Origin of the sequence: Botrimarina colliarenosi (genome assembly GCF_007859955.1) — a bacterium.
GTDB classification, from domain to species: Bacteria; Planctomycetota; Planctomycetia; order Pirellulales; family Lacipirellulaceae; genus Botrimarina; species Botrimarina colliarenosi.
This window is the reverse complement of the sequence record NZ_SJPR01000004.1, coordinates 115343-172134: the sequence shown is the minus strand read 5'-3', so window position 1 is coordinate 172134 and position 56792 is coordinate 115343. Positions and strand designations below refer to the sequence as shown.

The following is a 56792-nucleotide window of genomic DNA, read 5'->3' as shown; positions in this document are numbered from 1 at the left end:
CTCCCGCGAACCTTTCGGGCTGAGTCACCCTCACTCTCCTGTAGGAGGGGTCTCCGACCCCGATTCCGTGCTCCATTCCGGTAGGGAATGGGGGCTCGAATCGGGGTCAGGAGACCCCTCCTACCGCTTTTCTAGCCCAAGGCTTTCCCGCTGGTGGCCTTCGCGTCGGGCCCTGGGGCGGTCACAATGGGGCGTTTCCGACCCGTTCCCTCACGCTGATCGCTGAAAGCTGACCGCTGACAGCTTCCCCCGACAGTTCCGCCGCAATGTTCTCCCCCGTCGAAGGCCAGGTCAGCTTCCCCAAGCTCGAGGAAGCGACGCTCCGCTTCTGGAAAGAGCAGGCGATCTACCAGCGGTCGCTCGACCAGCGCGAGGGCGCCCCGCCGTTCGTCTTCTACGAAGGCCCCCCCACCGCCAACGGCATGCCCCACCCGGGCCACTGCCTGACGCGGACCATCAAGGACGTCTTCCCGCGCTACAAGACGATGCGCGGCTTCCGCTGCGAGCGCAAGGCGGGCTGGGACACCCACGGCCTGCCGGTCGAGGTCGAGGTCTGCAAGGAGCTGGGGATCCACTCCAAGGAGGAGATCGAGGCCTACGGCGTCGAGCCCTTCATCCAGAAGTGCCAGAAGAGCGTCTGGCGCTACATGCGCGAGTGGGAGCGGCTCACCGAGCGGCTCGGCTTCTGGGTCAACCTCGACGAGGCGTACGTCACCTACCACGAGTCGTACGTCGAGAGCGTCTGGTGGAGCCTGAAGCAGCTGTTTGATCGCGACCTGTTGTACCAGGGACACAAGATCGTCTGGTGGTGGGCCCAGGGCGGCACGGCCCTCTCGGCGGGCGAGGTGGGGCAGGGTTACCGGCAGGTGGCCGACCCGAGCGTGTACGTGAAGTTCCCGCTGGTGGACGAGCCCGACACGTCGCTCCTCGTGTGGACGACGACGCCGTGGACGCTGCCGTCGAACCAATTCGCGGCGGTGCATCCGGAGATCGAGTACGCGACCGTGCTGGTGGTTCGGGAAGGGAACCACGGAGACACGGAGAGCACGGAGGACGGCGCGGAGAAGCTGATCCTGGCGAAGGACCTTGTGGAGGTTCTTGCTGAGAAGACGAAGTTGAAGTTGGAGGTGGTATCGACTTGTACAGGGAGAGATTTAGTTGGCAAGCGATTTATGCCACCCTTTGATACCTATTCCACACTTAGTGCTAAGGAGTTCTTTTCGATTGGAGATGGGCCTCAAGGAGCTCCTTTTGACGATACACCATTGTTTGATCTTAAGAGCTTCATAACAAAGGACTCACTATCTAAAGAGTCCAAACATATCGGATGGAGAATTGTTCCGGCTGTTTTCGTAACAACAGCATCTGGAACTGGTTGCGTTCATATAGCGCCTGCTTACGGTGAAGACGATTACAACGTCTGGTTCTTCGAAGTTTTTGATCCGTTTGGCGGGTATTGTAATCCGCCCCTCATGAACTGCGTCGGTCCCGACGGCAAGTTCACCGACTACGCCCCTGAGTTTGTCCGTGGTCGTTGGGTCAAGGATTGCGACAAGGACATCGCGCGGAACCTGAAGGAACGGGGGCTGCTGTTCCACCAAGAGCAGTATCTGCACGACTACCCGTTCTGTTGGCGGGCGGAAGAGGACCCGCTGATCCAGTACCCGCGTGAGAGCTGGTTCATCAAGACCACGGCGTTCAAGGACGCCATGCTCGAGAACAACCAGGCCATCAACTGGATGCCCGAGCACATCAAGGCCGGGCGGATGGGCAAGTTCCTCGAGTCGAACGTCGACTGGGCCTTGTCGCGCGAACGCTACTGGGGGACGCCGCTGCCGATCTGGCAATGCGACGAGACGGGCCAGCAGGAAGCGATCGGCGGCTACGACGACCTGCTCGCCAAGCCGGGCGTCGCGGGCACGGAGGTTTGGGAAGAGGCCAAGGCGGCCGACCCCACGCTGCCCGACGACCTGCGCGTCCACAAGCCGTACATCGACGCGATCACCTACGACTCGCCGTTCGAGAAGGGCGCACGGATGTCGCGCGTCCCCGAGGTGATCGACTGCTGGTACGACAGCGGCGCGATGCCGTTCGCGCAGTGGGGATACAAGGGCGAGGGACGGGGGACGGGGGACGCGGGACGAGGGAATAGCGAGCCGGGAAGCGTCAGCTCCCGGAGTGAAGCGGCAGAAAAGTTCGCCAACCAGTTCCCCGCCGACTTCATCAGCGAAGCGCTCGACCAAACCCGCGGCTGGTTCTACAGCCAACTAGCGATCTCGACGATGCTGTGGGGCGCCCAACCAGCAGGCAATCCGCAATCCGAAATCCCCAATCCGCAATCCCCTCGTCCCACGCCCCCCGTCCCCCACCCCTTCAAAAACTGCATCGTCCTCGGCCTGATGCTCGGCGAGGACGGGCAGAAGATGTCCAAGAGCAAGCGGAACTACCGCGACCCGGCCGAGATTTTTGATTTGTACGGGGCGGATGCTCTTAGGTGGTACCTGCTCACCAATCAGCCGCCGTGGTCGTCGATCCGCTACAGCGAGCAGGCGATCAAGGATTCGATCCCCGAGTTCCTGCTGCGGCTGTGGAACTGCTACAGCTTTTTTGTGATCTACGCGAACATCGATGGGTTTGATCCGAAGGCGGAGCTGAGCGGCGCAAAACCCCCCTCCCCCTTGGGGGGAGGGGCTAGGGGAGGGGGTACGGTCTCTCCCGGAGTCGATTCGTCCTGTACCACAGCGGCAAACTCAACAGAGAGTACCTCTAAGACTCCATCCGCTGGACGCGTGACACCCTCCCCTAACCCCTCCCTACAAGGGAGGGGGATCGGCGCGGACCGGTTTGCCGCCGCCGAGAGCTACCGCCCGATCGCCGATCGCGACGAGCTCGACCGCTGGATGCTCAGCGAGTTGCACCGCACCGTGGCGCTGGTGACCGAGCGGATGGACGCCTACGACAATTTTGGCGCCGGGCAGGCGATCACCGAGTTCGTCGATGGGCTCTCCAACTGGTGGGTCCGACGCAGCCGCGAGCGGTTCTGGTCCAAGGACAAGCGCTCGGCCGACAAGCTCGACGCCTACTGGACGCTCTACGAGTGCCTGGTCGAGACGTCGAAGTTGATCGCGCCGTTCACGCCGTTCTTGGCCGAAGCGATGTGGGGCAACCTGGCGGGCGTCTTTCTGCAGGAGAATGGCGGCGACGCCGCGCTGGCGTCGGTCCACTTGGCCGACTACCCGGAGGCGGACGCGTCGCTCATCGACGAGGCGCTCTCCGAGCGGATGGGCCTGGTGCGGCTGATCGCGTCGCTCGGGCTGCGGGCCCGGCAAGAGGCGTCGCTCAAGGTCCGCCAGCCGCTGGCGAAGGTCGAGGTGATCCTCGCCAGCACCGAGCATCAGGCGTGGCTCGCCGAGCACGCGGGCGTCATCGCCGGCGAACTGAACGTGAAGGCCGTTGATTTCTCTGATGAGCCCGAGAAGTACGTCGACCACGAGGTGCTGCCCAACTTCAAGCTGCTCGGCAAAAAGCTCGGCAAGCTGATGCCGAAGGTGAAGCAAGCGCTCAACGCCCAGAGCGGGTCGGAGCTGCTCGCGAATCTGCGCGACAACGGCCAGATCGACCTCGTCGTCGACGGTCAGGCGGTGCAGCTCACGCCCGACGAGGTCGAGGTCCGCATCGCCGCCAAGCCGGGCTGGGCGGCCGCCAACGACCGCGGCGTCGTGGTGGTGCTCTCCACAGAGCTGACGCCCGACCTCGTGCGAGAGGGGCTCGCCCGCGACCTGGTGCGGGCGATCCAGGACCGCCGCAAGGAGATCGGCTGCGAGTTCACCGACCGCATCGAGGTAGGCGTCGAGACCGACTCGGACGACCTCCGCGGCGCAATCGAGCAGTTCGGCGACTACATCGCGGGCGAGACGCTGGCCGACAAGGTGACGCCCGCCTCAATCACCGGCGCCGAGGAGATCGCGATCAACGTCGGTGAAGCGGCGTCGCAACTCGGCGTGCGGGTCGTTCGGTAGTTCTTAAAGAATTTGAACCACAAAGGAACGAAGGAACTAAGAAGAACAGAAGAGCTGTGCCCACGAATTGAGCGAATCGACTCGAATTGGATTCGCTAGGATTCGTGTTATTCGTGGGCCGCTTACTTTGTTCCTTCGTTCCTTCGTGGTTAATAAAGAAATTGAAGATCGCGGTGCTCATCTCCGGCAGCGGCCGGACGCTGAAGAACTTCCTGGAGCTGGTCGAAGCCGATCAGTTGCCGGTTGAGATTGCGCTGGTGATCGCCAGCAGCGCGACGGCGGGCGGGCTTGCCCACGCCGAGGCGGCCGGGATTCCGACATCGGTCGTCAACCGTGGTGAATACGCGACCGACGAGCTGTTCGGCGCCGCGGTCTTTTCGCGTTGCCGCACGGCGGAGGTCGAGCTGGTGGTGATGGCGGGGTGGCTGAAGCTCTGCCCCGTGCCGGACGACTATTCAGGCCGGGTCGTGAACATCCATCCGTCGCTGCTGCCGGCGTTTGGCGGCCATGGCATGTATGGCGACCGCGTCCACGCCGCCGTGCTCGAGCGCGGCTGCAAGGTGACTGGCGTGACGGTCCACTTCGTTGACAACGAGTACGACGCCGGCCCGATCATCTGGCAGACGCCTGTCCCGGTGTTCGAGGACGACACGCCCCACGCGCTCGCCGCGCGCGTCTTTGAGGCGGAGAAGGAAGCCTACCCCCACGTGCTGCGGATGCTCGCCGCCGGGCGCGTGACGCTCGACGAGGGCCGCGTCCGGATCGGCAAGCCGAAACGCACCGCCCGCGGCCCTTCCGGCAGCGCTGAACAAAAGGCTGAGCAAAAGGTAAGCTGGATAAAAGCCCGGCGCACAGCCAGCGAATAGAAAAGCGAGCCGGGAAACGTCAGTTCCCGGAGCGCCCCGGGGACCCGCTTCCACTCCGGGAGCTCACGCTTCCCGGCTCGCTGGCGACGCCTCAGCTTTTCTTGAGCGAATCGCGGATCTCGCGCAATAGCAGGATGTCTTCCGGCGGCTCGGCGGGCGATTCTTCGGCCTCGTTCGTCGTCTTGGTCAGGCTATTCATCGCTTTGATCGCCATGAAGATAGCGAAAGCGATGATGATGAAATCGATCAGCACCTGCAGCAGCTCACCGTAGGCGAGCGTCGGCGCTTTCATCCCTTCGGCGAGTTCGGGAACGGGCAGGGTGTAGGCCCAGTCTTTGACGTCGACGCCGCCGGTCAGGTAACCAACGATTGGCGTGATGATTGCCGAGACGAAGGTCGTCGTAATTTTCCCGAACGCGGCTCCAATGACGACGCCAACAGCGAGATCGACCACGCTGCCGCGCATCGCAAACTCTTTGAATTCCTTCAACATTCCCATCGCAAATCCTCCATGCGTGTGAAGGGGGTGTCGCACGGAAGTTCCGCGTCGGCATGATCCCCCATTGGGGCTAGGCGAACGCATGCTACCGGGTCGCACAGGATTCGCAAACGGAATCTCGCCGACTATCCGCGCAAGAAGCTGAGCACCGCTTCGATATCGGCCGGCGCGGCGGCCTCGAACGTCATCCGCTCGTTCGTCATCGGATGATTGATGCGGATGCGGTGCGCGTGCAGGGCGTGACGCTCTAAGAGCGCCGGCTCGTCGGGCTTCGCGACGCCGCCGGCCAGTTCGCTCGGGGTGATCTGGCTGCGGCCGCCGTACTGCTTGTCGCACAGCACCGGATGGCCCGTGTGGGCAAGGTGAACGCGGATCTGGTGGGTGCGTCCCGTCTTCGGCTTGGCCAGCAGCAGCGAGCAGCGGCGGAACCTCTCGAGCACCTCGAACGTCGTCACCGCTTGGCGGGCGTCGGGGTGGTCGCGGCGGATCGCCATCTTCTCACGGATGTGCGGGTGCGGACCGATCGGCTCGTCGATGACATCGCCGTCGCGGTCGGGCTCACCGAGGACGATCGCCAGGTACTCTTTCTCAGTCGTGCGGTCCTGGAACTGCGCGGCGAGACGTTCGTGGGCCTGGTCGTGCTTGGCGACAAGGATGACGCCCGACGTGTCGCGGTCGAGGCGGTGGACGATCCCTGGTCGCTGCGGGCCGCCGGTCGAGCTGAGGCGGTCGCCAAAATGGTAAGCGAGCGCGGCGGCGAGCGTCCCCGCCCAGTGCCCCTTCGCCGGATGCACCACCATGCCGGCCGGCTTGTTGACGACGGCGAGGTCGTCGTCCTCGTAAACAAGATCGAGAGCGATCGGCTCGGGCGCGGGGCCTTCGACCGGGCGTTCGACGCTGGTGACGCGCACCTCGTCGCCCGCCTCGAGCCGGTAGGCGGGCCGCTCGCGGCGATCGCCGACCGTGACGCCGCCCGCCTCGATCGCCTTCTTGAGCAGCGAGCGGCTGAACTCCGGCAGGCGCTGGGCCAGCACCACGTCGAGACGGCGACCGATGTCGTCTTCTTCGACCGTCAACGCCAGTAAGGGCTCGCTCACTCGTTGCTTTCGGTCGACTCGTCGTCCGCCGCCTCATCCACTGAGGCTTCATCGGCGGCCGTCTCGTCGGCGGCCGATTCGTCGTCGGCCGGCGCATCGTCCGTCATGTCGGCGTCGGCCATGTCGGCTTCGGTCTCTTCGTCGACCCCTTGCAGCAGGCTGTCGAGCGTGGCGTCGGCTTCTTCGGCGCTAACCTCGGGCAGCGGCAGGTCGTCCGGATCGAGGCTATCGAGGAGGCCCCCGGAGGTGTCGACGGTCGACGAGGCGCTCGCCGTCTTGGTGGCGGTGATCCAGTCGTAGGCTTCCTTCACCGAAGGGGTCTCGAGCTGTTCGATGCGGCTCTTGGCGACTTGAGCGAAGGCGCCGGTGACGCGGGCGTACTGCTTGGCGGCCTCGTCGAGCTTGCCTTGGAGCTCAAGGGCGCGGCCGAGCTGGAAGGTGGCCCGCTCGGCGACGTCGCGGTCGCCCGATTTCACCAGCCGCTCGTAGACCTCGACCGCCTCGTCGACCGCCTCGTTGGCGTCGGAACGGTCGCGGAAATAAATCTGCGAGGCTTGGTAGACCTTCCCGTCGGCCCACGTGACGTCGGCCCAATCGGCGACGGCGGTGCCGGGGTTTTGCTCCGAGGCGGTCTTCAGGTCGACCAGGTCCGGATTCCCCTGCTCGAGGGCGACCGTAAAGTCACGCCAGCGGTCGGCCTTCGCAGAGGCGTTGGCGGTCTTCCAACCGCTGAAGCCGATCAGCCCCGCGACGAGGACGACCACGCCGAGCGCGATTGCCGGCAGGTAGGGCTTGGTCTCGTCGATCTTGGTCGACAACCAGCCGGCGAGAGCGTTCTCTTCCAGTTCGTGGCGGTGTTCGCTGTCCATATCAGAAAGGCCCGCGTGGGCAAGGGCTGGGGCGTGGTGGGGAAACCGGTATGGTAAGGCCACCCCACGGATTGCGGAATGGGGATCGCGGACGGCGGATTGACGCGCAAGCGAGGAATCCAGCATTTTCCGTGGACTTCCCATTCATCCGCAATCCGAGACCCCACTCCGCAATCCTTGATGTCTGGCCTCAATCCCGCCCAAAACGACGCGGTCCACACCCTGCGGGGCCCGCTTTTGGTGCTGGCCGGGGCCGGGACCGGCAAGACCCGCGTCGTGACGGTGCGGATCGCCCAGCTGATCCGCCACGGCGTCGCTCCCGAGCGAATTCTCGCGGTGACGTTCACCCGCAAGGCGGCGGGCGAGATGCAAGAGCGGGCCGGGCAGCTCCTCGCCCGGGGCCGCAAACGGGTCCCGAAGGACGCGCCGCGTCCCGAGATCAGCACGTTCCACTCGCTCTGTGTCCGGGTGCTGCGACGCCACGCCCCGCGTCTGGGCTACCCGGCGCGGTTCACGATCGCCGACCGCGGCGACCAAGAGTCGCAGGCCCGCAGCGCGCTGCGCGAGATCAAGGCGCCAACCGACACGCTGAAGCCCGCCGACCTGCTGGGGTACATCAGCCGCTGGAAGATGGGGGCGATCCTCCCCGACACGGCCGCGTCGCACGCCGAGAGCGACCTCGAGCACCTCGCCGCCGTGGCTTACCGGCGCTACCAGAGCAACCTCAAAAAGTCGGGCGTCGTCGACTTCGACGACCTGCTGATGCTCACCGAGAAGCTCTTCACCCAGCACCCCGAGGTGCGACGCGAAGAGGCGGGACGCTTCGATCACGTCCTCGTCGACGAGTACCAAGACACCAACCACAGCCAGTACGAGATCGTCCGCGGCCTCGCGATGGGACACCGCAACCTGTGCGTGGTGGGCGACGACGACCAGTCGATTTACGCCTGGCGTGGCGCCGAGGTGACGCACATCCTGTCGTTCAAGAAGGACTGGCCCGACGCCAAGGTGGTCCGCCTCGAAGAGAATTACCGCAGCCAGAGCCCGATCATCCACTTCGCCAATACGCTGATCGCGTTCAACACGCAGCGGCACGAGAAGCGGTTGATCCCTCAACGGCCCGTCGAAGGGGAGGGGGGCGACAAGCCCCGCATCCTCCAGTTCAAGGACGAAACCGACGAGGCCAAGAAGGTCGTCGCCGATCTCAAAGGGCGGCTCCAAGCGGGGGGCTGGCGTCTCCAGGGCGAGGACCGCGAACGCTTCCTGCGAGCGGGCGGCAAACCCATCCGGGCGTCGGACTGCGCCATCCTGTTCCGCACCAACGAACAGCCGCGGGCGTTCGAGGCCGAACTCCGCGCCGCGCAGGTCCCCTACGTGCTGATCGGCGGCATGAGTTACTACGACCGCCGAGAAGTGCGCGATGTGCTGGCCTACCTAAAGCTCGTGGCGAACCCCGACGACGAGCCGTCGCTGCTGCGGATCTTCAACACCCCGCCACGTGGCCTGGGCGACGCGGCCCGCAAGGCGCTCGTCGAGCGCGCGGTTGATAAGGGCGTCCCGCTCTGGCGCGTCGTCGACGACCCCGCGAACTGGCCCGGCATGAGCGACCCGGCCCGCCGGGGGCTCAGCGACTTGCGCGACTCGGTAAAGAACTGGCGCGCCGCCGTGGGCCTCGAGCCGCTTGCCGGGACGGTCAAACGCATTATCGACGAGAGCCAGTACTTGAGCGAGCTGACGCGCCTCTACCCCGACCCGCAGGAACGCGAAGCGCGGGTCGCGGCGGTCGGCGAGCTCGTCAGCGCCGCCGACTCGTACGCCGAACGCAGCAGCAAGGCGTCGCTCGAGCGTTTCCTCGACAACATCGCCACCGGCGACCGCGACGACGGCGACAAAGAGAAGCAGCTCAACCAAGACGCCGTCGCCCTGATGACGCTGCACGCGGCGAAGGGGCTGGAGTTTCCGTACGTCTATCTCGTCGGCATGGAGGAGGGGATCCTCCCGCACAAGCGCTCGATCGATGGCGGCGAGGTCGCGATCGCCGAAGAACGCCGGCTGGCGTACGTCGGCGTGACTCGCGCGCGCGACAGGCTGACGTTGTCGCTCGCCTTAACCCGCCGCAAATGGGGCAAGCCCCGCGACACGATCCCGAGCCGGTTCCTCTACGAGATGACCGGCCAAGCCGACAACCCGCGCTATTTGGAAGCAAAGTCGGGACGCAAGCACGGCCCGCACACGGGGCGGCCGAAACGCGGGGCGAAGCGATGAATTAGACTGGTAGGCTGGTAGGACGATAGGCTCGAGAGAGGGCGCACTTTGAATGATGCGGGATCACCGAAAGCTCAAGGCGTTTCCAGATTGCCGATGCTCTGGTGATCGAGCTGTATCGGCACACCAAAGCGATGCCAGTCGACGAACGCTTCGGGCTCACTTCGCAAATGCGTCGAGCTGCCGTGTCGGCCGCCTCTAATATCGTTGAAGGGTGCGCACGCGAGTCCGAGGGGGACTATCTCCGCTTCTTAGGGATCGCTTTCGCGTCCGCCAAGGAGTTGGAGTACCAGATCTCGGTCGCGGTTCGGCTCGGTTACTTCAGCGGCACGGCTGCCGACGTCCTCAGCGCGAAGAGCAACGAGAGCTCCCGAGTTTTACGTGGCCTCGTCCGATCCCTACGCGACAAGTAGTCGGCGTCTCGTCCGACCGTCCTACCCGCCTAACCTCCTCTCTTGCTTTCTACTGGAACATGCCCGGCCTTCTACTGGAACATCCCCGGGTTCTCGGTCGAGAAGTCGGCGTCGGTGAAGCCGTTGTTCAGCTTCAGGTCGGTGTAGATGTACTTCTCTTCCAGGATCGGCTCGCCCCCTTCGACGGTGGGCCAGCTGAACGCCTGGTAGGCGACCGGCAGACGCATCTCGTTGTCGATGAAGATCTCGGCGCGGTGGAAGCGGAAGTTCTTGCGCGGCACCGGGTGGATCGCCCGGATCATCGTGACCGGGCGGTTGTCGATCGTGGCCACGCCGTACTGAACTTCACACTCGGCGTACTTGACGTCTTGCTCGGCGATTTCGATGAGCTCGGAAGTCAGGTTGCGGATGCCGGCCTTGGTGATCGGGTAACGCTGTCCGGCCATCGCCATGTTACCGTCCGGGTCGAGGTTGATCTTGCCGAAACGACGCTTCCAACCCGATCCCATCGCGACGAGCTTGCCGTCATTTTGGTTGGAGACGTACAGCGCCTCTTGCCCGGGGTTGGGCGTGATGAACTTCATGTAGACGCTGAACGGCTGCTGCCGCACCCGGAGGGTCAACTTCTGCGGATCGTTCAGCGTGCCGTTGAGGCGTTCGACCTTCGTGAACGTGGCCGAGTAGTCCTGCACTTGCCGGTCCATGTCGGCGAGGGCCTCTTTCGCCAGGCGGAGGCACGGCATCAGCGGGTGCTCGCCGGGGCGTTGCTGCAGGTCAAACGGGATGCCTTCGAGCTCGGCCGAAGCGGGCTGGACCGCGTCGTCGCGCATCACCGGGACGTCGCCCTCCGGCTGCGTTGCCGCCATCGGTTGGGCGGTAGGCGGCTGGGGGGCAGACGGCTGGGTGGCGTCGGCGACGCGGTAGATTGGCCGGGTCAGTTGTTGGGCGTTGGCCCCGAGAGCGCCCAACACCACAAAGGGGCCGGCGACCGCGACGATGAGGAAAGTCCGTCCGAGAGCGGTGCGGAGCGCGGAGGCAGTGAGAGTGGCGGGCATCTTGCGGGTCTCCTGGCCGCGGGTAGGCGGCTGGTGTCGGGGCGGTCCCGCTGGGGGGCGGACCGAGTCGGGGATAGGGGGCGGGCGGCGTCGGCTGTGGAGCGGTGACTTCGGGCGGGGTCGGTCGTCGGGTATCGGTCGCTCCGATACAGTACGGGCGACGCCGGCGGCAGTCGACGCGGTCGCCTGCTTGCCAGAACCGATGCTCCCTGCGGGCAGAGGCGGAGGGCTTCCCCATCCGTAGGGGCCCTTTCTCTCGCCCGATACTAACGACGCCCCGCAAGCGTCGAAAGAGAGATCCCCGTGCCCGACTCCCATTCCGACACCCCCCGTGCTAGTGGTTCGCCCGTCGCGAAGGTCGAGATCGCCAAGGTGATCTCGGCCCCTTTTGACGAGAATACCTACGTTTTCCACCTCGCTGACCGGTCCGACTGCATCGTCTTCGATCCCGGTCTGCAGCCCGGGGCCATCGAGAAATTGCTGGACGAACAAGGCCTGACGCCGGCGGCGATTCTTTGCACCCACGGCCACTCCGACCACATCGCCGGTAACCATGCCCTCAAAAAGCGCTGGCCCGAAGCCCCGCTACTGATCGGCCGGGGGGACGCGTCCAAGCTGACCGACCCGGTGGGGAATCTCTCGGCCGGGTTTGGCTTCGAGGTTCTCAGCCCCGAGGCGGACCAGACGGTCGTCGGCGGCGATGTCTACGAAGCGGCCGGAATGAGGTGGCGCGTGGTGGACACTCCGGGTCACTCGGCAGGGCACGTGTCGTTTCTCTTAGAAACGCCCGACGGCGCCGTCCACGCCGTGGCGGGCGACGTGCTGTTCCGGGGCTCGGTCGGACGGACCGACTTTCCGGACGGCGATTTCGAGACCCTCCGCGAGTCGATCCACTCGCAGCTGTTCACGCTGCCGGACGCAGCGATCGTCTACCCGGGCCACGGCCCGACGACGACCGTCGGCGAAGAAAAGCGGAACAACCCGTTCGTCGGCAAGCCATCGGGGTGGATCGAACCGTCGTAGCCCCCCGGCATTGCAAGCCGCAGGGAGCCTGAAGACGCAAGCGGCAGAGAGCCGGGAAACGTCAGTTCCCGGAGTGAAGCGGATACCCGGCGCCCTCCGGGAACTGACGTTTCCCGGCTCGCTGTGGCTATCGCTCGCCGCTGCGAGCGATGACGCCCGCGTAGTAGCTCGCCACTTTGGCGTCGCTTTCAATCAGCAGCGCACCGTCTTCGGCGAGGCCGCGGCACGCGCCGGTGGTTTCGCGCTCGCCATCCCGCAGGGTGACGATTTCTCCCTTCAGCACGCAGGCGGCCCGCGCCGCGTCGATTAGCTGCGGGTCGCCGGCGGCGAGTTGCGTCAGCCGGGCGTCGAATGCCGACAGGAAAGCCGCCAGCACCGCTTGCCGCGTCGTCCCACTGCCCGCGAGCGAAGTCGCCCGCGCGCGGACGTCGTCCGGTGCGCCGTCGAAGCGATTGGCGACGTTGACGCCGACGCCGATCACCAGCCGACCGGGGCGTGGCGACTCGATCAGCACGCCGGCGAGCTTGCGGCCCGCTAGCAGCACGTCGTTAGGCCATTTCACACCAGCGGCGCGGCCGGTCGTCGTCCGGACCGCCTCGACGATGGCGACGGCTGTCGCCAGCGAGAGCAGGCCGTGCTGCGCGGTGGTGAGCCCCCGTGCGGCGGCGTCGAGGGCGATGCTGAACGTCAGGGCGCCGTCGCTGGCCCACCAGCGGTTGGCGCCGCGGCCGCGGCCCGCTGTCTGGCGATCGGCGACGATTAACGCCGGGAGCGTCGCCTCGGTTGCAATCAGCTCTCGCGCGCGGTCATTGGTCGAGCCCAGTTCCGCGTGGATTTCGACGGTCTGGCAGAAAGGACTGTCGCGCAGTGCCGATTCGTCGAGCGTGTCGCTCACGGCGTGACGGGTGCTCACGGCGTGACGGGGCGGAGGTCGGAGGCGTCGGGCTCGTCGGCAGCGTCCCCTTCCGAAGAGGGCCCCTCGACCGGCAGGCGGATGCGGAAGGTGCTCCCCTGGCCGACTTGGCTCTCGACGTCGATCGAGCCGCCATGTTCCTCGGCGATCTTCATCGTGACGGCGAGACCCAGGCCGGTGCCCTTCGAGCCCTTGCTCGACTCGAACGCCCGGAAGATCGTCTGCATGCGGTCGGGCTCGATCCCGGCGCCGGTGTCGCGGACCGAGACGGTGGCGATCTCGCCCCGCTCATCGACGCTCGTGCCGACGGTGACACACGCCGGTTCGTGCCCCTCGCAGGCGTCGATGGCGTTCGTGACGACGTTGAGAATCGCCCGGTGGACCGCCTCGGGGTCGATCATCACCGAGGGCATGCCGTCGGCGGGCGACCAATTGACCTCGACGCCGAACTCGTCGGCACGGGCCTGCATCAGCTCGACAACGTCGCCGACGATCTCGTTGAGGTCGGCCGGCTCGGGGTCGGGCTTCCGCTCCTTGCTGTAGGTGAGCATGTCCATCACCAGCGACGAAATCCGCTCCTGGTTCTTCTCGACGATGCCCCACCCCTTCTGGATGGTGTCGACCGCCTTGGCGGCGGTCTCGATGTCGATCGAGCCGTCGGCGAGCGACTTGCCGTGGTCGCCAAGTCCGAGCTCGATCAGGTAGCTGCCGCCGCGGACTCCCTGGAGGATGTTTTTGATGTGGTGCGACAGCGTGGCGATCGTCTGGCCAACGGCCGCCAGCCGTTCGGCCTGCACCATGGCCCGGTAGTGCGAGGTGTCCTCGACGGCGAGGGCGGCTTGGTGGGCGATCGCGACCATCAACTTCAGGTGCTCTTCGCCAAACTTGTTGGCGCTCTGCCGCTCGAGCATCTGCTTGGGCGTGATCGACGTGTCGATGTAGATCACGCCGACAAGGCCGTAACGCCCCTGCATGGGGACGCAGATCGCCTCGCGGACGCCCATCATCATGATGCTGCCGGCGGGGTCCCAGCGGCTGTCGTCCCCGGCGTTGCTGGTGAGGACGCCCTCGCCGCGGCCGATTACGTAATCGAGGATCGTCTGGCTGATGGAGATCTTTGGCCCGTCGCTCTCCGGCTCCGATCCGTTGGACGATGCGGGGGCGATCCCGCGGCGGAGCCGGCGGACCCGCGGCGTCAGACGGCCGGTAATCTCGTCCTTGAGCATGATGCAGCCGCGGTCGGCGTCGACCCACTCGAGGATCATGTCCATGATCCGTGCGAGCAGCTGATCGATGTCGAGTGTGTGGCTTACCGCCAGCGACGTTCGGTACATCAGTTGCAGATTGCTCCGCGCCCGAGCGAGCCAAGGGCTCTGCGTCTGGTCGGCGGGGGTGGCGAGCAGGTCGCTCCCCTCGGACTGGCTGATCGAGTGCAGGATCCGCGAGCCGTCGTCGTAGCCGCTGGAGCCGACGATGTTGACGTCGCCCTGGGCGTCGGCGACCGACTCGGCGGCGCCGGTGTAGAGCAGCAGCGTGCGGCCCATCTGGACCTGATCGCCGGACAAGAGTCGCTTGTCGCGGATCCGTTGGCCGTTGACGAAGGTCCCGTTGGAGCTGTTCAGGTCGCGGAGGACGAACTCCTCACCGGTCTGCTCGAAGACGGCATGCTTGCGTGAGACCTCGGTGTCGTTCAGCTGGATAGCGTTGCCGCCCACCCGTCCGACGCCGATAAGCGGCTCGTTGAGCGGGAATCGTAGGCCCTGGTCGCGGCCTTGGATGACGAAAAGCGACGGCACGGTGGGTCGCCGCGCGGCAATACGCGGCGTCTGGGGGACGGAACGACAAGTTGGCGGGCGGAAGCCCCGATTGGCCCCGCCCCACAACCACCCGCGTCCGCTGACCCGCCAACGACGTGCTGGTGGGGTTAGGCGGCCGCCCTGCCCGGGTTTTCCGTTGCTTCGAGAGCCGTCCAAATCTTATGGACCAACTCGCGATAGTGGTAGGGTTTCCGCACGAAGCCGAACTCTCCCGCCGGGCGGTTGGTTCCGGCGACGACGGTTGCGGCGCCCCTGCGGGCGGCGGCTTCGACGATCGGGGCCAGTTCAGCCGGGTCAAAGGCGTCGGCATCGACCACCAGGACCTTTACCGGCGACTGTTTCAGCTTGACGAGCGCGTCACCGACGCTTTCCGCCCCGGCGGTCGCCACGCCGGTGCGGCTCAGCAATTCGCAGAGGACCAGCCGCGCCTCCACCGAGGGGTCGAGGACCAGCACACGCGGTGATTTCGAGTTGGCGGCCTGCACGGCGAAATTCCTGGGCGAGGTCCAGAGGGGGAGGGCGGCGAACCCTAGCGATCCCGCGGCGACTCGTCAAAGCCAGCCAGCCAACAATGACCACCCAGCCGACAGTGACAAGTCAGCCGCCAATTCCAGCCGGCGCTTCGCGACTCGGAGCTAGGAGCCGGGCTTCTCCTTTATCCGCCTTTCCATCGGATGATCTTAAGGAATCAGACGCGATCGGCGTCTTTCGCGGACGTCCTCGTGACCGATGGGCTTGGGTGAGAAGCCAACAGGTCTGAAAAAAGCAGACGCCGCCACTGGAAAGACGCGATAGGCGTCTCGCCTCGACCTCGGAGCGGGGCGTCTTCTGCTCGCTATGGCACGGCAAAACAAGCCCTTTCGTCGATTCGTCGAGTTTCCTCAGAACGCTCTTTACGGCGTCGCCGCATATCGGCAGAATGCCGCCGCGTTCAAACGAGACCTACCGGCGCATCCCGCGAACCCCGCGCCGCCGTCTCGCCACGGTCACGGACGACCACGAAAACCATCTCGGCAAGGAGTGCTGACGTGAAGACTCAGGTTAAGGCCGCTGCGGCGGCACTGTTGGCGGTAGCCTTTTTCGGTGCCGCCGCCTCGGCCCAGAACCCCGCTGGCGCCAACGCGAAGAAGTACGGTGTCGCCGTTGTCGACATCAACTACATCTTCAAGAACCACCAGAACTTCATCGCCTCGATGGATGGCATGAAGAACGACTTCCAAGGCGTCGAAGCCGAAGTCAAGGGAAAGCAGCAGCAGATCGTTAAGGCGACCGAGCAGAAGAACAACTACACGCCCGGCTCGCCCGAGTTCAAACAGCTCGACGAGCAGATCGTCCGCATGAACGCCGCCCTCCAGGTCGACGTCACGCAGAAGCGGAAGGGCCTGGTCGAGCGAGAAGCCAAGATCTACTACGACACCTACGTCGAAGTGACCAAGGCGATCCAGCTCTACGCCGAGCACCAGGGCATCGGCATCGTCTTGCGGTTTAACGGCGAAGAAGCCGACCAGAACAACCGCGAGAGCATCCTGCGGTCGATCAACAAGGCGGTTCACTTCCAGAACTCGATCGACATCACGCCGGACGTGCTGGCCTACCTGAACCGCACGGCGACCGCTCAGGCGCCGGGTGGCTCGCGGCCTCAGTGATAGCAAGCGAACGGCCGCGGCGGGCTGATGAGGCCCGCCGCGGTTTCTTGTTTTATTCCGGCTCGCCGGGCCGTGTCCTCTCGGGACGCAGCCGCGCCGCAGAGCCGTCTTCGGTCCGCCACGGACCACCCCCCGCCAGGGAGTGTCACGGCTATGTCGCCGCCGCGTCTTCAACGCACGCTCGCCCGTCCCGCCCTTGTGGTCGGTCGTGGCTATTGGACCGGACGTGAAGTCCGGGTCGAGTTTCGCCCCGCTCCCGCCGGTTCGGGGGTGACGTTCGTCCGCGACGATCTTGTCGGCGAGCTCGCCGACCCCCGGATTCCGGTGGCGGTCTCGCTCCGCCAACCCGCCGCCCGCCGCACCGTGTTGCGTGGCGCCGGCGGCGCCGAGGTGGCGATGATCGAACACGTGGTCGCCACGCTGGCGGGCCTCTCGATCGACAACTGCGAGATCGGCGTCGACGCCGCCGAGATGCCCGGCTGCGACGGTTCGGCCGCCCCGTTTGTCGCGGCGATCGACGCCGCTGGCATCTATGAACAGAAGGCGATCGCCGATCCGCTCGTGGTGCATCGCCCGGTCCGTTGCGGTGACCGCGACTCTTGGATCGAGGCCCGCCCGCCGATGGGTCCCGGCCTGACGATCGAGTACCGCCTCGACTACGGCCCCCAGTCGGCCATCGGCCGCCAATGGCAAGTCGTCGAGGTCGACGAAGAGACCTTCCGCTTCGAGATCGCCCCCGCCCGGACGTTTATCCTTGAGTCCGAAGCCGCCGCGCTCCGCGCCCAGGGGCTCGGCTCGCATGTCTCGACGAACGACCTGTTGATCTTCCGCGACCAGGCGACCACCGACGCCGAGCGTTTGCCGATCGACAACGATCTGCGCTACGCCGACGAGTGCGTCCGGCACAAGATCCTCGACGTGGTTGGCGACCTCGCACTGGCCGGCCGGCCGATCATCGGGCACATCGTCGCTTTCTGCAGCGGCCACCGGCTCAACGGCGACCTTGTCGAAGCGCTGGTCACCAGCCACCCCGACCGCTTGCAGTATCGCCGGTCGGCCTGAGCCGCCCTCGCCTCTACACGGCCCCCCGCCACCCCCCCTTCACGTCGAAGAACCCTGTCATGCCTACAAAAATCGCCGCCACCGCGTGGATCGATCCCCGCGCCGAGCTGGACGAGGGCGTTGAGGTTGGACCGCTCTGTGTCGTCGGCGCCGGGGCCCGGATCGGGGCAGGCACCAAATTGCTCAGCTCGGTCACGCTGCTCGGCTCGGTCTCGATCGGCCGCGACAACGTCATCTACCCGCAGGCCGTGATCGGCGGCGAGCCTCAAGACATCAGCTACACGGGCGGCGAGACCCGCGTCGAGATCGGCGACCGCAACACGATCCGTGAGAGCGTCACGATCAATCGCGGCACCACCAAGGAAGAAGGCGTCACCCGTATCGGTTCCGACAACTTCCTGATGGCGGCGTCGCATGTCGCCCACGACTGCACGCTGGGCGACAACATCGTCGTGGCGAACGCGACGCTTCTTGGCGGTCACGTCCATGTCCACGACCACGCGGCCCTGTCGGGTGGCGTCGTCGTGCACCACTGCACGACGATCGGACGCTACGCCTTCGTCGGCGGGCTGAGCCGCGTCCTGCACGATGTCGCCCCCTACATGCTCTACGAGGGCAGTCCCGCCAAGGCGCGTTGCATCAACATCGTCGCGCTGCGCCGCAAAGGCTTCGACGCGACCGAAATCGACAACCTCGCCGAAGCGCATCGCCTGATGTACCGCTCGAAGATCGGCCTCCAAGCGGCGGGCGAGGTGCTCGCCACCGCGGGACGCGACACCCCGGCGGTGCGCGAGATGCTCGACTTCATCGGACAACAGTCGTCCGGCCGTCACGGCCGCAGCCGCGACGTGGCTCGCGTCGCCGCTTAGTTTCAGAGTGTAAACCCATCGTTGGGGTGGCGTCTCCCACATAAATGTCTGGAGGCCCCTCCCACAATTGACAATGAGGAGCAGCGACGTGGAGCCAATCCAGATCGCAGTTATCGGCGCCGGCAAGCTCGGCGGCTACCACGCCAATCTGGCCGCCAAGCTCCCCGAGTTCGATCTCGTAGCGATCGCCGACCCGTGGGAGAGTTCACGGAACGCCCTGGCGTCGAAGACCGGCGCCGAGCCGGTGGCTAATATCGCCGAGGTGTTTGACCGGATCGAAGCGGCCGTTGTCGCCACCCCGACCGCGACCCACTACGCGGTCGTCGACCGCCTGCTCGCCGCCGGCAAGCACGTGCTGGTCGAGAAACCAATCACCCCTACCGCCGACGCCGCCGCTCGGTTAGTGCAGACGGCCGACAAGGCCGGCGTCACGCTGCAGGTCGGCCACGTCGAGCGATTCAGCCCGGCGCTCGTCGCCGCGGGCGACTCCCTGAAGAACCCGCGGTTTATCCGCAGCGAGCGGACTAGCGGCTACACGTTCCGCTCGACCGACATCGGCGCCGTGCTCGACCTGATGATCCACGACATCGACCTGGTGCTGAGCCTCGCCGAATCGGAAGTCGTCGATGTCTGGGCGACCGGCCTGTCGGTGTTGGGGGGCCACGAGGACATGGTCAACGCCCGGTTGACGTTCGCCAACGGCTGTGTCGCCGACCTGACGGCGTCGCGCGTCAGCTACGAGCTCCGCCGCACGATGCAGGTGATCACCGATCGCGGCTTTACCGCGGTCGATTTCGCCACGGGTAAAGCGACCACGGTAGCGCCGACCGACGCGGTGCTCCGCGGCGAGTTCAACGGCGACGCCCTCTCGGCCGAGCGCAAGGCGGAGCTGTTCGCCGGCAAGATGTTCGAGGAAGTCCTCGTCAAGGCCGAGCACGCCGCCCCGGCGGTCAACGCCATCGAGCTCGAGCTTCTCGACTTCGCCCGGGCGATCCAGACCGGGACGTCACCTCGCGTCAACGGCGCCGCCGGTCGCGACGCGGTCGCGATCGCCGAACGGGTGCTGCGAGCGATCGCCTCCCAGCCAGGGATCGCCCACCAGTACCGCCACGCTGCGTGACCGGCAGGGCTTGATCACGTGGCGCCATTGCGGGTCGCCCTCGCGGGACGGAATTCCGGGACCCGTCGCGGGAGGGGTCGCCCGTGTCCTGATACGGGCCTCCGCGGCATTTTACCCGGTGAATCGCTGGGAAATCGCTTGACCGTCGCGGCGCCGGTTCCGATTCTGAGGGGGCTTCCGCCTTGATCGCCCCCTATGAGATTGTCTCCATGATTGTGCCGCCGCTGTCGCGCCTTGCGCTGCTTCTGACCCTCGCAGCGCCGTTGGTCGCCGCGTCCGTGGCCGCGTCGCCGGCCTCCGCCGCCCCCGTCGTCCTCTACTCCGAGACCTTCACGGGCCAAGCGGGCAAGGGATTCCAGGCCGGCGTCACCGACCTCGCCGGCGTCGATTGGACGCTCAACACGAGTGAAGTCTCGGCCACGGCCGACTTCGCCGTCGATGGCGGCGAGGCGTTTGTCGCCACCGACATCGAGGGCAAGGGCGTCTTCTTCACGCCGTCGATCGACATCTCCGGCTACACCGACATCACCGTCTCGGTCGCGGCTTTCCAGACCGGCGACATCGCCGCCGCCGACTATTTCGACCTCCGCTACCGTGTCGATATGGCGCCCATTTCGCTCGTCGCCGACTGGATGGGCATGGGCTCGGCGTCGCACACGCTCAACGGCAACACGGTCGGCGCCGACTGGGGAACGACCGTGGTCGAGCAGATCGTCTCCGAAGGGACGTCGCTCCAGCTGACGCTCACCGTACGCAACAACTTCGAAGCCGCGCCGACGTCGATCGGTTTCGACAGCATCTTGGTGACGGGGCGTCTCGCATCGATCCCCGAACCGACCGCAACGTGCCTGGTCGCCTTGGCGATGGCGGGCGTTGTCATCCGCCGCCGGGCTTCGTAGGACGTCTAGCCGCCGACGCGGGAAAGTAGCGCCTTGATGGCCGATGTGTTCGCCACGTCGTCGGCCGTCAGCCCGGCCCGCCGCGCTTGCAGCACGCCGTAGCGCAGCACGTCGAGGCCCTCGGGGCTGTGGGCGTCGCTGGAGATGACGATCGGCACGCCGGCCGCTTTGGCCGCCGCGCAGTGGACATCGTCGAGGTCGAGCCGCGCGGGATTGGCGTTCAGTTCAAGACACTTGCCGTGCTCGGCGCAGGCGGCGATCAGTTCGTCCATCTCGACGTCGTAGGGGGCGCGTTTGCCGATCAGCCGGCCGGTGGGGTGGGCGATGATCGAGACGCTCGGGTGGGCGACCGCGCCAAGCAAGCGGTCCATGATCTTCGCCCGCGGCTGGTTCTGGCCGTAGTGCAAGCTGGCGATGACCCAGTCCGCCTCGGCGAGCACGTCGTCCGGCAGGTCCATCGGGCCCGCTTCGAGGATGTCGCACTCGATCCCCTTGAGGACGCGGAAATCGACGCCCTCGGAGGTGAGCTCCTCGTTCACGACGTCGATCTCTCGCCACTGAGCGCGCAAGCGGTCCGCGTCGAGGCCGTGGGCCATCGTCACCCGCTTCGAGTGGTCGGTGATGGCGATGTACTCCAGCCCGCGCTCCCGGGCGGCGGCGACCATTTCGCGCACCGTCGCCCGTCCGTCGGTCGCCGAGGTGTGCATGTGCAGGTCGCCACGCAGGTCGCCTAGCTCAATCAATCGGGGCAGCTTGCCCGCCTCAGCGGCGGCGAACTCCTGGCGGTTCTCTCGCAACTCCGGCGGAAACAGCGGCAATCCCAGTGCGACGTAGACCTGCTCTTCGCTTTCGCCGGCGACCCGCTCTTCGCCGTCGGCCTTAAAAACGCCCCACTCGTTAACTTTCAGACCCCGCGCCTTCGCCCGGCCGCGGACCTCGACGTTGTGCTCTTTCGAACCGGTAAAATACTGCAGGGCGGCGCCGTACGACTCGCTCGGCACGCAGCGCAGGTCGATCTGCAGGCCGCTGTCCATCCGCAGCGACATCTTGGTGTCGCCCCGGGCGATCACCTCGGCGACTCCCTCGAACTCGCCAAAGCGGTCCATCACAGCGGCGACCGCCGTGGGGTCCATCGACTCGCCCACATCGACGAGCAGATCGAGGTCGCCGACGGTCTCTTTGCCGCGGCGGTAGCTGCCGGCCGGGTCGCGCCGCTTGATCGCTCCGAGCCCGTCCATGTGCTCGAGCAGCCGCTGCACGACGGCGTCGGCGTCGGCCCAGCGGATCCGCTCGCCCGCCTTCGCCGCGAGGTCGATCCCGGCAAGGATCGTCTCTTCGGTTTTCTTGCCGAACCCCTTGAGCTGCTGCACCTCGCCCGCCTCGCAGGCGGCCCGCAGCTGATCGAGCGACCCGACGCCCAATTCCTTGTGGACGGCGGCCGCCTTCTTCGGGCCGAGGCCCGGCACCCGCATCAGCGCGAGTACGCCGGGCGGGACCTGCTCGCGCAGCTCGTCGAACATCGCCAGCGAGCCCTCGGTCGCCAACTCGGCGATCTTCTCGGCCAGGTCCTTACCGACGCCGTCGATCTCCGTCAGCGCCACGGCGCCGGACGACTCGACAACGCCCACGAGCGATTGCGACGCGTCGGCCACTTTACGGGCGCCATTGCGATAGGCGCGGACGCGGAACGGGTTGGCGCCCTGGAACTCGAGGAGGTCGGCGACCTCTTCCAGAGCGGCGGCGATCTCTCGGTTGGTCATGTGATTGCAGAGTGCGGATTTCGGATTGCGGAAGTTTTCTGTGTCAGCCCTCGGACGAAGGCGAGCCGACGACGCCCTTGTCGATAAGGCCAGTGCCCTCGTCGATAAGGATCAGTCGACGGAGCGAACCCCTAGCCCCTTCCCCGGTGTCCAATCGACCGGCCATCATGCCTTACCGCTAGCCCTTGCTCGACCTCACCCACCCCCACGATGCAGCCCGACCCACTACTCATCGAGATGCAGGGCGTCGGCTTCCGTCAGCAGAAGACCGACATCTTACAGGACGTCGATTGGCGCATGGCGCCGGGTGAGCACTGGGCGATCCTCGGCCCCAACGGCTCGGGCAAGACCTCGCTGATGCGCGTGGCGTGCGGTTATCGTTGGCACACGAGCGGCGTCGTGCGGCGTCTTGGCGAAGAGCTGATCGACCTCGTGAAGCTACGAGGGCGGCTCGGCTGGGTCTCGGGCGAGGTCCTCCAGCACGCGCCGCCGGAGGAGTCGGCCCTGTCGTTCGTCGTCTCGGGACGCTTCGGCCAAATGGGCCTCCGGGCGATGGGCGAACGCCACGTCACCGGCGGGGACTTTGCCGACGCGGCCCAACTGCTCGAAGCCATGGGCGCCGGCGCGCTGGCCGAGAAGCCGCTGCGGGTCCTCTCTCAGGGCGAGCGTCAGCAGGTGCTCGTCGCCCGGGCGCGGATGACCGAGCCGCTGCTGCTGGTGCTCGACGAGCCTTGCGCCGGGATGGACCCCGCGGCGCGCGAGCGCTTCTTGGCGTGGCTTGGGGCCCTCATGGAGGAGCCCTCGACCCCGGCCGTGGCGATGATCACGCACCACGTCGAAGAGGTGTTGCCCCAGTTCGAGCACGCCTTGCTGATCGGCGCGGGCCGCATCGTCTCGGCGGGAGCTACCGCCGACGTGGTGACGGCCGAGTCGCTCGCGGCGACCTATGGCGTCGGCGTCGCGCGGCTTGAGTTGCACGGCGGGCGGCGCTGGCCCCTGTGGGGAACGCCGTAGCGCCTTGTCAAAGCTAGAGAATGGGGGTTGGCGCCAGGAGCCGTTTTGGCGCTAGCCACGGGTCATGGCGATTCAACCAGTCTTGGTGATTCAACCGGGGCTAGCGCCCAATCGGCTCACCTGACTTCAGCTTTGACGACGCGCTAGGAGCGTCCACCCCCGGCTAACGGTTGCCTGACCGCTTTAACGACAGGCTTTCATGGCCGAGTAGCCGAGGCTCGTGAGCGAGTAGGCGCCATTGGGGCGCTCGCGGGCCAGGAAGTCCTTGTCGGCGAGCGACTCGAGCGCCTTGCGGTTGGTCTCGAGGCTCGGGCCCGAGAAACACAGCATTTGCCGCGGCGTCATCAGGTAGTCGCGGAACTGTCCGAGGGCTTTGACTTCGGAAGGGTTCAGCATGACAGGACTCCAGGAGGGGGGCGGAGAGAGACGGCAGGGAGGGACGCGGCGGGCCGCTACGCGTTGCGGGCGGCGCGGAGGATCTCCGCATCGGTCATCTGACGGACCGACTTGCGACGCGCGGCGGGCTCGGACGTCTCGGGCTCGTCGGGGCTGCCGTCGTCCTTCTTTGCACGCTTCTTCGCCATCTTCTCGTTGGCTTTGCGCTTCTTCTCCATCTCACGACGGAGCTTTTCAAAGGTGTTTTGCTGGCGTGCCATATAAGTTGTGGTTAGAGCGGCCGCGGGTCCCCTCATGGGACAGCAAGCCTGGAAGGAGACGGTCGAGGGGGGCCCGTTTGGGGGGAGGGCCGCGTCCCTAAACCGTCAGCAACGACCCGAGGGCGGGAGCCCCAAGGCCATCCGATAAAAAACCCGGCTCCACAGCCGTGCGCGAGGGGATAGCGAGGCGAGAGGGCGCCAAATCGTGGGCCGCCTCGGTCTACCCCGCCGATTCTAACCGATTTCGCTTCCGTGTGCAGCGGATCGGGGCCCGGCATTCACCCGGACGGGCAAAATAGGGGTCCGGTTGTAGGCCGCGGCGGGCGACGCGTCGGCGCGAGCCGGGGCGTCCGAGACGGGGAACAGCCCTGGCGGGGGCGACCGTTTATCGGTCGGCTCGCCGAAGGTCGGCCCTTGGTTGAGCCCCAACGGGGCGTCGAAAAATAGCCCAGGGCAACGCCCTGGGGCGAAGAGTTGTTCTACAAGAGGCGTCAGCCCTGAAGGGGAGGTATTGAGAGTCGCTCAAGCAAGCTAGTCCCAGACGTATCGCTCGTCGTAGGCAATCTCATAGCGGTGAAGAATCGTGCGTAGCTCGTCTTCGAATGACGCACGCCGATGACGTTCGTGTTGATTCGAGATGTAGAGGCACAGGTCCGGTAGTTGGGAGTGTCCCACCGAAAAGGCGCCGTAGCCGTTCTGCCATGCGAATGACGCGTAGGCGGCGCCGCGCGTCTTGATCCATTTCGAAGAGCCTTGTTTGAGGTCTTGAACCAGATCGGCGATCGTTACGGTGCGTGGCAGTGAGCAAGCGAGGTGAACGTGGTCTTCGACACCGCCAATCGCATACGGAATGCATCCAAGACTCTTGGCGACGCCACCCAGGTAGGCATGCAGTTCACTTTCGATCTCGCCATCGATGAAGGGCTGACGTTGCTTTGTCGAGAATACGACATGCAAAATCACGTTGGCGAGCGATTGCGACACTTGATCGAGCTTTCCAGGCAGGGACGCCCTAGCCCCAAAGGGGCGCCGGAAAGTAGCCCAGGGCAACGCCCTGGGTATCCGATCCCCACGGTAATCCAACAAGCCCTGTAGGGGTGATGGAAAATCGACGCGGCGTCACCCATTCCGCCGCCCTTTCAGGGCTAGTCGGAATAGGTCGTGTACCTGCAACCCAGGGCGTTGCCCTGGGCTATTGTCAGTTGCCCCGTTGGGGCAAGACCGCGCCGGTGCCGATCAGGTCAAGTGCCGATTACGCCCACTGGCTCATGCCAAGTCGCGGTCCTCAAACAACAGCAGCGCCACCAGCATCGCCACGGTGATATACACCAGCGCGTAGAGTGTCACCCAGCCGAGGTACGCGAACGGCACCGCGTTGCCGCCGGCGATGGCGGCTTGGATGTTGAGGTGGTCGAGCATCGGCAGCACCACCGAGAGCAGTCGCCCGAAGAACTTCACGAACTCGTTCTGGCCGACGCCCGACTGCACAATCAGCGGCGTCAGGTGCCCCAGCACGTAGACGGCGCCGCAGATCAGCAGGTTGGGGAGCATCGGCAGACGGGTGCTGATCGCCACGCTGATCGCGGCCAGCATGCCGGTCTCGAGGAACGCCAGCACCAAGCCGGGCGCGGTCGAGACCATCTCGGCGTTGCAGAGCTGCCAGTCGGGCGTCGGGTTCGACGTCTCACGGGCGTCGTAGACCACCTTGTACGAGACGCACCCCATCAGGATGACGCCGAGGATCACGAACAGCAGCAGCGCCGACCAGAGGATGCCGAGGTACTTGCCGAGGATGAAGTCGCGGCGGCTGATCGGCTTGGAGAGCAGCGTCAGGGCGGTCTTGCCCTCGATCTCGTCGGCGACCGAGACGCTCGCCGTCCAGACGGCGAAGAGGATCGAGAGGACCATGATGGTCGACAGCCCCGAGTCCTTCAGCATCTTCACGTCCTCGCCGAACGTGTTGTAGGGGATGTAGATGTAGCAGACGAGCGCGATGGCGCCGCCGATGGCGAACAAGAGGAACAGCGGCTGCGAGATCGCTTCCTTGGCGGTCGCCGCCGAGATCGTCGAGGCCCGCGGCGCCACCAAGCGGACCGCCAGGTAGGCCAGCACGATGCCGACGACCGACAACGCGGTGATCGGGATCTGCTTCACCTCGGGCGTGCGGGCCTCGCTGGTGAACGACAGCGTGACGTTGGCCGGGGCGTCGCCGTCGTTGGTGAGGTAGACCGCGTCGACCTCGCCCGTGAGGCCGCGGGGGAGCTTGCTCTTCGTGTTCCACTCGTAGGGCTCGCCCCCCTGGACGACGGCGGCGGGACGGCTGTAGGCGAGCTCCGGCGCGGCGGCGACACGGAGGTCTTGGTCGCTCTCGATGCGGTAGGCGACGACCTCTTCGGCGATCATCGCGAACGGGACCTCGACGTCCTCGCTGCGCGGCTCAATCGTCTGGGTGACGGTTTGCGTCCCCATCGAGGGGAGCCGCCAGAGCGACTCGATCACCTGGTCGGTAGGCATCTGGGGATAGGCGAACGCGAACAACGCGACCATGCCGACGCCCAACCAGAGGATTGGCATCAGCACGCTCTCGCTGACCGCCGCCCAGACGCCCTCGGCCGCCTTGCGATTTAAGACCCAGAGCAGGCCGAAGAGCAGGGCGAGGATCGCCAGACCAAGCGTCACGCCGAGGGCGAGCAGCCAGAGGGGAGTCAACCAGAGCTTAAGCATGGCGTAATGCGCTTCGTTGGTAGTTCCGTGCCCACGAATCGAACGAATCTTCTCGAATCAGCTTGGCCAGAGGACAGGCCTCGCCGTAGAGCCTTCAGTCATGATTCGAGAGGATTCGCTTAATTCGTGGGCTCTTGGTTCGTGGGCTCTTGGGACGTCGTCGTTGATAGGAGGCAGCTAGCGGCGGATGCCGAAGCCGACAAACTCGTCCGATGCGGGGCTGGTCGTGCTAGCGACCTCATCGATCATCGCACCAAAGTGAGTTTGTAAGTCGTCTAGCAATTGGTTGATCGGGTTGGCTTCGCCCTCGGCGACGAGTTCGACGCGGCCGTCGGGGAGGTTGCGGACGTAGCCCGTGAGCGGTCGCCCGGCCACGAAGCGACACGTCGTCGCCCGGAAGCCGACGCCCTGCACTTCGCCGCTAAAGAGGACCGTCCGACGTTGCGCCACGCTGGCCTCGCCCGTCGTGGTTGGTTCGTTGTAAGCCTCGGTAGGCGTAAGGGTTACGCCCGGAGCCAAAAGGATAATACGGGCCGACGCGGGTCGCCAGGGCCGAGTTCCGCCGTGGGGCAAAACCGCCGGAACGCGGCGTCCCGGATCAGGGGGTGACGCCCCCATCGGCATTGACACCGCCGCCAGCGAGGGCGTAGCGTCCGCGCGTGTCTCATTGGCCCCGATCCGCTGTCGCTACAGGGTTTGCCCTGCTCCTTGCCGGAGCGGCGGCGGGCGAGGTCGTGCTGCTCCACAACGGGTCCCTCTTGGAGGGGGCCGTCGAGCGGTCGCCCGAAGGGGTCGCCATCCAGGGCGAAGGGAGCTTCCTCCGGCTCCGTGGCGCCGAAGTCGCCTACGTCGCGGATTCGACGGTCGGCGCCTACGAGTGGAAGCGGGGGCAGGCGGCGCGGGATGGGCTGGATGCAACGGATCACCTCGAATTGGCCGACTGGGCGCTGCAGAACCGGCTCCTCCCGCAGGCCGCCCGCGAGCTGCTCGACGCCCGCCAGCTCGTGCCCCGCAGCGGTCGGCTCGACTTGTTGGAGCGACGTCTCGACGAGGCGCTGCGGCCGGCGGCGCCGCCGGCGCCGGAAACGAAGCCGGTTTTGGTGGAAGGAATGGCCGAACACCCCGGAATCGCTTCTAACCATTCGGTCAACAACCCGGCTCGCCCGATCCTCCCCGAAGGGGCCCTCGAACAGTTCACAAGACGGATCCAGCCGGTGCTGCTCAACAGCTGCGCGACCGCTGGCTGTCATGGCGTTCATCCGGAGCCGGGGTTTGCGCTCGACGTGGCGCCCCTCCGCGGCTACGGCGACGCCCGTTCGACCGAGCGGAATCTGCACGCGACGCTCGACCTGATCGACCTCAATGCGGTGGACAAAAGCCCGCTGCTCGTCGCCGCAGCCGGACCGCACGCCGGGGTGGCTCCGCTGGCGGGGCCGCGGCGTGATGAGATGCTCGAGCGGTTGTCGTTCTGGGTCGGCGCGATCGTCGCCTACAACCGGCCACCGGAGCAGGAAGCCGCAGCGGACCAAGCGCCGCCGGTCGCCGAGAAGGCGTCCGTCGCGGCTGAGCCGCCAGTGACCGCCGAGTCGGAGCCCGACTGGGAAGCGATTGTCGCGGCCGAGGCGGACAAGCCGACGACGATTCAGCGGGGCGTCAAGCTGACGCCGGTGAGGCCGCGGGACGAGTTTGACCCGGCGGTGTTCAACACCCAGCACCGTCGTCCGCAGGATGACGAGTAGCCGTCACTCAGCGCCTCGACAATCAGTGCGCCATCGCTCAGCGCATCGTCTTGTTCGTCGGGGCCTCGGCGACGGCCGAATGACCGCCCACCTTGGCGGCGGCGTACGATCCGGCGCGGCATTCGTGGCAGCCGCCGCAGGCGGCGCCAGCGACCGGCGAGCTGTAGTCGTACGGGTTCTGGCAGGCGCGGCAGCCCATCTGCGCCGCACCGGCGGCCGTGGCGAGCATCAAGGCAACGATCGACGGCTTCCGCATGACCCTAAGCTCCGCTAGCGGCACTGGCGGCGCACGGCGTGCGCCCTGTGCCAGTGGGTATCGGCTGGGGCGGTTGTAGGGGTTGAGCGGAAACGGCTTGGGGGGCCGCTTGATGCTGCGCTCCGAGGGCTTGCGCCCACGGCTCAGGTCCCACTCGGAGCGAACCGTAACCAACCAAGTCAGACCAACCCCAGCACCGCCGCGATCCGCGGGTCCGCCAGCGTATCGGCGACGAACGCCGCCCCGGTGAAGTCGTGGTCGTGCGTGTGGGGGCTCGGCACCGCGACCACATAGGCGCCCGCCGCTACGCCGGCGCGGCAGCCGTTGGCGCTGTCCTCGAAGACGATCATCTCGGCCGGGTCGACGCCGTGCTCGGTGGCCGCCATCAGGTAGGGCTCGGGGTCGGGCTTGCCGATCCGCACGTCGTCGGCCGTGATGACGAATCGCAGCCGGTCGCGGACGCCCACGGCAGTCAGGATCCGCTCGGCGTAAGTCCGCGCGCCGCTGGTGACGACGCCGCGCGGGATGCCGGCCGCGTCGAGGCGGTCGAACATCGCCGCGACGCCCGGCATCGGCGCCAGGTCGGCGCCGGCGAGCTCCCAGAACGTCTGTTCGGTCTCGGCGGCGATGATCTCGACCGAGTCGTCGAGGCGGTGCCAGTCGATCATCCGCTGCAGAGCGACCATGGTCGGCAGCCCCATCATCTGGTGCCGGAGGGCGTCCTCGAACGGCTTGCCGCGGCGGCGGAGGGTCTCGGTCCCGACCCGTAGGTAGACGTCCTCGCTGCTAGCGAGCACGCCATCCATGTCGAAAGCGATGGCACGGATCGGTTTGGCGGGCGGGGGGAACGACATCGGGTGTCCGGTGGGAGGGAGTCGAGAGGACCGGTCGGTGGGACCCATCAATTTACCGGACTCCTACTCCGTCGGACTACCGGCCTCGCCGAGGTCGTAAAGCGTGTAGACGCCTACCCGGTGGACGACCGGTAGACTCGCCGAGCGGCGGAACGGAACGCCTGAGGCCGCGTCGCGCGGGGGCGCTTGGCTGAGGGCGTAGCGGGCGCCGTACTCGTCGCCGAGTTCGCGTAACCGTTTGGCGCCGAGGGCGGCGAGGCTCGGCGTCCAACGCCGCTCGCCATTCGGCCCGTCGCCAATCTGAAAGACATCTTCGTAGCGGCGCCGCCACTCGACCATGCTGCGTGCGTCTTGCGGGATGTCCTTGTAGGTGACGACCTCGGGCCGCTCGGCCCGCCATTTGAACGTGTGCGAACGCTGAGGAACGAGAAAAACAGCCTCGGGCGGGGTGTTCTCCTCGATCCATTGGCACATCTCGATCCACGCGGCCGGATCGAGCATCGCTTGGTCGGCGGGCCCGAAGGGGGATTTGAGGCGATCGACGACCGCGTCACCGAGATGCCAAACGCACAGGGCGACCAACGCCACCGCGCCCCAAGCCGGCGCGCGGCGATGCTGGGCGATCCCTTCGCCGACCCAGTGAACCAGCAGCAAGGACACGGCGATCGGCGTCGCGATGTCCGCCAAGCGGAACCAGTAGTACTTGAGAACCGCGGCTGCCCACACCGGGTGGTTCCACAGCGCCAGTTCGATCAGGAGGCCGGCGAGGCTGATCGCTTCGGCGCTCCAGGCGAAGGCGGTCATCAACCGCAAGCCCGATGGGATTTCGCGACGGCGGAGCCAAGTCAGGAGGGCGAAGAAAGCGACGAGCTTTGCGTGCCCGGCGCCGGAACGCCACAGCCACTCGGCGCCTTTGCTGAGCGGCGCCAGGTGGTGCGGCAGGCGGAAGAAGACGTAGATCTGGTTTGCTTCGCCGACAACGTCGCCCGGCGTCCCGACGTTGAGGAGCAACGCGGGCAGCACGCCCGCCAGCGCCAGCAGACCGCCGCCGACGAGTCCCGGCAGCATCGCGCGGAGCGGCGCCAGCCGTCCGGTGATCAGCCCGGCGAGGCCGAGCGCCACCACCGACCATCCGCCGACCAGGGCGTGGAAAGCGCTCGCCAGTCCGAGGAGCAGCCACGCGCGGTTCCAGCGGCTATCGGCGGCTTCGGCCAGAGCGAAGAAGACGAACCCGTAGGCGACGCTCTTGGCCTCGAAACCGCCGATAAACCACTCGCCAGCGAACTGCCACTGCCGGGTTCCATAGACCAGCAGCGCCGCGCCGAGGGGCGCCAGCAGGGAATGTGGCGCGATGCGGCTGACCAAGCGGGTCCAGCCGACCGCGAGCAGAGCCCATGACGCCAGCCGGCCGATCCATGCAGTCGTCTCCAAGGAGACCCATTGCGTCACCCAGGCGAAGAGCCAGACGACGGTGAAGTGGGCGTCGGGCGACTCCAGGAACAGGTCGCCGCGGCAGTAGGAGGGGTCGGCGAAATGCTTTAAGCGGCAGAGGTAGTGGGCCTCGTTGACGCCCGGCGCCGGGTCGCCGCCGGCGATGAAGAGCACCAGAAAAACCAGCGCAGCGTCGAACCAAAACCGGCTTCGCGGCGTCGGGAGAGATAGCGGCGCCAGCCTGTCTTGTGGGTCCAAGGGCGTTGCGTGCTAGGTTTGAGATGGCGGCGCCGGATTTCGGGCTGGCGGCGCCGGCAAAACAGGCCGACTTGCGCCCGCGACGCGGGCGCCCGACCGTACCGAAACCCAGTAAAACCCGCCACAACGGTCTGCGAATCGCTCTGCGGCGCCGAGTTTGCTAATACCGATCTTGCCGAGTTTCCGATGACACCCTAAAGGACGATTGATCCGGTTATTCCTGACCGACGGTCCCCTCCACGACTCCCTCCCCCCCGAGTCACGACCGATGAGCACAACCGAAAAAACGAATCTTGAGTTGGACGCCGACGAGCCGATCGATCGCCTCGATCAGTTGCTGTCGTTGTTCCTCGATGACAGCCTCAGCGAAGAAGAAGCCTCCGAGCTCAACGCGAAGCTGATTGCCGACCCGGCCGCTCGGACGCGTTCCTTCGAGTTCGCTCAGCTGCATGCCGACCTCTACGCCTACTTCCGTGAACCGAAGCGTTCGTCGATCGCCCCGCCGTTGCCGCTTCCGATTCCAGGACTCGGTCTCCCGTCGACCCACTGAGGGTCTCTCCGTGGAGAGGCGTCGCTGTCGGAAGGCATCGGTTGGCTGACCTACGGGAAGTTGTTCAGCCGAGGGCGGCGATTTTGTCGAAGGCCGGCTTTAACTGCCGATAGAGGTCGCGGTAAACGTGGACCCGCTGGTCGTAGACCTTCCGCGTTTTGGCGTTGGGTTTGGTCTCGCTTGCGGTGCGGACGGTCGCTGCGCACGCCTCGGTGATGTCGGCGAACTCGCCGCAGCCGACCGCCGCCAACAGGGCGACGCCGTACGCCGGGCCCTCGTCGGCCTGCATGGAGTAAACCTTGGCGCCCAGGAGGTCGGCTTGAAGCTGGCGCCAGAACGGGCTCTTGGCGCCGCCGCCGGTCGTGCGAATCGCCTCGACCGGGACGTCCAGCGCCCGCATCAGGTCGAGGCAATCCCGCAGCGAGTAGGTGACCCCCTCCAGGACGGCCCGCACCATGGCGCCGCGGTTGTGCGACAGCGTCAGCCCGACGAAGGCGCCGCGGGCGTTGGGGTCGGCGTGGGGCGTCCGTTCGCCGGCCAAGTAGGGCAAGAAGAAGAGCCCCTCCGCGCCCGGCTTGTGCTCGGCCGCCTCGGCGACGAGTTGCTCGAAGAGGTCGCCCCCCTTCTTCTTCGCGATCTCGCCGTCGGTCTGGCAGAGCGTGTCGGCGAACCAGCCGAACGAACCCGCCGCCGCCAGCGTGACGCCCATCTGGTGCCACTTGCCGCGGACGGCGTGACAAAACGTGTGGAGCCGGCCGGCCGGATCGACCTCTGGCTGGTCGCTGTAGGCGAAGACGACGCCGCTGGTGCCGAGCGACGTGTTGACGAGCCCTTTGCGGACGATGCCGTTGCCAATCGCCCCGGCGGCACAGTCGCCCGCGCCGCCGACCACGATGCAATCGGTCGAGAGCCCCAGCAGCTCGGCGACCTCCGGCGTGAGCCGTCCGGTGACGTCCTCCGACTCGACGACCGTGGGGAGGAGCGACAGGTCGAGCTCCAGCTTGCCGAGCAACGTCTTGGACCACTGCCGTTTGACGACATCGAGCAGCAGCGTGCCGCTGGCGTCGCTCACCTCGGTGACGAGCTCGCCCGTCAGGCGGCGGCGGACGTCGTCCTTGGGCAGCAGGACATGGGCCAGTTTCTCGTACTTCTTGGGTTCGTTGTTCCGCAGCCAGAGGATCTTGGGGGCCTGAAAGCCGGTCAGCGCGGGGTTGGCGACCATCTTCACGAGCCGGGCCCGCCCGCCGGCCCGCTGGGTGATCTCGGCGCACTCGGCCGAGGTGCGTTGGTCGTTCCAGAGCAGGGCGGGCCGCAGCACCTTGCCCGCCTTGTCGAGGAACACCGACCCGTGCATCTGGCCCGAGAGACCGATGCCTTTCACGTCGGACTTCTTCAGTTTGACCTTCTTTACGACGCCCCGCACGGTCTCGACGACGGCGTCCCACCAGTGCTGTGGGTCTTGCTCACTCCACAGCGGGCGCGGATGCTCGCAGGGGTACGACGCGCTGGCGCCGGCGAGCACCTTGCCCGCCGCATCGATCGCGATCGTCTTTGTGCCCGAGGTGCCGATGTCGATGCCGAGAAAGACACTCATAGGTTGGTCGCTGTTAGGCGTGCTGATCGTCACGGCGGCGGGATGCCCGTCGCCGAAGGAAGAGGCGGTGGAGGAGGGCGACGCCGGGGCGCTGCCGCGGGCCAGTGTAACGCTGCGCGTCGCGGTCGTCAGCGATGCGTCCCTGCGGCGGGCGATCGACCGGCTCCGCGGCGAGTGGAACGAACGGACGGACGGCCAGATCGAGACCATCGAAGTCGCCGCCGACGCTGATTTAGCCGCGGCGGCAGCCGACGCGGACCTGATCGTCTTCCCCAGCCGGGCGATCGGCGAGCTGTGCGAGGCCGAGGCTCTCCGGCCGGTGCGTTCCAACGTGCTCGAGTCGGACGCGCTGCGATTTGACGATTTCCTGCCGCTCGTGCGCGACCAGGAAATCGTCTACGCCCAGCAGGTGATGGCGTTGCCGATTGGTTGTCCGACACCGTTGCACCTCTGTCCGGACGCCAGCGAGAACTCGTTGACGACCGCTGTCACCAAAGAAGACCCCCAACTCGCCCTCGCTTACCTGGCGTGGGCGGCGCCGTACTTGGTGCATCGCAGTCGGATCGCCACGCTCTTTGACTCGGACACCTTTCGGCCGCGACTCGCCGAGCCGCCCTTCGTCCGGGCTCTGACGAATTTCGTCGGTTCGCACGGCGAAGGGAGAGGCCAGATCGTGTGGCCTCTTCGCGACGAACCCCTTCCCGGCGGGTTCACACCGCAGGTCATGCCGGCAGCCGCGGAGGTCTACAACCCGATTGCCGAGGAGTGGGAGCCGCTCCCCTATGCCGAACAGTTCGCGACACTGGTGGCGTCGAGCGGCCGGCTGGTCGGGGTGACGACATCTTCCCGCAACGCGGCGACGGCGTTCCGCTACGCGGAATGGCTCGTGAGCCCCGAGAACAGCCGCTTGGTGTCAACGGCGAGCGACAACGTCGCCAACTGCCGCGGGTCGTTCGCCCGTTCGCCAGACGCCTGGCGGGCTACGGATGACCGCGACCTGAGCAAGGAGTTCGCCGAGGCGGAGGCCGACGCCTTGCGATTGCCCCGTTTCTTGCTGGCGCCCCGCTTGCCGGGGGGCGACGAATACCTCCAGGTGCTGGGGAAGCACGTCCGCGAGGCGCTCGACGGGCGGCCGGCGGGCGAAGCCCTGCAGCAGGCGGCTGATACGTGGGAGGCGATCGGCCACGCCCGCGGCTGGGAAACCCAACGCGACGCCTTTGCCCGCAGCCTTAACGCGGCGCCGTTCCCCGAAAGTCGCTGAAGCCAGGGCGGGGGCGCCAACCAGATCGAGGGAACTCTAGGCAACGCTGTGGGAGCCCTCAGCGCCAGCGTGGGGAGTTGAATCGGGTACCCGTCGCAACTCCCGGCGCTGGCGCTTAGGGCTCCCTTTAGGCGCTGTTTTGCCGTTATTCACCGCTTCGCGCCGCTTGCCAAACGCCGGCCCCGCCGGTAGTTTCGAGGGTCTTCGCCATGGCCCGCAGGAACCCGTAGGGGCGCCACTACCTGCCGACATCGCTTGCCCCCCGCGATTCTCCCAGCCGACCAACCGATGACGAGCCAGGCCAGCCCCACCGACCGCATCGTCATTACGGGCATTGGCCTCACGTCGCCTAACGGCAACAACCTGGCCGACTACCGCGACGCCCTGCTCAACGGCCGCAGCGGCGTCCGTGACTACGAGATCCGCTATGTCGGCAAGACGCTCGCCGGGGTCTGCGACTTCGACGAGCTGAAGTACCAGAAGCGGAAGGAAGTCCGCCGCGGCACCCGGGCAGGGAGCGTCTCGATCTATTGCGCTAACGAGGCGATCACCGATTCGGGCGTCGACTGGGCGAACGTCAACCGCCAGCGGGTCGGCGTCTATCTCGGCGTCACCGAGCACGGCAACGTCGAGACCGAGAACGAGATCAACGAGATCAAGGCGTACGACTACGACACAAGCGTCTGGTCGCACCACCACAACCCCCGCACCGTGGCCAACAACCCGGCGGGAGAGGTGACGCTCAACCTTGGCATCACCGGCCCGCACTACACGATCGGCGCCGCCTGCGCCGCGGGCAACGCCGGCATGATCCAGGGCGCCCAGATGCTGCGGCTCGGCGAGTGCGACCTGGCGGTCTGCGGCGGCGTGTCGGAGAGCATCCACACGTTCGGCATCTTCGCCGGCTTCGCCAGCCAGGGGGCCCTCGCCTCGAACGCCGACCCGACCAAGGCGTCGCGACCCTTCGACAAAAACCGCAACGGCATTGTCGTTTCGGAGGGGGGCGCTATCTACATCTTGGAACGCTACCAAGACGCCGCCGCCCGCGGCGCGCGGATCTATGGCGAGATCGCCGGCTACGCGATGAACAGTGACGCCAGCGACTTTGTGCTGCCCAACCCCGACGAGCAGTCGCGTTGCATGCGGATGGCCCTCGAACGGGCGGGGATGAACGCCGGCGATATCGGCATCCTCAGCACCCACGCCACCGCCACCCCCAGCGGCGACATCCAAGAGTGCGAGGCGGTCCGCCGCGTCTTCGGCCAGAGCACGACAACCGCGATCAACAACACCAAGAGCTTCATCGGCCACGCGATGGGCGCCGCCGGCTCGCTCGAGCTGGCGGGCAACCTGCTGTCGTTCGTCGACGGCGTCGTGCACCCGACCATCAACGTCGACGACCTCGACCCGGAGTGCGAGCTCCCGGGCCTCGTGCTCAACGAGTCGCTCGAAGGCCGAGACGTGAAGGCGATCCTCAACAACTCATTCGGCATGCTGGGGATCAACTCAGCGCTGATCGTTACGAAAGTTTGAAAGTAAAGAGAGCCCACGAATCACACAAATCTCCACGAATACTTTATTCGCGTTGATTCGTGTGATTCGTGGGCTTCAAGAAAGGAAGTAGGTAAAACGAATGACGCGTGACGACATCCGCGACGAGATCCTCGACATCCTCGGCGACATCGCCCCGGACGAGGACCTGTCGGACCTGAAAGACGACCAGTCCTTCCGCGAGCAGATGGAGCTCGACTCGATGGACTTCCTCGACATCGTCATGGAGCTCCGCAAGCGTTACCGAGTGCAGATCCCCGAGGACGACTACGTCGAGCTGGCCAGCATGAACTCGACGGTCAACTACCTCGAGCCGCTGATGAAAGACACGGTGAAGGCCTAGCGATTGCGGAATGGCGATTGCGGAAGGCGGAATGGCTAGCTGATCCAGCGTGTTCCGTCCTGCCGATGTGATTCCCACTTCCGCCTTCCCACTTCCGCATTCATGTACGACACCCTCATCATCGGCGCCGGCATGAGCGGGCTCGCCGCCGGGATCCGGCTGGCGATGTACGACCAGAAGGTGTGCGTCCTTGAGAAGCACACCACCATCGGCGGGCTCAACTCGTTCTACCGGCTCCGCCGGCGTGACTACGACGTCGGCCTCCACGCGCTGACCAACATCACGCCGAAAGGGACCCGCAAGGGACCGCTTGCCAGGCTGCTGCGGCAGTTGCGGTTTAGCTGGGACGACTTTCAGATCTCGCCGCAGATTGGCTCGCAGGTCGTCTTCCCCGGCCATCGGCTCGCCTTTGACAACGATCCCGAACGGCTCGCCGAGTCGGTGGCGCGCGAGTTCCCGCAGCAAGCCGACAACTGGCGAAAATTCATCGCGTCGATCGCCGACTACGACGACCTCACCGACGAGCACCAGCAGCTCTCGGCGCGCGAAGTCGTTGCGAGCTATCTGACCGAGCCGGTTTTGGTCGAGATGCTCTTCTGCCCCCTGATGTTCTACGGCTCGGCCCGCGAGCACGACATGGACTGGGGGCAGTTCTGCATCATGTTCCGCAGCATTTTCTTGGAGGGGCTCGGCCGGCCCCAAGCCGGGGTGCGGCTGATCCTCAAGAACCTCGTCAAGAAGTTCCGCGGCCTCGGCGGCGAGCTCAAGCTCCGCGCCGGCGTCGATCGGTTGCACGTCGAGAATGGCCGCGTCGCGGGCGTGGTGCTTGAGAACGGCGAAGTCCTCGAGGCGAAGCGCGTCCTCTCGTCGGCCGGCTGGGTCGAAACGATGCGTCTCTGCGACGACGGCCAACCGGTCGAGGTCGCCGGTTCGCCGCAGCGCTCCGCCGGGCGGCTCTCGTTCTGTGAGACGATCAGCACGCTCGACATCGATCCGAAAGCGATGGGCTACGACCGCACGATCACGTTCTTTAACGACCACGACAAGTTCGACTGGACCGTGCCGACCTCGCCGTGTGACCTGCGGAGTGGCGTCATCTGTAGCCCGAACAACTTTGATTACACGACGGCTCTCGACGATGGTCGCGGCGGCCGCGGCACGATGCGCGTGACGGTGCTCGCCAATTACGACTACTGGAACGGCCTCGACGAGCCGACCTACGAACTCGAGAAGCTGCGCTGGTTCGACCGTATCAACGAGTCGGCCACCCGCTTCACGCCCGAATTCCGTGGCCGGATCATCGACACGGACATGTTCACGCCGACGACGATCGTCCGCTTCACGGGCCACGACAACGGCGCGGTCTACGGCGCCCCCGACAAGCAGCTCGACGGCACGACGCACCTCGAGAACCTCTTCGTGTGCGGCACCGACCAGGGCTTCGTCGGCATCGTCGGCAGCATCGTCAGCGGTATTGGGATGGCGAATCTGCACTGTTTGAAAGAGTAGGGCGAGCGAAGCAAAGCCGAGAGCCGCGTCGTCCCGACCGCGGCGGAACCCGGGTACCCACGTCGGTTGCGGTCGGGACGACGCGGCTCTCGAACAACCGATCTGATAAACTGCCGCGATGGAAACGCCCGAGTCGAAGCCCCGCCTGCGGCCGCGCATTTCGCTTCTTAGTTTGTTGCTCCTGACGGCGATCGTCGCGCTGAGTCTCGCGCTCTGGGGAGAGTCGTCACGGCGTTGGCCATTAGAGCGTGAGATCCAAGCGTTGCGTCGCGAGGTCGGCGAGGTGGCGGTCGCAGACCCAACGAAGATGTACGTCCAGCCGCTCGATAACTCGGTTGATAATCGGATGCACTTCCGCTGGCGCGCCTACGTGCCGCCCGGGCGGGCGGGTGTGGTGACGGTTCTGGTTCAGCAGCCGTGGAAGAATCGCGAAGGTTACCTCACGATGACTCTCGATGCGGGCGATTCGGGGTTTGAATTGGTGACCCTGCCCGCGGTTGCTGGAGACCTGTGGATGTATTCTCTGCGGAGTTCGTCGACAGTTCGGCGTTCCGGATCGAGCAACCCTCGGCCGCCTTGGCTGGGGCAGGGCGGCGAACCCGTCGGGTTGACGTTCGACGACTTCGATCCGCAGCCGGGCGTTGCGGAGGGGCACGAGGCCGCGCTAATGGACCTCGCGGGGCAGTCGGAGAATGGCGAGCCGGTGCGCGTCATCGTGACGGCGAAGCACTACCCGCCGGCAAATCTGCCGCCAAGTTCCAATAGCGCGGGGCATCAAAAGTTGAACAAGAACCAGCCTTGATGGCGGAGCGGAGTCGCTCACGGCGACCCGTGAGCACGTCTCTGCTAAACTCCCACGATGGAATCGCCCGAGCCAAAGCCCCGCCGCCGGCCGCGATTCTCGTTGTTGAGCCTGCTCTCTTTGACGGCGCTGGTTGCCCTGTCGATCACGACGGCAATGCTCTGGCGCGATGTCGGCCCGCTGCGGGCGGAGGTGCAGCGGCTTCGACGTGAGGCGGGCGTTCTCACGGTTAGTGATCCCGACCTGGTGCATGCCATCGGTGTTGAGACCTACGTCACGAATGCGTGGAAGTGGCGTCTCTGGGTCCCCGCGAATCGCCGAGTGGCGTTGCATGTCTCGGTTAGCGGAGTGCCAAACCCACATGTTTTTTACCCCTCAAACGGTTCGCCCTACAAGACGATGCCAGAACCGGCTGGTCGTCTGGAGCTGGACGCGCAGAACGCGGAGGGCGCCGAGATCGAGGTGACACTCGCCGCAGAGAGAAAGCTCGATGGAACGGTCCGCTGGCTGCTCCATGACGAGAGGGGCGTCACCATTCACCTCCCGGTGCCGCCCGAGGCGGATAAGTGGCTGGTGGACCGCGCTAGCGGATCAAGCGGCGGCGGTCGTGTTGGGATCCATGTTAAGGAGCTACCCGATACGCCGCTCGTGCTGCTCCATAAGCGGGTCTATTACCAACGCGATCAAATCCCGCCACCGAACGCGTCGGAGACTGGCGACGGGGTGATTGCCTGGATTGAGGCCATCCCTTAGCACGCTGGTTATCTGCCTGTACCCACTCCGCCCCGTCCCCGCTAAACTACGGAGTCACTCACTGCCGACCGCCTGCTGCCCCCCCAAAAGATGCCCAAAGACTTCCTCGCCGGCGCCCAGGACCACTACGACGTCGTCGTCATCGGCGCCGGGCTCGCCGGGCTGACTTCGGCCAATATCCTCGCCCGCCAGGGCCGCAGCGTCCTGCTGCTCGAGCAGCACTACAAGCTCGGCGGCCTCGCCACCTGGTTCAAACGGCCCGGCCACCACATCTTCGACATCTCGCTGCACGGGTTCCCGTACGGCATGGTCAAGAGCTGCCGGCGGTACTGGTCCAAAGAAATCGCCGACTCGATCGTCCAGCTGACCGGCATCCGCTTCGAGAACCCGATGTTCTCGCTGCAGACCGACTTCACCCGCGACGATTTTACGAAGAAGCTCATCGAGGACTTCCGGGTCGATCCGGAGACCGTCAAGGCGTTCTTCGACACGGCCCGCGGGATGAATTTCTACGACGACCAACAGACCACCGCGCGCGAGCTGTTCGACAAGTTCTTCCCCGGTCGCGAGGACGTGATCCGCCTCTTGATGGAGCCGATCACCTACGCCAACGGCAGCACGCTCGAGGACCCGGCGATCAGCTACGGCATCGTCTTCAGCAACTTCATGTCGAAGGGCGTCTTCACGTTCGAAGGGGGGACCGACAAGCTCGTCACCGCGATGGGCGAGGAGCTCGTCAAGAGTGGCGTCGATGTCCGCATCAAGTGCGACTGCGAGAAGGTCCATACTGCATCTTCCGGAAATGGGGGCGACAAGGTGACCGGCGTCACGGTCAACGGCCGCCACATCAAGTGCGACGCGGTCGTGTCGAACTCGAACCTCAAGTCAACGATCTTCCGGTTGGTGGGCGAGGACAAGTTCTCGAAGGACTTTGTCGACGACGCCAAGGCGGTGCGGATCAACAACTCCAGCACGCAGGTCTACATCGCCCTGAAGCCGGACGACCCGCTCGAAGAATCGACCGGCGACCTGCTGTTCACCTCCACGGCGCCGACGTTCAACACCGAGGCGCTGCTGTCGCGCGACGTCACGAGCCGCACCTACAGCATGTACTACCCGCGGACCCGCCCCGAGGGACGGCCGCAGAAGCTGATCGTGTCGAGCACCAACGCCCGCTGGGAAGACTGGGCCGACCTGCCCGAAGACGAGTACCAGGCGAGCAAGCAAGACCTCTGCGAGACAACGCTCGACGCACTCGACAAGTACGTCCCCGACGTGCGGAACCGCGCGGTCCACGTCGAGGCCAGCACGCCCCGGACGTTCAACCACTACACGCACCACCTGGCCGGCGCGAGTTTCGGGACGAAGTTCGAAGGGCTCGCCGTCAGCCGCGCCTTGCCGCAGCAGATCGGCGGCCTTTACCACGCGGGCAGCGTCGGCATCATCATGTCGGGCTGGCTTGGGGCGATGAACTACGGCGTGATCGTCGCGAACGAAGTCGACAACCACCTAATGACCGGCGGCAGCGGCTCAACGGCCGACGCCGAGGCCGGGGTCGCCGCCGACATGGCGGCGGGGTGAAAGAAGTTAGCCGCAGATGTTCGCAGATGACCGCGGATGGCGATTTGAAGAGATCGGGGTAGTCGCCTCGCTCATTTGACGACCGTGACCGCTTTGGGTGTCAGGTTCTCCAGAGCTTTGAGCAGCGCCGGGATTAGGGGGCGGATATCATCGAGCTTGTTACTCGGCGCACTAAGCAAGACCACCGAGAGCGGTAGTTTGACGGACTGCTGGTAGTGGAGATTGCCGTCCTTCGTTAGCAGAGCTTCGAAGCCGGCGGCCGCAGCCAGGGCAAGCAGCTCACCGTTTTCCTTCCCACCCCAACCCATGTAGGCTGTTGTCGCTACGTCATGTCCCACGATGAGCGGCCGTAAGCGATGCGGGAGGTTCTCGTCAAGTAGCAGCTTCATGCCGCCGGGGCCCCGGAGAGGGTCATCGACTGCGCCTCTTTGAGCAGCGTATCTACCTGCTCCCGCGAGACGGTGGGGAAATCTTCTAGGAAGTACTCGATGGAGTACCCACCCCTCAGGTGGTCAAACAACGACACGATCGGCACGCGTGTTCCCCTAAAAACCGGGGTGCCGCCGAGGATTTCTGGGTCGATATTGACGACGGTGCTCATACCCCCATCCTACCGCGCGGAAAGCCGATCGGCCATCTTATCGGTTCAGCCCCGTCAAACATCATCCGCGATCATCTGCGCAAATCTGCGGCCCAAAAATGTCCAAAGAACAAATCCTCGCCGCCATCCCCCACCGCGACCCCTTCCTGCTGATCGACGAGGTCACGGAGCAGGGCGAGTCTCGGATCGTTTGTCGCAAGACGTTTAGCGGCGATGAGTTCTGGTACCGCGGGCACTATCCCGACTTTCCGATCACGCCGGGCGTCATCCTCTGCGAAGCGAGCATGCAAGCCGGCGCCGTGCTGTTGTCGAAGCTCGTGACCGATGCAGCCGGCAAGGTGCCCGTCGCGACGCGGGCCAACAACGTCCAGTTCCGCGACATGGTCCGCCCCGGCGACACGGTCGAGATCGAGGTCGAGCTGACCGAACGCCTCGCCGACGCGTTCTTCATGAAGGCGAAGGTCACGAACGTGACCCGCGGCAAGCTCGCGTGCCGGTTCGACTTTGCTTGTACGTTGACGGCGAAAGAGGATTGAAGGGTGGTTCACTCCGAGGGCTTGCGCCCCCGGCTCAGGCGTGACGTGCTGTCTCCGACTTCCCCCTTCCGACTTCCCACTTGGCCCCATGCCCACTGATTTCCTCCAACTCGCCGGCAAGACGGTCCTTGTGGCGGGGGTCGCCAACAAGAAATCGGTCGCCTGGCATATCGCCCGGCTGCTGACCGAGGCCGACTGCCGCGTCATTTACTCCGTCCGCAGCGAGGCCCGCCGCGAACAGATCCAGAAGCTGGCCGGCCCCGACGCGACCGTGCTCGTCTGCGACGTGGAGCACGACGAGGAAGTCGAGCGGCTCTGCGCGGAGGTGGCGGCCGACTGTGAGCGGACGGGGCAGAGGCTGGCCGGGCTTGTCCACTCGATCGCCTTCGCCGACTACGACAGTGTCGATGGAGAGAAGGGGGGCTTGAAGCCGTTCCACGAGACGACCAAACGGGCGTTCCTGCGGACCTTCTCGATCAGCTGCTACTCGCTGGTCGCCCTGGCGAACGGCCTGAAGGACTCGCTGGCGGACGACGCCTCGGTGGTGGCGATCTCGATCAGCACGACCGAGATGGCGAGCGAGAACTACGGCTACATGGCCCCGATCAAGGCGGCGCTCGACTCGTCGCTGGTCTTCCTGGCCAAGTCGTTCAGCCAGTTCAGCCGGGTGCGCTTCAACGGCGTGGCGCCGGGCCTGCTGAAGACTTCGGCCTCGGCCGGGATCCCGGGGTACGTCGATTCGTACCTCTTTGCCGAGAAGGCGACCCTTCGTGAAGAAGCGGTTAAGACCGAGGAGGCGGCCGCGGCGGCCGTGTTCCTGCTGAGCCCCCGCTCGAGCGGGATGAACGCCCAGCGGCTGGTGGTCGACGCCGGGATGCGGACCAATTACTTCGACGCCGACATTGTCCGGGCCGTTGTCGATCGCGGTTGAGCGCAGCGAATCCGTCGTGGGGAACGGATCGGCCCGACGGTCAGGTGGCAGGGCCCCCCCCAGAAGGGCCGAAAGGGCCAGCCGGGGAGGTCGCGGCCGGCATGACCCGACCCCGAATGTGGGATCTGCAACGCAAATGCGGGCAGGAACAGCGGAAAAACGGTGGCCGGTTTGGGAGGGCCGTGATATTCTTAAACGAGGTAGCTAGCGGAGGTTGCGGCGATTTCACCGCAACCGCGGCTGGCGACTGACTCTTCACAGGCGGGCAGTCTCCCATACGCGGCGATTGTTAGGAGTGTCAGGAAGACTCCAACACAGAATGAACGAATAGCCTTCGGGCCGGCTGGATGACACACCGAGTGTCACGCCACCGGTCCGATATTGGCGTAAACGCACTTACTCCCCTTGGCAATTGTCGGCGGCAAGACGCCCCTCCTGCGGGCCTCGCGCTCTGGCGACTAGCGGTCGTATAACGGACACAGCAAGACGGATGTCTCAGGACGCTTCCGACAAGCTGATCGACCTCGTCAAGCGGAGCGAACTCGTGCCGTCAAAGAAGCTTGATAGCTTCTTGGAGAAGGCGGCCCAGGCTCCTGGCGGTGTCCCGGCGAGCCAAGACAAGGTCGCCGAGATGCTCGTCGCCGACGGGCTGCTGACGCGTTGGCAGGCCGACAAGCTGCTCGCCGGCAAGCACCGTGGCTTCCGCCTTGGCAAGTACAAGTTGCTCGGCGAAATCGGCAAGGGGGGCATGAGCCATGTCTACCTCGCCGAGCACGTGCTGATGGAGCGGCGGGTGGCGATCAAGGTGCTCCCCCGGCAACGCGTCAAAGATCGGTCTTACCTGGCTCGCTTCCAGCTCGAGGCCCGCGCCGCGGCCCGTCTCGACGACCCCAACATCGTGCGGGTCTTCGACATCGACACCGACACGAGCGGCGGAGGCCAGACGCACTACATCGTCATGGAGTACGTCGATGGGCGTGACCTCCACCAGACGGTGAGCAAGAACGGCCCGCTGCCGTTCGCCACCGCGGTCCGCTACATCGCCCAAGTGGCGACCGGCTTGCAGCACGCCCACGAGATGGGACTCGTCCACCGCGACATCAAGCCGGCCAACTGTCTGGTTGATCACAACGGCGTGGTGAAGCTGCTCGATATGGGGCTGGCGAAGCTCAACGACGACGAGACGTCGCTCACGCTCGCCAACGACGAGAACGTCCTCGGCACGGCCGACTACCTGGCCCCCGAACAGGCCCTCAACAGCCACTCCGCCGACGCCCGCGCGGACATCTACAGTCTCGGCTGCACGTTCTACTTCCTGCTCGTCGGTCGGCCGCCGTTCCCCGACGGAACGATCTCGGAGCGGTTGCTCAAGCACCAGGTGGAGGAGCCGCAAAGCCTGCTTACGATCCGACCCGACACGCCGCTGACGCTGGTCGATCTGTGTTCGCGGATGATGTCGAAGAAGCCCGACGACCGCCCCCAGACGGCGGGCGACGTCTCCCGCCTGCTGAACGATTGGCTGGCGGAGCGGGGCGAGACGACGGTCGGCGCCGGCTCAAGCGGCAGCGGCTTCCGCAGCGCGGGCGAAGGGCTCGGTAGCGGCGTCGGCAGCGGGATCCTGAGCCGCTTCACCCAGACCCCACCGCCCGGCTCGTTGAGTCGGCCCGGCAGCGGGGCAGGGACCTCCGGCGCGAGCGACACGGCGAAGCTCTACGCGGCCCCCTCGGTCGATACGGACGAGGACATCGGCCTCGCGCCGCTCGACGAGGACGAGATGAGCCCCAAGGCGCGACAAGCCAAGAAGGCGGCCGCGTCGTCGGGCGTCTTGTCGGATGAGAGCAACGCCAAGCTCGGATCGAAGGGCGCCGCTTCCAAGTCGGGGGCGGCCCCGTCGGACGCAACGAAGGGGGCTTCCTCCAAGTCGTCGGCGAGCAAGTCGGGCGTCAAGCGATCGTCGAGCGGTTCCGCCGCCGCGAAGTCGGGACCGGAAAAACCCGCGACGGACCGGGGCGTCGACTCCAACGCAGGCGAAGCCGCTTCGCTCAGTTCGCCGTCAAGAGCGGTCAAGCCAAAGTCGATCTTCGACGAGGAGTATGCGGCGCCGACGGGCGAAGACCCCTATCAACGCCGCGCCCGCCGCGCCGCGGAATCGGATTACGACCCGCTCCACCCGCCGGGGTACGTCAATCCGTACACGAAGACGCCGTGGTGGGTGTTTGTCATCGGCGCCCTCTTTGCCGCCCTGGTGATCTTCGTCGTCGCGAAGCTGGTCGGCTGAGCACGTCCTGTGGCGTGGCGCTCCATCCCGTGACGCTCCCGCGCGGCGTCAGCCGCCCCACTCGACGGCCATCATCAGGCAGTTGACGCCCGACCCAATCCCCAGCAGGGCGACGCGTTCGCCCGCTTGGAGGACGCCCTTCTCAATGCCGATCGCCAAGGCGCTCGGCAGCGCTGCCGAGCCGGTGTTGCCGAGCCAATCGACTGTCGCGAAGTCGCGGTCGAGCGGCAGCCCGAGCTCGCTGAGCATCATCTTGCGATGAGCGCCGCCCACCTGATGACAGAACGTGCGGTCGATGTCTTCCCGCCGCCAGCCGGACGCGGTGAGGAGCCGCTCGAAATTCGCCGCCCCGGCCGCGACGCCGGCCCGCATCAGGCGTTCGCTGTCGGTCTGCATGACCTGGGCGAGGCCTTCGCTTTGGCACAGGTCGTGATGGACCGTGTCGGCGTGAACCGTCGCGGCCCGCAAGCGGTTGCCGGTCTGGCTGAGCCGCTCGTGACACAACACCATCGCCGCACTTGCCGAGCCGATCGTAAGCGACGCGAACGAATTCTTGACCGAGTCACGTGTCAACGACTGGTCGGCGTTGAGGTTGGCGACCGTGTTCTCGACGAGCTGCCTGCCACACTCGGTGCCAACGACGACACCCGCGTCGATCTGCCCCAGCTCGATCATGGTGGCGATCTGTAGGGCGCCGGAGAGGATGCCCAGACAGGCGTTGGAGACATCCTGGACAACGCACGCCGACGGCAGCCGGAGGGCGTGGTGGACGCGGCAGGCGGTCGCCGGCTCGAGACAGTCACGGCAGACCGACCCATGGAGGCACGCGCCGAAGGCGTCGCGAGCCAGGCCGCTGGCCGCGATGGCCAGCTCGCCGACGCGGCAGCTCACATCGCCCGGGCGGGTTCCCGGGGAGAAGAAACGCCGCTCGCGGATGCCCGACATCAGTTCCAGCCGGCCCGGCGGCAGCCGCAGGCGTTCGTAGAGCGGGCTGAGGCGCTCCTCGAGCTGATCGGAAGTGACAACCTCTTCCGGCAAGAGGTGGGCGACCGCTTCGATACAGACTCGCTCAAACCGCACTCGGAACCCCGGCTTCCCTGGTGTATAAATCGCTTCCGCGTCGCTTTTCGCGGTCTTCGAGGCTAGCCGATTGGTGGGCCGCGCGGAACGGGCCCCGCCACGCTGCGGGGCTGATCCGGGCCCTCCCCTCGGGCCGGGCCGGGGAGAGACGCGGAGTTCTAGCACGCGATCTTGTGCTAGCGTTTGGCCGCCACGCCAAAATCTTCCGTGTCGGTTGCTGGATCGTTACAGAACCTTAACCTCACGACCATCTTGCACCCCGCCAATCACCAGGCCGCTGACAACGGTCGTTACTAACAAGGCCGCATCGAGGGATCGAGCGACTACCGAAGCGGCGACGCATCGGGCCGGGCTGCTGCTAGCAGGGCGACCCGTTGCGTACAAGCGGCGTGCTAGGGATAGCACGTGACGCAGGTTTCCCTGGTGAGACCTCCGTCGTCGGCACGCCCCGCGTAGGGAAAATCTAGATAGAACCGTTCGCCGGCTCCTTGCCGGTTTGCACGGGGGGAGTCTCAGGCGTCTCGCCTGGGAGCGTCTATCGGTGATTCCCTCAATGCTTCGCACTCCGCGCGATCTGCTCAATCGTCGACACGCTTGTTGCGTGACGTTCGGCGGCCTTTATCGCAGCAGGGAGTGCAAGCGAAAATGTCGAAGCCAATTATCGCGTTGAACGCAGATTTCCGTGTCGCCGCTGGCGACAAGCCGGCCGTCTCTTATGTGCCCGCCGGTTACTACGACGCGTTGATCGAAGCCGGCGCTCTGCCGGTGATCCTGCCCCCGCTGGAAGACCAGCAAGACCTGGACCAGGTCCTGCGGATGGTTGACGGCGTGTTGCTAGTCGGCGGCGCCGACCTCGATCCTCGCCGCGATGGCTGGATGCTCCACCCCGCTGTGCGGCCTCTCGCCCCGCGGCGCGAGACCTTCGATCGCCTGCTCGCTCGCACCGTTTGTGAACGACGGATCCCGGCGTTCGGCATCGGCCTCGGGATGCAGCTCCTGAACGTCACGATGGGGGGCAACCTGTTCCTCCACCTGCCGGAAGACCTCCCCGAGGCGCTTCCGCACAACGACCTGTTGGACCCCGCCCACCGGCACACGCTGGAACTCGCCCCCGGTTCGATCATGGACCGCGTCTATGGCGATGGGGAACTCCGCGTCAACAGCCGTCATCACATGGCCATCGACGAGTTGGCCGACTGCTTCCGCGTCACCGCCCGCTGCCCGGACGGCGTCATCGAAGCGGTCGAGTCGACGACCGAGGATTGGTTTGCGATGGGCACGCAGTTCCACCCCGAGGCCGACACCGCCTCGGCGCTCGATCTCCGGATCTTCGAAGAGTTTCTCGCCGGCGTGAGGGAACACGCCGAGCCAATGCGGCTGGTCGCCTAAGTCGACCGCGTCAAGGACGAGAAGGGCGGGCAAGGATGCCTGCTCGGCCGCCGCACGGAAGCATGGCCACGACGCGACCCGGCGATTGTTTCGCCGGGTCGCGTTGTTTCTAGACGGAGGCGTTCGCCGGAACGCGGTGGGTGGGTGGTGATCCGCCCTGTGCATGGCGACAATGCGGGTGATGTCTTTTTTGCATGACCCGGCAGGCCCCGAGACACGATGGACCTCGATCAACTCCGCCAATTCCTGCGGGTCGCCGAGCGGGGCAACATCACCCACGCCGCCGAGTCCCTCGGCCTTTCGCAGCCGACGTTGAGTCGCTCGATCCAACGCCTTGAAGAAGAGTTTGGCCAGCCGCTGCTGGAACGGCAGGCGCGCTCGATCGTCCTGACCGACGCGGGCCAACTCCTGCAGGCCCGCGCGCAGCAGGTGCTGCAGATCATCGACGACACCAAGGCCCAGATCACCGACGACGGCCAGAGCGGCCGCGTGCGGCTGGGGGCGATCCCGACCGTGGCGCCGTACTTCCTGCCCGATTTTTTACGGCGTTTTCACGACGACTTCCCGCGGGCGACGCTCGTCGTCCAGGAGGACACGACCGACCATCTGCTCCACCGCTGCAAGCAGGGGGAGATCGACCTGGCGGTGCTCGCCTTGCCGGTGCAGGCCAAGTACCTCGATATCGAGCCGCTCTTCACCGAGGAGTTGCTGCTGGTGACCTCGCCGGACCACCCGCTCACGGCCCTGGCGACCGTGAACGTCGCCGACGTCGAGCCGTATCCTTTTGTCCTGCTCGACGAGGCGCACTGTTTGACCGAAAGCGTGGTGTCTTTCTGTCGCCAGCGATCGGTGCAGCCTGTCGCGGTTGAACGCACCAGTCAGCTGGCGATGGTCCAAGAACTGGTCGCCCTCGGTCACGGCGTCTCGATGATCCCCGCGATGGCGCGGCGCCTCGATACGGCGGAGACCCGGGTCTATCGCTCGCTCGAAGGCGACGCCCCGACACGCACGGTGGCGGTCGTTTGGAATCCGTATCGGTTCCAGAGTCGGCTGCTTGGGGCGTTGCGGGAGCGGCTGCGGGAGTACGCCGCTACTTTTGCTGCTTGATTTGGGCCGCGCACCAGAAGTTCGGCAAACCCTATCCGATTGAGAGTCACCCAACCAACGATCACGGCTGCAGCTTGCCGCCGAGCACCCGCACGAACTCACGCAACCAGGCCGGGTGAGCCGGCCACGCTGGGGCGGTGACGAGCACGCCATCGACGCACGCCGAATCGAGTCCTGTGGAGGGTTCGTCCCAGACGCCGCCTGCCGCGAGGACTTCGGGCTTGCACGCCGGGTAGGCCTGCATCCGCTTGCCCCGGATGACGTCGGCGGCGGCGAGCAACTGGGCCGCGTGACAGACGGCCGCGATCGGCTTGCCCGACCCGGCGAAGTCGCGGATCACAGCGAGCACGCGTTCGTCGAGCCGCAGGTACTCCGGCGCCCGGCCGCCGGGAATCACCAGACCGGCGAAGTCTTCGACGCGCGTGGCGTCGAGGTCGCCGTTGAGCCGGAAGTTGTGGCCCCGCTTTTCGCTGTAGGTCTGGGCGCCCTCGAAGTCATGGATCGCCGTCGCGACGGTGTCGCCCGACTTCTTGCCGGGGCAGACCGCGACGCAGTCGTACCCAACCATCGAGAGCGCTTGGAACGGGACCATCACCTCGTAGTCTTCGACGTAGTCGCCGACGAGGAAAAGCAGGCGTTTCATGTTGGTAGGGTCCGCTGGGCGGACCGTTCGTTGGAGCCAATCGCCAAATTGGGCCAGGTTGGATGGAACGTTGGAACCTCGGTCCGCCCAGCGGACCCTACTGGTCGTCGATTTCGAGCTCGCGGGGGATACGCTGCACACGGCCTTCGCGGTCGATGCTGGCGATTGTCGTCTCGGCCTCGGCGACGAGCCGCTCGCCCACCTTGATGACATAGCGATGGTCGATCCGGGCGCCGAACGCGCGCTCGGTGCGGATCCAAATCCGCAGGGTGTCGCCGTAGCGGGCGGGCGACTTGTAGCTGACGGTCGCCTTCGCGACCACCAGCAGGACGCCCGCCTCCTCGATCTTGGCGTAGTCGTAGCCCGTGGATTTAAGCAGTTCGACCCGCGCTAACTCCATATACCGCAAGTAATTGGAGTGGTGGACGATGCCTTGGGCATCGGTCTCGTAGTAGCGGACCGGGAGGTCGAATTCGTGCTCGCGCGGCATCGTGTCGATGGTGGTGACCTTGGGGCTGATGGCGGATCTTTGAGGCTATCGCCCGCGGACGCCGAGGGCAACGCGCCCCGGTCGCGTCGCTGTCCGGCCTGAGTTGCACCAACCCTTTGCGGGGTCTATCTTTACGGCTTCGGGCGGACCGCGGCGGGCGGGGCGCCAACCGCTGACGCTAGCTAACAAGCGACGGATCCCCCGCATGAGCATCGGCGACGGCTCGATCACCCAAGACCTTACCGCCCGCGGGCGGGATTACCCGTCTATCCGTCAGTTCACGGTCTTTCTCGAGAACCGTGTTGGGCAACTGATGAGCGTGGTCCGGCGATTCGAAGGGAGTCAGGTGCGGATCGTCGCTTTGACGATCAGCGACTCGACCGAGTGCGCCCTGGTGAGGTTTTTGCTCAGCGACCCCGAGGCGGGCCGCGAGATCCTCGAGCGGGCCGGCCTCGCGATCGTCGAGTCGGACCTGATCGGTGTCGAGCTACAGGCGACCAACCAGCCGATGCTGCAGGTCTGCACCGCGCTGCTCGCCGCCGAGGTGAACATCACCCAGGTCTACCCGCTGCTGGTGAGGCCGAATGGCCGGCCGGCGGTGGCGTTGATGGTCGACAACATCGAACACGCGACCGAGACCCTCCTCGCCAAGGGCTTCCACACGATTAACGAGGACGAGCTGAAGTCGTTCGACCCGATGAGTTGAAAAGCACCTTGAAGGGCCTGGGTCGGATGCGGCCCCGCCCGCCGGACTGATCTTCCGCCTGCTCACCTCTGCTTGTTTCCATGGCGATCAACGTCACCTGCCCGAGCTGTCTGAAGCGATTCACGGTTGCGGACGAGCACGCCGGCAAGACGGGCCCGTGCCCAGCCTGCAAGAAGCCGATCACGATTCCGGATGCCGACCAAGAGGTCGTGATCCATGCTCCCAAACCGGACGGCCCGACCGACGCGAAGGGCCGTTCGGTCCTTAAAACGTCGAAGCGGAAGGACGGGGCGTTCGATCCGCTGATCGCCACCGGGGTCGGGATCGTCGCGCTGCTTGCGCTGGTCGCCGCGTTCCTGCTGCGTGGTTCGGAGCAAGCCGACTCGTGGCCCGTGCTCGCCGGTGGCGCCGTTCTGCTGGGGCCGCTGGTCGCGTGGGCCGGGTACGGCTTCCTACGGGATTCTGAGCTGGAGCCGCACCGGGGCGGCGTCCTCTGGCTGCGGTCGGCCATCGCTGGCGTCGTCTTTGCGATCGCGTGGTACGTCTACTACCACCTCGCCGGCCAGCTGGGGGACTCCGACTGGCAGACGGTCGGCTTGCAGCCTTGGCAGATGCTCCTTGCGGCGGGTGTGGCGGTTGGCATCGCGACTTTCGGGTCGTTCGCTTCGCTCGACCTCGAGCCGTTTATGGCGTTCTTCCACTGCTCACTCTACTTCGTGCTAACGGTGCTGCTCCGCGTGGTGATGGCGCTCCCCGCGCTGCCGGGGCTCGTGACGGGGGACGGGGGGTAATTCGGAAGCGCGTGGATTGCGTTTCGTGGTGCGCTCCGGGCGCTGACGCTTCCGGCTCACCAGCTCGATGGATGGCGAGCCGTAAGCGTCAGCGCCCGGAGTGAATCCCCAACCAACCCGCCCGACGATTTTAAACCCGCCCCCATGTCCTCGCTGCTCGATATCGCCGAAATCCGCGGCCTCTACGGGTCGGCGACGGGGCTTGTCCGGATCCCCCCCGGGGTCGATGTGCCGATCACGCCGCGCGTGCGGCAGCTGATCGACACGCCCGAGTTTCGGCGGCTCACGCGGATCAGCCAACTGGGACTGGTTTCGCAGGTCTACCCGGCCGCCAACCACACGCGTCACGAGCACTCGCTGGGCGTCTACCGAACGGCGATCGAGTACCTCCACAGCTTGGCGAGCGACGAGCGCTTCGCCGCCCTGGTGCGGCCCGAGGACGCCGAGCTCTTCTTAGCCGCCGCGTTGCTGCACGACCTGGGGCACTGGCCGTTCTGTCACCCGATCGAAGACATCCGTCTGCCGCAGACGCCCGACCACGAGCTATTCGCGAACAGCTTCCTGCTGGAGGGCGAGATCGCCGACGCCTTGCGGGACGACTGGGGCGTGAACCCGCGCGACGTGGTGGCGTTGCTCTCGGGCAAGCCGACCGACCGACGGGGCAGGGTGCTGCAGTCGCTGCTCTCCGGGCCCATCGACGTCGACAAGGCGGACTACCTGGTCCGTGACAGCCTCCACGCCGGCGTGCCGTACGGCCAGCACTTCGACCGCTCGCGGTTGGTGCGGAGCCTCTGTCTGAACGAAGCGGGGGACGGCGTCGCGATCACCGAGAAAGGCAAGACCGCCGCCGAGATGATGGTCTTCGCCCGCTATGTGATGTTCAGCGAGGTTTACTGGCACCACGCGGTCCGGTCCGCGACGGCCATGTTCCAGCGGGCCTTCTTCCAGGTCTACCGCGGCGTCGACCTCGACGCCCTGTTCCGTCAGACCGAGCAGCCGTTCATCGCCACGCTCATGGAGGCCGCCGGCGACGGCCCCGCCGCGGAGTTGCTCGGCGGGCTCTTTGGCCCGACACGGCGGCTCTACAAACGACTGACCCAGTACAGCCTGTTCGAGTCGCCCGAGCTGTACCGCCGCGTGGCGCGGCGCCCGTACCCGTGGCTGGTCCGCTGCGCTGAGGAGTTCGCCGGGGTGATGAGCCGCGCGATGTCGCGGGTCGTCGCTCCGCACGAGGTGCTGTTCGACGCCCCCCCGACAGAGCTCGAGGTCGAATTCGACATCGAGGTGCGCGATTCGCATTCGGGCGTCTACCGCCGGCTGGGCGAGATTTCGCCGATGGTCCGCACGCTCGCCCGCGAGCAGTTCGATGATTACGTCAAACGGGTGCGGCTATTCGTTCATCCACGTCTGGCGGACGACGCTCGGTCGCTGCGGGCGCTGCCGGACATGATCCACGAAGCGATCGACCGGGTCGGCTGACACGGCGGGCTTACGCCAGCTGGGTTTCAGGCTCGACCACGGGCTCGGTTCCTAGCCCCAACTCTGTCGCGAGCGGAACGGCCCGAGGACGCTGGCGGGCGATCTCCGCCGCCTGCTCGAACGAAACGCTACCCAGCTCGACCAAGTGCTGGATGACGGAACGTTGCCGCCCCTGCTGGACGAGCAAGAGTTGGGCGACCTGATCGGCCGTCAGGTAACCCTTCTCGACCGCGATTTCGCCGAAGCGGCGGTCGGGCGAGGCGTGCTGGGTGCGGATGACATCGAGCACTTGGCGAACACCAAGGAGGCCTTCCTCAATGGCCACCTGACCAAGCGGCGGACGCTCTTCGTCACGACGGCCGAGGGCCTCGACGTAGTCGTCGGCCGACACGACGCCGGAACGGACCAGTGAAAGTTCGAGTTCCACGGGGAGTCAGCCCTTCCCTTCCGAGAGAGGTTCGCGGGGGCCTGTCGTTGCGGGCGTGGGAAGAGGCGGTCTCACAACTTGCGGAGGACTTCGCCACGCGGCCATGGGAAATCTACTCCTGAAATCGGCGCGACGCCGGACGGAAACTTTTTTGCCGACCAGACTGCCGAGAACCACGCCGGACGCCCGCGTAACCCTCCCAATTGTCCCGTAAAGGTTTGCCGAATAGGAAGTCTGGAGAAAACGCGTCGCGAGCGCCGATGACGCTAGCACGGCAAGCTACCGCGGACCGTCCGCCCGCTCGCCGCCTGCCCTCCCCCCGTGTGACCAGACTCCCCATGCAGGCATCGCGACCACGTTTCGTCCTGATCGCCGAGACCGAGCAAGCCGGCGACGGCGCGCTGTGGCGATTCGCTCTGCACGCGGCCGACGCGTCGGTGACGGTCGCCGCCTGCGACTCGGAAGAAGGGGCCGACGACGACCGCCTGGTCCTCTTGGCGATGGTTCGGGGACTCGAGGCGCTCGACCAGCCCGCCGACGTGACGGTTGTCACCCGATCGGCGACCGTCCTGCGGGGGCTAACGCGTGGCCTCAACGAGTGGCGGAACAACCACTGGCGCTGGGAGCGTTTCGGCCGCCTGACGCCGATCCGCGACGCCGACCTCTGGCAACGGGTCGATCAGGCGCTGCGCTACCACACCGTCCATTGCCGGAGCTGGCGGTTCGACCAGCCGGCCGAGCGGTCGTCGCCGCCACGGCCACACTTCGCCCGCCGCGTGACGCGCCCGGCCGCCGCGGACCGCCTCCCCGAAACAGAGAGCTGGATCGAAGGTCGGCCCGACTCACCGGCCATGGTGATCGTCCGAACCCCCCGCTCACGCCGCCGAGTGCGGCTAGCCGAACCGGTCTCGGTTGCCTGCTGAGCCCTCGAAATAGAACGCTGCGACCCCTCCCTCACGACGACCCGCCCACGCTCTGCGAAGGATGCAACCCGTGCGAACTCAAGTTTCCCTCGACGCCATCGGCGCTTTGACCGAAGGCCGGCACGAAAACCCTTTTGATATTCTTGGGCCTCACGAGGTCGTGGATCAGGGCCGCCGCGCCCTGGCGGTGCGGGCGTTTCAGCCTGATTCAAAGCAGATGTGGCTGGTCGACCCCGCTCAAGGGCGGTCGCGCCCGATGCGGCGGATTCATCCGTCGGGTCTGTACGAAGCCATCTGTCCCATTGAAGATAGAGTGGCTGGGAAGACGGCGAAGGCCAGTGAATATCAATTCCGCGTTTCTGATGCTAACGGCGGGCGAAAGACCATGCACGACCCCTACGCGTTTCAGCCTCTGCTGACCGACTACGACCTGCACCTGCTCCACGAGGGGACGCACTACGACGCCTACGAGCGTCTCGGCGCGCACCAGCGTGAGATCGACGGCGTGCTCGGCGTGAACTTCGCTGTCTGGGCGCCCAACGCCGAGGGGATCAGCGTCATCGGCGACTTCAACGGTTGGAGCCGGGCAACCCACCCGATGCGTAAACGCATCCCGAGCGGCATCTGGGAGTTGTTCGTCCCGGGGATCGACGCGGGGACGCTCTACAAGTTCGCCGTCAAACAGAAGGGGGGCGCCGTCGTCGAGAAGTGCGATCCGTACGCGTTCGCCGCCGAGGTGCCGCCGCGGACCGCAAACATCGTCACCGACCTGTCGATTCACCAGTGGAACGACGCCGAGTGGATGGCCAACCGCGTTGAGCGGAACGGCCTCGACGCCCCGCAGAGTATTTACGAGCTGCACCTGGGGAGTTGGCGCCGTGATCCGGCGGACCCCGATCGCTGGCTCAGCTACGGCGAGATCGCCCCGCAGCTGGTCGAGTACTGCCAGCGGATGGGCTACACGCACGTCGAGCTGATGCCCGTCAGCGAGCACCCCTTCACGGGCAGTTGGGGCTACCAGACCGTCGGCTACTTCGCCGCCACGAGCCGGTACGGCCGCCCCGAGGACCTGATGGCCTTCGTCGACGCGCTCCATCAGGCGGGCATCGGCGTCATCATCGACTGGGTCCCCGCGCACTTCCCGAAGGATGAGCACGGCCTGCGTCTCTTCGACGGCACGGCGATGTACGAGCATGAAGACCCCCGTCAGGGCGAGCACCCCGACTGGGGGACGATGATCTTCAACTACGGCCGCAACGAGGTGGCGGGCTTCTTGCTCGCCAACGCTCTGTTCTGGTGCGACAAGTACCACATCGACGGCCTCCGGGTCGACGCCGTCGCGTCGATGCTCTACCTCGATTACAGCCGCGAAGGGGGCGAGTGGATCCCCAACAAGTACGGCGGCCGTGAGAACCTTGAAGCGATCGACTTCTTCAAGACCTTCAACGAAGTGGTCCACGAGCGGCACCCCGGCGTTATGACGATCGCCGAGGAGTCGACCGCCTGGGGCGGCGTCTCACGCCCCACCTACCTGGGCGGCCTCGGCTTTACGCTGAAGTGGAACATGGGCTGGATGAACGACACGTTGCGGTACTTCCGCCACGAGGCGATCCACCGCAAGTACCACCACGACGAACTCACGTTCTCGCTGATCTACGCGTTCACCGAGAACTTCTGCCTGCCGTTCAGCCACGACGAAGTGGTGCACGGCAAGGGCTCGCTGCTCGATCAAATGCCGGGCGACATCTGGCAGAAGTTCGCCAACCTACGGCTGCTCTACGGCTACATGTGGACGCACCCCGGCAAGAAGCTCACCTTCATGGGCTGCGAGTTCGGCCAGTGGAACGAGTGGAACTACAACACGTCGCTGCAGTGGGACCTGTTGCAGTGGAGCTCCCACCAGGGGCTGCAGAACTACGTCGCGCACCTCAACCACCTCTACCAAAACGAGCCCGCGCTCTACGAGGTGGACTTCGACAGCGAAGGCTTCGAGTGGATCGACTGCCACAACCACGAGGACAGCATCCTCGCCTTCATGCGGAAGGGCAAAGACCCGAGCGACTACGTCATCTCCGTGAGCAACTTCACGCCGGTGCCCCGCCACGGGTACAAGCTGGGCGTCCCTGAGGTCTGCTTCTACGAAGAGATCAGCAACAGCGACTCGACCTACTTCGGCGGGAGCGACGTCGGCAACTCGGGCGGCGTGATGGCCACCAGCCGTGGCGCCCAAGCCCGCCCGGCGTCGGTCGAGCTAACGCTGCCGCCGCTGTCGACCGTGATTCTCAAGCCGCGTCGTGGCTAATCCCTTCCGCCTCGGCCTGAAGGGCCGAAGGACGATAGCCC

Annotated in this window: 53 protein-coding genes; 30 read left to right on the top strand and 23 right to left on the bottom strand. The window is 66.0% G+C overall.

Annotation, left to right across the window (positions count from 1 at the left end; genetic code table 11):
- Window positions 1–266: 266 nt before the first annotated feature.
- Both Pla108_RS14775 and purN read left to right on the top strand, forming a co-directional pair.
- Complete coding sequence (locus Pla108_RS14775) at window positions 267–4019, top strand: isoleucine--tRNA ligase (protein ID WP_390615815.1); 3753 nt, start codon at window positions 267–269, stop codon at window positions 4017–4019.
- Between the two features lie 161 nt (window positions 4020–4180).
- On the top strand, window positions 4181–4885 hold the full coding sequence (gene purN / locus Pla108_RS14765) for a phosphoribosylglycinamide formyltransferase (protein ID WP_197526585.1): 705 nt from the start codon (window positions 4181–4183) through the stop codon (window positions 4883–4885).
- A 91-nt stretch (window positions 4886–4976) separates the two neighbouring features.
- On the opposite strand, the gene mscL is transcribed toward purN, so the two are convergent.
- From mscL to Pla108_RS14750, 3 genes are all read right to left on the bottom strand, one after another.
- Complete coding sequence (mscL, locus tag Pla108_RS14760; RefSeq protein WP_146445738.1) at window positions 4977–5384, bottom strand: large-conductance mechanosensitive channel protein MscL; 408 nt, start codon at window positions 5382–5384, stop codon at window positions 4977–4979.
- A 125-nt stretch (window positions 5385–5509) separates the two neighbouring features.
- Entirely contained in the window at window positions 5510–6481 is a 972-nt protein-coding gene (locus tag Pla108_RS14755) for an RluA family pseudouridine synthase (RefSeq protein WP_231934520.1), read from the bottom strand.
- Window positions 6478–7350 carry a tetratricopeptide repeat protein gene (locus Pla108_RS14750; protein WP_146445737.1) on the bottom strand — a complete coding sequence of 291 codons (873 nt, stop codon included), beginning with the start codon at window positions 7348–7350 and terminating at the stop codon, window positions 6478–6480. Before Pla108_RS14750 ends, Pla108_RS14755 begins: the two co-directional genes overlap by 4 nt.
- Window positions 7351–7530: 180 nt before the next feature.
- Between Pla108_RS14750 and Pla108_RS14745 the strand changes: the two genes are divergently transcribed.
- Together Pla108_RS14745 and Pla108_RS14740 are read left to right on the top strand one after the other, a co-directional pair.
- Window positions 7531–9615, top strand: coding sequence for an ATP-dependent helicase (locus Pla108_RS14745; protein ID WP_146445736.1), 2085 nt, complete (start codon window positions 7531–7533; stop codon window positions 9613–9615).
- A gap of 104 nt (window positions 9616–9719) precedes the next feature.
- Window positions 9720–10028 carry a four helix bundle protein gene (locus Pla108_RS14740; RefSeq protein WP_231934519.1) on the top strand — a complete coding sequence of 103 codons (309 nt, stop codon included), beginning with the start codon at window positions 9720–9722 and terminating at the stop codon, window positions 10026–10028.
- Window positions 10029–10099: 71 nt separating this feature from the next.
- On the opposite strand, the gene Pla108_RS14735 is transcribed toward Pla108_RS14740, so the two are convergent.
- Entirely contained in the window at window positions 10100–11083 is a 984-nt protein-coding gene (locus tag Pla108_RS14735; protein WP_197526584.1) for a DUF1571 domain-containing protein, read from the bottom strand.
- A gap of 303 nt (window positions 11084–11386) precedes the next feature.
- On the opposite strand from Pla108_RS14735, the gene Pla108_RS14730 reads away from it, so the two are divergent.
- Window positions 11387–12106: an MBL fold metallo-hydrolase gene (locus Pla108_RS14730; protein ID WP_197526583.1), complete on the top strand. Its 720-nt coding sequence runs from the start codon at window positions 11387–11389 to the stop codon at window positions 12104–12106.
- A gap of 127 nt (window positions 12107–12233) precedes the next feature.
- Here Pla108_RS14730 and Pla108_RS14725 read toward each other — a convergent pair whose 3' ends face one another.
- The 3 genes from Pla108_RS14725 to Pla108_RS14715 form a co-directional block, all read right to left on the bottom strand.
- Window positions 12234–13019 carry a biotin--[acetyl-CoA-carboxylase] ligase gene (locus Pla108_RS14725; RefSeq protein WP_146445734.1) on the bottom strand — a complete coding sequence of 262 codons (786 nt, stop codon included), beginning with the start codon at window positions 13017–13019 and terminating at the stop codon, window positions 12234–12236.
- A complete protein-coding gene (locus tag Pla108_RS14720; RefSeq protein WP_146445733.1) occupies window positions 13016–14815 on the bottom strand; it encodes an ATP-binding protein in 1800 nt (599 codons plus the stop codon). Before Pla108_RS14720 ends, Pla108_RS14725 begins: the two co-directional genes overlap by 4 nt.
- Before the next feature lie 128 nt (window positions 14816–14943).
- Window positions 14944–15291: a hypothetical protein gene (locus Pla108_RS14715; protein WP_197526582.1), complete on the bottom strand. Its 348-nt coding sequence runs from the start codon at window positions 15289–15291 to the stop codon at window positions 14944–14946.
- A 573-nt stretch (window positions 15292–15864) separates the two neighbouring features.
- Between Pla108_RS14715 and Pla108_RS14710 the strand changes: the two genes are divergently transcribed.
- From Pla108_RS14710 to Pla108_RS14690, 5 genes are all read left to right on the top strand, one after another.
- Window positions 15865–16482 (top strand): OmpH family outer membrane protein, encoded by a 618-nt coding sequence (locus Pla108_RS14710; RefSeq protein WP_197526581.1) that lies wholly within the window; start codon window positions 15865–15867, stop codon window positions 16480–16482.
- Window positions 16483–16635: 153 nt separating this feature from the next.
- Window positions 16636–17544: a UDP-3-O-acyl-N-acetylglucosamine deacetylase gene (lpxC, locus tag Pla108_RS14705; protein WP_146445730.1), complete on the top strand. Its 909-nt coding sequence runs from the start codon at window positions 16636–16638 to the stop codon at window positions 17542–17544.
- 59 nt (window positions 17545–17603) lie between these two features.
- Window positions 17604–18413 (top strand): acyl-ACP--UDP-N-acetylglucosamine O-acyltransferase, encoded by an 810-nt coding sequence (lpxA, locus tag Pla108_RS14700; RefSeq protein WP_146445729.1) that lies wholly within the window; start codon window positions 17604–17606, stop codon window positions 18411–18413.
- 88 nt (window positions 18414–18501) lie between these two features.
- Complete coding sequence (locus tag Pla108_RS14695) at window positions 18502–19533, top strand: Gfo/Idh/MocA family oxidoreductase (protein WP_197526580.1); 1032 nt, start codon at window positions 18502–18504, stop codon at window positions 19531–19533.
- A 209-nt stretch (window positions 19534–19742) separates the two neighbouring features.
- Window positions 19743–20432, top strand: coding sequence for a PEP-CTERM sorting domain-containing protein (locus tag Pla108_RS14690; RefSeq protein ID WP_197526579.1), 690 nt, complete (start codon window positions 19743–19745; stop codon window positions 20430–20432).
- A gap of 5 nt (window positions 20433–20437) precedes the next feature.
- On the opposite strand, the gene polX is transcribed toward Pla108_RS14690, so the two are convergent.
- Entirely contained in the window at window positions 20438–22192 is a 1755-nt protein-coding gene (gene polX, locus Pla108_RS14685) for a DNA polymerase/3'-5' exonuclease PolX (RefSeq protein ID WP_146445726.1), read from the bottom strand.
- Between the two features lie 210 nt (window positions 22193–22402).
- Between polX and Pla108_RS14680 the strand changes: the two genes are divergently transcribed.
- Entirely contained in the window at window positions 22403–23206 is an 804-nt protein-coding gene (locus Pla108_RS14680; protein WP_146445725.1) for an ABC transporter ATP-binding protein, read from the top strand.
- 183 nt (window positions 23207–23389) lie between these two features.
- On the opposite strand, the gene Pla108_RS14675 is transcribed toward Pla108_RS14680, so the two are convergent.
- From Pla108_RS14675 to Pla108_RS21025, 5 genes are all read right to left on the bottom strand, one after another.
- The gene (locus Pla108_RS14675) at window positions 23390–23602 is read right to left on the bottom strand and encodes a hypothetical protein (RefSeq protein ID WP_146445724.1); all 213 of its coding nucleotides are present in this window, start codon (window positions 23600–23602) and stop codon (window positions 23390–23392) included.
- 56 nt (window positions 23603–23658) lie between these two features.
- Complete coding sequence (locus tag Pla108_RS14670; protein ID WP_146445723.1) at window positions 23659–23862, bottom strand: hypothetical protein; 204 nt, start codon at window positions 23860–23862, stop codon at window positions 23659–23661.
- A gap of 531 nt (window positions 23863–24393) precedes the next feature.
- Window positions 24394–24846 carry an IS200/IS605 family transposase gene (gene tnpA, locus Pla108_RS14665; protein WP_146445722.1) on the bottom strand — a complete coding sequence of 151 codons (453 nt, stop codon included), beginning with the start codon at window positions 24844–24846 and terminating at the stop codon, window positions 24394–24396.
- Window positions 24847–25128: 282 nt separating this feature from the next.
- Window positions 25129–26586 (bottom strand): ABC transporter permease, encoded by a 1458-nt coding sequence (locus Pla108_RS14660; protein ID WP_146445721.1) that lies wholly within the window; start codon window positions 26584–26586, stop codon window positions 25129–25131.
- A gap of 177 nt (window positions 26587–26763) precedes the next feature.
- Window positions 26764–27036 (bottom strand): acylphosphatase, encoded by a 273-nt coding sequence (locus tag Pla108_RS21025; RefSeq protein ID WP_197526578.1) that lies wholly within the window; start codon window positions 27034–27036, stop codon window positions 26764–26766.
- Between the two features lie 209 nt (window positions 27037–27245).
- On the opposite strand from Pla108_RS21025, the gene Pla108_RS14650 reads away from it, so the two are divergent.
- Window positions 27246–28325 carry a hypothetical protein gene (locus Pla108_RS14650; protein WP_146445720.1) on the top strand — a complete coding sequence of 360 codons (1080 nt, stop codon included), beginning with the start codon at window positions 27246–27248 and terminating at the stop codon, window positions 28323–28325.
- A 37-nt stretch (window positions 28326–28362) separates the two neighbouring features.
- On the opposite strand, the gene Pla108_RS14645 is transcribed toward Pla108_RS14650, so the two are convergent.
- The 3 genes from Pla108_RS14645 to Pla108_RS14635 all read right to left on the bottom strand — a co-directional run bounded on the left by Pla108_RS14645 (window position 28363) and on the right by Pla108_RS14635 (window position 31040).
- Entirely contained in the window at window positions 28363–28581 is a 219-nt protein-coding gene (locus Pla108_RS14645) for a hypothetical protein (protein ID WP_146445719.1), read from the bottom strand.
- 179 nt (window positions 28582–28760) lie between these two features.
- On the bottom strand, window positions 28761–29435 hold the full coding sequence (locus Pla108_RS14640; protein WP_197526577.1) for an HAD family hydrolase: 675 nt from the start codon (window positions 29433–29435) through the stop codon (window positions 28761–28763).
- Window positions 29436–29498: 63 nt separating this feature from the next.
- Complete coding sequence (locus Pla108_RS14635; RefSeq protein WP_197526576.1) at window positions 29499–31040, bottom strand: DUF6798 domain-containing protein; 1542 nt, start codon at window positions 31038–31040, stop codon at window positions 29499–29501.
- Between the two features lie 352 nt (window positions 31041–31392).
- Between Pla108_RS14635 and Pla108_RS14630 the strand changes: the two genes are divergently transcribed.
- Complete coding sequence (locus tag Pla108_RS14630) at window positions 31393–31674, top strand: hypothetical protein (RefSeq protein WP_146445716.1); 282 nt, start codon at window positions 31393–31395, stop codon at window positions 31672–31674.
- A gap of 64 nt (window positions 31675–31738) precedes the next feature.
- On the opposite strand, the gene xylB is transcribed toward Pla108_RS14630, so the two are convergent.
- On the bottom strand, window positions 31739–33268 hold the full coding sequence (xylB, locus tag Pla108_RS14625; RefSeq protein ID WP_146445715.1) for a xylulokinase: 1530 nt from the start codon (window positions 33266–33268) through the stop codon (window positions 31739–31741).
- Here xylB and Pla108_RS14620 point away from each other — a divergent pair.
- From Pla108_RS14620 to Pla108_RS14590, 7 genes are all read left to right on the top strand, one after another.
- Window positions 33243–34529, top strand: coding sequence for a hypothetical protein (locus Pla108_RS14620; protein ID WP_146445714.1), 1287 nt, complete (start codon window positions 33243–33245; stop codon window positions 34527–34529). The two genes, xylB and Pla108_RS14620, sit on opposite strands and share 26 nt — an antisense overlap.
- Window positions 34530–34817: 288 nt before the next feature.
- Window positions 34818–36062, top strand: coding sequence for a beta-ketoacyl-[acyl-carrier-protein] synthase family protein (locus tag Pla108_RS14615; RefSeq protein WP_146445713.1), 1245 nt, complete (start codon window positions 34818–34820; stop codon window positions 36060–36062).
- 100 nt (window positions 36063–36162) lie between these two features.
- On the top strand, window positions 36163–36423 hold the full coding sequence (locus tag Pla108_RS14610; RefSeq protein ID WP_146445712.1) for an acyl carrier protein: 261 nt from the start codon (window positions 36163–36165) through the stop codon (window positions 36421–36423).
- Between the two features lie 102 nt (window positions 36424–36525).
- A complete protein-coding gene (locus tag Pla108_RS14605) occupies window positions 36526–37932 on the top strand; it encodes a phytoene desaturase family protein (RefSeq protein WP_146445711.1) in 1407 nt (468 codons plus the stop codon).
- Between the two features lie 118 nt (window positions 37933–38050).
- The gene (locus tag Pla108_RS14600) at window positions 38051–38734 is read left to right on the top strand and encodes a hypothetical protein (RefSeq protein WP_146445710.1); all 684 of its coding nucleotides are present in this window, start codon (window positions 38051–38053) and stop codon (window positions 38732–38734) included.
- Window positions 38735–38839: 105 nt separating this feature from the next.
- Window positions 38840–39487: a hypothetical protein gene (locus Pla108_RS14595; RefSeq protein ID WP_197526575.1), complete on the top strand. Its 648-nt coding sequence runs from the start codon at window positions 38840–38842 to the stop codon at window positions 39485–39487.
- Window positions 39488–39577: 90 nt separating this feature from the next.
- Window positions 39578–41068, top strand: a complete 1491-nt coding sequence (locus Pla108_RS14590; protein ID WP_146445708.1) for a phytoene desaturase family protein — start codon at window positions 39578–39580, stop codon at window positions 41066–41068.
- A gap of 71 nt (window positions 41069–41139) precedes the next feature.
- Here the strand turns inward: Pla108_RS14590 and Pla108_RS14585 are convergent, their stop codons facing one another.
- A complete protein-coding gene (locus Pla108_RS14585; protein ID WP_146445707.1) occupies window positions 41140–41457 on the bottom strand; it encodes a DUF5615 family PIN-like protein in 318 nt (105 codons plus the stop codon).
- Entirely contained in the window at window positions 41454–41669 is a 216-nt protein-coding gene (locus Pla108_RS14580) for a DUF433 domain-containing protein (protein WP_146445706.1), read from the bottom strand. The genes Pla108_RS14585 and Pla108_RS14580 overlap by 4 nt, the downstream gene beginning before the upstream one ends.
- A gap of 98 nt (window positions 41670–41767) precedes the next feature.
- Here Pla108_RS14580 and Pla108_RS14575 point away from each other — a divergent pair, with 98 nt between their 5' ends.
- From Pla108_RS14575 to Pla108_RS14565, 3 genes are all read left to right on the top strand, one after another.
- The gene (locus tag Pla108_RS14575; RefSeq protein ID WP_146445705.1) at window positions 41768–42205 is read left to right on the top strand and encodes a 3-hydroxyacyl-ACP dehydratase FabZ family protein; all 438 of its coding nucleotides are present in this window, start codon (window positions 41768–41770) and stop codon (window positions 42203–42205) included.
- Window positions 42206–42293: 88 nt separating this feature from the next.
- The gene (locus Pla108_RS14570) at window positions 42294–43136 is read left to right on the top strand and encodes an enoyl-ACP reductase FabI (protein ID WP_146445704.1); all 843 of its coding nucleotides are present in this window, start codon (window positions 42294–42296) and stop codon (window positions 43134–43136) included.
- A 490-nt stretch (window positions 43137–43626) separates the two neighbouring features.
- Window positions 43627–45414 (top strand): serine/threonine protein kinase, encoded by a 1788-nt coding sequence (locus tag Pla108_RS14565; protein WP_231934518.1) that lies wholly within the window; start codon window positions 43627–43629, stop codon window positions 45412–45414.
- 48 nt (window positions 45415–45462) lie between these two features.
- Here the strand turns inward: Pla108_RS14565 and Pla108_RS14560 are convergent, their stop codons facing one another.
- Window positions 45463–46494: a 3-oxoacyl-ACP synthase III gene (locus tag Pla108_RS14560; protein ID WP_146445703.1), complete on the bottom strand. Its 1032-nt coding sequence runs from the start codon at window positions 46492–46494 to the stop codon at window positions 45463–45465.
- 645 nt (window positions 46495–47139) lie between these two features.
- On the opposite strand from Pla108_RS14560, the gene Pla108_RS14555 reads away from it, so the two are divergent.
- Together Pla108_RS14555 and Pla108_RS14550 are read left to right on the top strand one after the other, a co-directional pair.
- Entirely contained in the window at window positions 47140–47883 is a 744-nt protein-coding gene (locus Pla108_RS14555) for a gamma-glutamyl-gamma-aminobutyrate hydrolase family protein (RefSeq protein ID WP_146445702.1), read from the top strand.
- A gap of 219 nt (window positions 47884–48102) precedes the next feature.
- On the top strand, window positions 48103–48990 hold the full coding sequence (locus Pla108_RS14550; protein ID WP_146445701.1) for a LysR family transcriptional regulator: 888 nt from the start codon (window positions 48103–48105) through the stop codon (window positions 48988–48990).
- A 61-nt stretch (window positions 48991–49051) separates the two neighbouring features.
- On the opposite strand, the gene Pla108_RS14545 is transcribed toward Pla108_RS14550, so the two are convergent.
- Together Pla108_RS14545 and Pla108_RS14540 are read right to left on the bottom strand one after the other, a co-directional pair.
- Window positions 49052–49633, bottom strand: a complete 582-nt coding sequence (locus tag Pla108_RS14545) for a DJ-1/PfpI family protein (protein WP_146445700.1) — start codon at window positions 49631–49633, stop codon at window positions 49052–49054.
- 97 nt (window positions 49634–49730) lie between these two features.
- The gene (locus Pla108_RS14540; RefSeq protein ID WP_146445699.1) at window positions 49731–50123 is read right to left on the bottom strand and encodes an acyl-CoA thioesterase; all 393 of its coding nucleotides are present in this window, start codon (window positions 50121–50123) and stop codon (window positions 49731–49733) included.
- A gap of 205 nt (window positions 50124–50328) precedes the next feature.
- Here Pla108_RS14540 and Pla108_RS14535 point away from each other — a divergent pair, with 205 nt between their 5' ends.
- From Pla108_RS14535 to Pla108_RS14525, 3 genes are all read left to right on the top strand, one after another.
- Window positions 50329–50829 (top strand): acetolactate synthase, encoded by a 501-nt coding sequence (locus Pla108_RS14535; protein WP_146445698.1) that lies wholly within the window; start codon window positions 50329–50331, stop codon window positions 50827–50829.
- 80 nt (window positions 50830–50909) lie between these two features.
- The gene (locus Pla108_RS14530; protein WP_146445697.1) at window positions 50910–51620 is read left to right on the top strand and encodes a hypothetical protein; all 711 of its coding nucleotides are present in this window, start codon (window positions 50910–50912) and stop codon (window positions 51618–51620) included.
- A gap of 144 nt (window positions 51621–51764) precedes the next feature.
- Complete coding sequence (locus Pla108_RS14525; protein ID WP_146445696.1) at window positions 51765–53099, top strand: HD domain-containing protein; 1335 nt, start codon at window positions 51765–51767, stop codon at window positions 53097–53099.
- 10 nt (window positions 53100–53109) lie between these two features.
- Here Pla108_RS14525 and Pla108_RS14520 read toward each other — a convergent pair whose 3' ends face one another.
- Window positions 53110–53526 carry a hypothetical protein gene (locus tag Pla108_RS14520; protein WP_146445695.1) on the bottom strand — a complete coding sequence of 139 codons (417 nt, stop codon included), beginning with the start codon at window positions 53524–53526 and terminating at the stop codon, window positions 53110–53112.
- Window positions 53527–53864: 338 nt separating this feature from the next.
- Here Pla108_RS14520 and Pla108_RS14515 point away from each other — a divergent pair, with 338 nt between their 5' ends.
- Window positions 53865–54449, top strand: a complete 585-nt coding sequence (locus tag Pla108_RS14515) for an RNase H family protein (protein WP_197526574.1) — start codon at window positions 53865–53867, stop codon at window positions 54447–54449.
- Between the two features lie 70 nt (window positions 54450–54519).
- On the top strand, window positions 54520–56751 hold the full coding sequence (glgB, locus tag Pla108_RS14510) for a 1,4-alpha-glucan branching protein GlgB (RefSeq protein WP_146445693.1): 2232 nt from the start codon (window positions 54520–54522) through the stop codon (window positions 56749–56751).
- Window positions 56752–56792: the final 41 nt, after the last annotated feature.

Coding starts and splice junctions, on each gene's coding strand:
- Pla108_RS14775 (WP_390615815.1), top strand. CDS start 267: ATGTTCTCCCCCGTCGAAGGCCAGGTCAGCTTCCCCAAGCTCGAGGAA.
- mscL (WP_146445738.1), bottom strand. CDS start 5,384: ATGGGAATGTTGAAGGAATTCAAAGAGTTTGCGATGCGCGGCAGCGTG.
- Pla108_RS14750 (WP_146445737.1), bottom strand. CDS start 7,350: ATGGACAGCGAACACCGCCACGAACTGGAAGAGAACGCTCTCGCCGGC.
- Pla108_RS14745 (WP_146445736.1), top strand. CDS start 7,531: ATGTCTGGCCTCAATCCCGCCCAAAACGACGCGGTCCACACCCTGCGG.
- Pla108_RS14735 (WP_197526584.1), bottom strand. CDS start 11,083: ATGCCCGCCACTCTCACTGCCTCCGCGCTCCGCACCGCTCTCGGACGG.
- lpxC (WP_146445730.1), top strand. CDS start 16,636: ATGTCGCCGCCGCGTCTTCAACGCACGCTCGCCCGTCCCGCCCTTGTG.
- lpxA (WP_146445729.1), top strand. CDS start 17,604: ATGCCTACAAAAATCGCCGCCACCGCGTGGATCGATCCCCGCGCCGAG.
- Pla108_RS14690 (WP_197526579.1), top strand. CDS start 19,743: ATGATTGTGCCGCCGCTGTCGCGCCTTGCGCTGCTTCTGACCCTCGCA.
- polX (WP_146445726.1), bottom strand. CDS start 22,192: ATGACCAACCGAGAGATCGCCGCCGCTCTGGAAGAGGTCGCCGACCTC.
- Pla108_RS14680 (WP_146445725.1), top strand. CDS start 22,403: ATGCAGCCCGACCCACTACTCATCGAGATGCAGGGCGTCGGCTTCCGT.
- Pla108_RS14675 (WP_146445724.1), bottom strand. CDS start 23,602: ATGCTGAACCCTTCCGAAGTCAAAGCCCTCGGACAGTTCCGCGACTAC.
- Pla108_RS14670 (WP_146445723.1), bottom strand. CDS start 23,862: ATGGCACGCCAGCAAAACACCTTTGAAAAGCTCCGTCGTGAGATGGAG.
- Pla108_RS14660 (WP_146445721.1), bottom strand. CDS start 26,586: ATGCTTAAGCTCTGGTTGACTCCCCTCTGGCTGCTCGCCCTCGGCGTG.
- Pla108_RS14645 (WP_146445719.1), bottom strand. CDS start 28,581: ATGCGGAAGCCGTCGATCGTTGCCTTGATGCTCGCCACGGCCGCCGGT.
- Pla108_RS14640 (WP_197526577.1), bottom strand. CDS start 29,435: ATGTCGTTCCCCCCGCCCGCCAAACCGATCCGTGCCATCGCTTTCGAC.
- Pla108_RS14630 (WP_146445716.1), top strand. CDS start 31,393: ATGAGCACAACCGAAAAAACGAATCTTGAGTTGGACGCCGACGAGCCG.
- Pla108_RS14620 (WP_146445714.1), top strand. CDS start 33,243: ATGTCGATGCCGAGAAAGACACTCATAGGTTGGTCGCTGTTAGGCGTG.
- xylB (WP_146445715.1), bottom strand. CDS start 33,268: ATGAGTGTCTTTCTCGGCATCGACATCGGCACCTCGGGCACAAAGACG.
- Pla108_RS14615 (WP_146445713.1), top strand. CDS start 34,818: ATGACGAGCCAGGCCAGCCCCACCGACCGCATCGTCATTACGGGCATT.
- Pla108_RS14610 (WP_146445712.1), top strand. CDS start 36,163: ATGACGCGTGACGACATCCGCGACGAGATCCTCGACATCCTCGGCGAC.
- Pla108_RS14605 (WP_146445711.1), top strand. CDS start 36,526: ATGTACGACACCCTCATCATCGGCGCCGGCATGAGCGGGCTCGCCGCC.
- Pla108_RS14600 (WP_146445710.1), top strand. CDS start 38,051: ATGGAAACGCCCGAGTCGAAGCCCCGCCTGCGGCCGCGCATTTCGCTT.
- Pla108_RS14590 (WP_146445708.1), top strand. CDS start 39,578: ATGCCCAAAGACTTCCTCGCCGGCGCCCAGGACCACTACGACGTCGTC.
- Pla108_RS14585 (WP_146445707.1), bottom strand. CDS start 41,457: ATGAAGCTGCTACTTGACGAGAACCTCCCGCATCGCTTACGGCCGCTC.
- Pla108_RS14580 (WP_146445706.1), bottom strand. CDS start 41,669: ATGAGCACCGTCGTCAATATCGACCCAGAAATCCTCGGCGGCACCCCG.
- Pla108_RS14575 (WP_146445705.1), top strand. CDS start 41,768: ATGTCCAAAGAACAAATCCTCGCCGCCATCCCCCACCGCGACCCCTTC.
- Pla108_RS14570 (WP_146445704.1), top strand. CDS start 42,294: ATGCCCACTGATTTCCTCCAACTCGCCGGCAAGACGGTCCTTGTGGCG.
- Pla108_RS14565 (WP_231934518.1), top strand. CDS start 43,627: ATGTCTCAGGACGCTTCCGACAAGCTGATCGACCTCGTCAAGCGGAGC.
- Pla108_RS14555 (WP_146445702.1), top strand. CDS start 47,140: ATGTCGAAGCCAATTATCGCGTTGAACGCAGATTTCCGTGTCGCCGCT.
- Pla108_RS14550 (WP_146445701.1), top strand. CDS start 48,103: ATGGACCTCGATCAACTCCGCCAATTCCTGCGGGTCGCCGAGCGGGGC.
- Pla108_RS14545 (WP_146445700.1), bottom strand. CDS start 49,633: ATGAAACGCCTGCTTTTCCTCGTCGGCGACTACGTCGAAGACTACGAG.
- Pla108_RS14540 (WP_146445699.1), bottom strand. CDS start 50,123: ATGCCGCGCGAGCACGAATTCGACCTCCCGGTCCGCTACTACGAGACC.
- Pla108_RS14535 (WP_146445698.1), top strand. CDS start 50,329: ATGAGCATCGGCGACGGCTCGATCACCCAAGACCTTACCGCCCGCGGG.
- Pla108_RS14530 (WP_146445697.1), top strand. CDS start 50,910: ATGGCGATCAACGTCACCTGCCCGAGCTGTCTGAAGCGATTCACGGTT.
- Pla108_RS14525 (WP_146445696.1), top strand. CDS start 51,765: ATGTCCTCGCTGCTCGATATCGCCGAAATCCGCGGCCTCTACGGGTCG.
- Pla108_RS14515 (WP_197526574.1), top strand. CDS start 53,865: ATGCAGGCATCGCGACCACGTTTCGTCCTGATCGCCGAGACCGAGCAA.